Genomic DNA, 56,186 nt, shown 5'->3' with positions numbered 1-56,186 from the left:
CGCACCGTCGCGATGGCGGCGCGCGGGCGGAACTTCGGCCGATTCATGGCGATCTTCTTCAACATGGTGCCGTGCCAGGTCTGCAGCACCGTTTGGTAGGCGCGCTTCTTGAACTTCTTGCGCATCCAGTCGTTGATCACCAGCAGTCGCGCCCTGCCGCGGATGCGCCACCACTGTTCGCTGCCTTCCAAAAGCGCGATGGCGCCGTCCGGAACGCTCACCGAGGCATCCGCCACGCTCCAGTACCTGGTGACATCCGGACGAAGCGTGGCCAGCGCCCGATCGATGGCCAGCGGATTGCAGGACGCGCTCTGCCCGAAAAAGCTCTCGAAGAAGACGGCGTTCAACGGTTGGTACGCCGCGGTGCGGTACTCCGTCTCCAGCCTGGATTGCTGCTCTGGCCCGAACTCGGCGGCGTTCAACGGTGCGGCGAACTCGACCACGAGCGCGCGGTGACCCGCGCCGTCAGCGGACTCGTGAACGGCGACCCTGGCCACGTTCTCCACCAGGGTGGGCGCCGGCAGGGGAGCATCCATCCGCACCGCGGCGACACCAGCCTCGGTCTCGACCTGCAAGCGGTAAGCGCCCGACCGAGGAGCCAGGGGAGCGGACTCCCATCGAGACACCAGCAGCGGCACAACGGCCTGCCAGACGCCATCCGCGACCTCCAGCGTGGCGGTCAGGCGTTGCCGGGTACCCGCCAGTGACACGGCGGTGGGCACGGCGTCGACGTAGCTGCCGGTGACAACGATCTGCGGTGCAGACTCATCGATCAGGACTGTCTGGACCGTTAGCTCATCCGGTGAGCGGGGCCGGCTCGGCGCGCCGGTCACGGGTGCACCGTCGGTCGGTCCGAGTTCAGACGGCGGCGGATCTCCTGATACACCCTTTCAGTATTCCTGCCGTCGAGGAACTCGTGGTGCATCGCCCGCAGCTGGGCGCCGTGGCTGCGCAGGCCCGCAGCGAAGTCCGGATCCACGTCACCGTGCCGGAGCACCTCAAGCACTCCGTCCCAGGAGTCGGTTTCGGTGCCGCCGCTGAACTGCGAATATGGCTGGTAGAGCCCCCGGGAGCGGCGATAGCGTTCCAAGTCCGGAGCCAGAAAGACCAGGCTGCCGCCGGTGAGGGCGAAGTCGTAGGCGATCGACGAGTAGTCGGTGATCAGCACATCGATCGCGGGCAGTACCGGTGTGATGTCCCGCAGCTGGTTCGACCCGAGCAGCATGACGCGCCGGTAAGCCGTAGTGCCGGCCACGTATTCGCCGACGCCGAGCGGATGCGGCCGGATGAGCAACACCGCATCGGCCAGCTCGAGGTAGGCCGCGATCGCCTGCCACTGCAACGGGGTCGGCACCCCGGGGTCCCGCTCGCCGTCTCGCCAGGTGGGTGCGTACAGCAACACACGGCATCCGTGGAACTCGTGCAACGGCAGCACTGTGGACAGCGCCTCCCGGGCCGCCGCCAGGCGCTCGGCCGCGGTTCCGCGGCACAGCACGTCGTCGCGCGGGTCTCCGGTGACGACCACCCGCTCGGCGGGCAACCCGAATGCGGTGCGCAACCTGGTCGCCGCGACCGGCGAGGCCGCCGGCATCAAGGAAATCGCCGCCGAAGCGTGGGCGTACATGCGTCGCAGGAGCCGTTGCAGCACGGTGGATCCGAACCGGAGGCCGGTGCGCAGCGTCGCGGGGGAGTCCAGATGGATCAGCTTCAGCGGAATCCCGTGCCACAACTGCACGACGAACGCGCCACGCACGCCGAACCGGTTCACGTCTCCGAAACCGTGGGTGACGACCACCACCTGAGCGCGTAAAGTCGCCCACAGCCCGCGGGGGCCCCGCTTGCGCACCGCCCGGATGCCGTGATGCGCGGCCGCAGCCACCTCCGTGGAGTCTCTGGCCAGCCAGGTGAGTTCCAGGCTCGGATCCTCCGCCCGGGCGTGCAGGAACAGCGGGAGGGCGCCTTCGCCGACCCCCGTGCCGCTGCCGAACACCCAGCATCCACGCCGGCGCGGAACCAGCAGGCATGCCAGCGCGCCGAGCCCGTACAACGGCAGCGAGGCGAGTTTGGCGGCGTTGCCCTGCGCGAAGGTGAATCGGGCCATCAGGCCGACAATTCGGCCTCGGCGGACACCGTTCCGATGGCTTCATAGAACTGCCGGATCGCCTTGCGGTTGTAGGCCTCGTAGTCGAACGCGGCCGGCAGCACTTCGCCGCGGAGGAACGCGTTCATGCCGTGCACGAGACCGCCGACGCTCTGCGGCACCACGAGGCCGGAGTTGCGTGGCAGCGCGTTTTGGGCCGATCCGAAGTCAACGGTGACCACGGGCAAGCCGAGCACGAGTGCCTCCAGAATCACCATCGGCTGACCCTCGTAGTTGCTGGACAGCACGAAGCAGTCCGCCGCCACCATGATCGCGTGCGGGTTCGGCTGCCTACCGGTGAGGATCGCGGACTCCGTCAGCCCGAGCTCATCGATCAGCCGCTCCAGATCCTGCCGAAGCGGGCCGTCGCCCACGATGAACAGTTTGGTGAGTGGATGCTGCGCATGAACTCCGGCGAACGCGCGGAGCAGCCGGGCCTGATTCTTCTCCGGTGAGAGCCGACCCACCGTCACGAAGATGGTGGACCCGTCGCGTGCGAGCAGACTGTCGACCCAGGCCGGCGTCTGACCGGTGTCCGGGTCCACGGCGCTCTGCCGCACATCGGCGGCCGCGCCTCGAAGGATGTGCGCCGCATCCACCGTGTTCAGTGCGGACACGAACGATTCGTCGCTGGCGTAGGCCGACAATTTCTTGCGGTTGATGTCGGCCAGCGTCGGGGACACGGATACGAGGTGGTCGAACTGTGGGTACAGGCTGAACAGGGAGGTGAGACTGCGCTTCATCCTCTTCTTGCCGTTCACCTCACGGTGTGCGTCTTCGGCCAGGTCGTTGTGCAGCCAGATGGATCGCACCGCATCGGGGGAGTGCAGGAGAAGCACCGACCAAAACGGGCCGTAACCGCTGAAGTCGACGACGTGGTCGAACCGGCTGTCGCCGAAGCACCTGGTCCACTCGTCATTCCACAGCGCATCCTGGCTGGGCTCCTCACGATGCCGGTTGATCCGCCCGCGCCGGAACTCGAAGTGCCGCCACAGGTGCACCAGCTTCGACCCATTCATGCCGCCGACCCGCGGGAACTGCCGCACGCTGTACTCGATCTCGCGTTGCTTCGCGATCCTCGCCGGGGACTTGCTCTGCGCGAAGAAGGCCGAAACGTCGAACCGGCTGTGGTCGATGCTGTTGAGCAGGTTGAGCACGGAAGTGGTGATCCCGTTGGGCTTCATCCCACCCAGGTACACCAGGATCGACGTACGGCCGTCGGGCAGGCCCGCCCGCATCCGGTAGCCGTCGCGGTGTCCGCGGAACACGATGTCGACGACACGACGGGCGGCTTCCCCGTCGTCGGCGCTCGTGAAGCGCTGCTGGGCGGCCCGATACCGGTTCACCGATTCCGGCGGCAGCTGCCCTGTCGTCGCGTAGCGCGTGATGTGCGGTGCCAACTCGGCCATGGTGCGCGCGACCGGGCCAGGCCACTGGCTCGGCTCGAAGTAGAGGCCGCGAGTGCCCTCGTAGTCCTCCAGGTCCGGGGTGAAGAACAGCACGGGTCGCCCGGTGGACAGGAAGTCGAAGAAGATGCTCGAGTAGTCCGTGATCAGAACGTCGGTGAGACCGAGGACCACGTTGGTCGGGATCTCGTTGGGCACGAGGATGCTCGTCAGATCCGGCCGGTTTGCAGCATGTTTGTGCACGATTTGGTGCGTTTTGAGCAGCACGCAGTATTTGCTGGAATCGATCCGGGATTGCAGTTGCGCGACGTGATGCACCAGTTCGTCGATATCGTCGTTCGGATGGCTGAAGCTGAGACCCTTCCAGGTCGGCGCGTACAGCACGATCTTGCGGTCGCCGATCGGCAGGCCGGCAGCGGTGAGCAACGTCCGCGCCTCTGCGGTCTGCTCGCGGTCGAGCATCTGGCGGTCGGTGCGCGGGTACCCCTCCTCGATGATGGTGCCGCGGAAGATGCCCTGCAGTTTGTAGGCGCTCGCATACATCTGGTCGGTCATGAACTGGTTCTGCGCCAGCAGGTAGTCGGCGGCCACAAAGTTGCGGATGATATTGGCGGTCGCCAGCGCGCCGTCTTGGATGTCATAGCCCATCCGCTTGAGCGGGGTGCCGTGCCACGTGTTGAGGTAGACCTGGCCGGGACGCTTGCTGAATGCGGGCGGGAAGGTGGCGTTGTTGACCAGGAACTCGGAGGTGGCCAGTGCGCGGTAGTAGGCACTGGACCCGTATTTCACGAATCGCACATTGTCCAGGCCGGAGTATTTCGCCACGGTCGACCCGTAGGCGTCCAGATCGGACAGTGTCCAGATGTGGGTGAGGTGCGCCTGGTCGGGTGCGGCCAGAAGCGCTTGGAAGACAGCCTCCGGGTTGCACAGCATTCCGTTCCCGGAGAAGGACTCGTAGAAAACTGTGTTCTTTTCCACCGGCATCCGGCGCCACCTGGCGTTCAGTTCGTAGCGGACGGCTCGGCGCAGCCGCTTACGCAGCGATTTCACAGGGGGCACTCTCATGGCTCAGCAATCCTATTTGACAGCGTCTGAACGTTCTCCGAGACGTCGCTGAATGCGGTTGCGCCGTGGCTGGTAGATCATCGGGCCGAGTACGAGGGGGAAATCCGCCGGGGGCGGCCCGAATGCGGTGCGGGAACTGGCGACGATCTTGCGACCCAGAAGGCGGTTGCCGACCCCGCCGATCACGGCTCCGACGCCGAACGGGATGACGCGACCGACCACGTTCGCACCCTGTGTTGCGGTAAACCTTCTCACAAACGCCCGGCGGACGCGGCTTCCGATCTGCCCCAGCGCGGTTTTCGGCAGGTTCTTGGTGACGAGTTCGCCCCAGAACCGGCTTCGAGTGCCGCCGGTGCCGGCGGCCTCCTGCGCGAGCTGCTTCACCAGGTCCGAGCCGGCCGAGCCGAGCATCATGGCCATGACCAGGGTTCTGGCCCGCTCCGGATCCTCGACGGCGATGCCGTGCACCTCGGTCACGGATTGAGCGAACAGCGCGCTGGCTTCGAGAAATCCGGCGGTCTCCGCGCCGGAGAGCGCGAGCGAGATCCCGACGCCAACTCCGGGAATGACGGCGCTGGCGCCGACGGCGGCCCCGCCGCTGGTGACGGCGGCCAGGAACCGGCGTTCCAGAATCGCGATCACCTGCGCCGGATCGGCGTCCGGGTGCTGAGTCCGGATGCGACGCAGATGAGCCAGCACCAGCGGTCGTTGCACACTGAGCAAGCGCTCCACGGAGCGCTCGACGGTACGCACGCCGAACGCGTCGGTCGTTACTTGTCGGTCTTTCGCCACCCGTCCCAGCCTACGCTGGCGCCCCGAAATCGGGGTGCATCATGGAGCCACGATGCCATTCTTCGATGAGCACGATGAGCCGCTGACGCGCATCTTTCTGGTGCAGCGCACGCCGCGGTTATTTCAGCTGGTCCGACCGATCAGCTTCCTTGAGGCCGGCCGGCCCGAAACTGAGCGGGTTCGGGTGCCGGCACACGAGATCGACGCGCCGCCGGTGGGCGCCAACGCGACTGACCTGGCATCCGTGCCGACATTCCTGTGGGGACTGATCGCCAGTTATGGCAGGCAGACCAGCGCCGCACTGCTGCACGACTATCTCAGCGGCAAAGCCCGGCGCGGCGATCCGCCCACCGGCATCCGTCGTCGACGTGAGGCCGACCGGCTGTTCGGCGTCGCCCTGGTCGAGAGTGGGGTGCCGCGACTGCGGGCGCGGATCATGCGGTCTTACGTGAGCATTGAGAAGTTCGCTGAGTTCCGGCGGTGGCAGGCGCTGCTCATGGTGGCGCACGCGGTGCTCGGGGTGCTTTCGATCTATGCCGCGATCGGCATGGCTTTCGGCTGGTATCCCGACGCGCCGTGGTGGATGCTGGTGCTCCTGTTGGCGCCGGCCGCGTCGAGCGTGCTGTGGTGGCGCGATGCGCCGGCGATGCTGGTCATCACCTATACCGGAGCGGTACTCACACCCTTCATGATTGTTGCCGCGCTCGGTCAGGTCGTACTGCTCGCGCTGGAGGGTGCGCTGTGGCTGGTGACCGGGGCGCGCGCTCCCGCCCCGGTGATCGGGCCCACCATCCTGGCCCGCCGCCGCCCGTAGGCCTCGTGCCGGATGGGAGCTTGCGGTACGCAATCGAGGGCGGAGTACAACACGCCGGGTAAAACCGGCCAAGAATACCGCGTGTCGACCGAATCTCCTTGGCTGTGTGCGCCACGGCCGGGACCAGCGCCGGACGGAGAGGAGCGGTAGCTAGGCCGGCAGTCCGTAGTCCGAGTTGTAGCGGTCGATCACCTCGGTGATCGAGGCATCCAGCACCAGCGCTCCCTTGTCGAGGTAGAGGCCGCGGGTGCAGAACCGTTTGAGGTCTTTCTCGTTGTGGGAGACGAAGAAGAGGGTTCGCCCGCTCGCCAGCATTTCTTCGATTCGTCGGTAGCATTTCTCGCGGAAGGCCCTGTCGCCCACGGCGAGCACCTCATCCACCAGGATGATCGGCTCTTCCAAGCGGGAGATGACCGCGAACGCGATCCGCACCTTCATGCCGCTGGAGAGGTGCTTGTATGGCGTGTCGAGGAAGTCGCCGATGTCGGCGAAGGCGATGATGTCATCGAAGCTGTCGGCGATGGTCCCGCGCTGCATCCCGTGCAGGCCGGCGGTGAGGTACACGTTCTCCCGCACGGTCAAGTCGTCGACGAACCCGCCGGTGATCTCGATCAGCGGCGCGACCCCACGGCGCACCGAGACGCTGCCCTCGTCGGGCAGGATGACCTCGGCGACCAGCTTGAGCAGTGTCGACTTCCCTTGCCCGTTGCGGCCGACCACCCCGATCGCCTCACCGGCCGCAACGCTGAAACTGACGTGGCGCAACGCCCAGAATTCGCTGGGCCGGGCACGGCGGTTGGATCCGGCGAACAGGTCCTTGAAGTTCCTCCGGGAACGACGATTGCGTCGGAACCGGATGCCGGCATCCGTTACTTCGATCACGGCAGCGCGGTGCTTCGTCTCTGACGTGGCGGTCTGAGGGGAGACGGTCATCCTAGATCTCCTTGAGGACGGCACGTTCGGTGCGCTTGAACACGACAATACCGATTGCCAGTAGCACAGCGGTGACCAGGGTTCCGACGATCACGGCGTACCAGTCCAGCTCGCCGGGGAAGAATGCCGCACGGTACAGCGAGAAAACGCCGGCCAAGGGGTTGAACGCCATAAACGGCGCCAGACCCGACGGCACGTCGCCGAGGCTGTAAATGATCGGGGAGGCGTAGAAGAGGAAGCGCAGGATGAGCTTCACCGCACGTTCCAGATCGCGGAAGAACACCACCAGCGGGGCGACGATGAGCCCCAGCCCCATGAGCAGCAGTGCCTGCAGCAGAATGCCGAGCGGAAAGAACACCACCTGCCAGTGCACCGGCGCCTGGGTGATGATGGCGAACACGGCCAGCACCGGGATCGAGGCCAGGAACTCGATGCCCTTGGAGAGCACCAGGCTGTTCACCCAGATGGTGCGGGGCAACTTCGTGGAGCGGATGAGCTTCGCCTCGCGCAGGTAGGCGCGCGTGCAGTCTGACACCGACCCGGTGAACCACATCCACGGCAGAAGCGCGGCGAGCAGGAAGACGATGTACGGCTGTGCGCCCACGGTGCGGTCGAAGATCTTGGTGAACACGAACCAGTAGATGGCCGACATCACCAGCGGATCGAGAATGGACCAGAGGTATCCGAGCGCCGATGTCGAGTACCGCACGCTCAGGCCGCGGCGTGTCAGCAGCCACAGCGAATGCCGGTAGCGGGCGGCGGCCGAGCGCGCCGGCCGTGTCGATGTCGTATCGGTCACGGGGTCCTTTGCGAATCAGCACCCCCGTGCCCCGTGTCAGACGAAGAGGTTTGCTCGCTCCAGGTCTTCCGCGAAGTCAATCTCTACTGCATAGAGGTCGGAGATGTTCACCGGTTCAAAGCGCAGGTGGTCCTGCTCAATCGCCAACTCTATTCCACGCTCGAAGTAGTCCTGATCGTTAACTCGACCGAGTTGACGCACCAAAGCGGCCTTGTCCGCCCGCGACACGTAGTTGATGCCGATCGCTTCGCCGAGGCCGTTCTTCACGGTCTTGGACAGCTCGCGTATGTAGCCCTCGGCATCCGTCGTGTACTTGACTTCTTCTTCGGCCACGCTCGCGGAGTTGACCGCGACAAAGGACTTGTCTTGGCTGACCATCTTCGCCGCCCGTACCAAGGCCTCTGGGTCGAAGACGATGTCGCCGTTCATCCAGAGCACGCCGCCGGGTGCCGATGCCCGCAGTGCGCGCAACAGGCTCTTCGAGGTGTTGGTCTGGTCGTACTGCTCGTTGTAGACAAAGGATGCCTCCGGGAACGCGTCGATGATGTGCTCGAGCTTGTACCCGACGACGATGGTCACCCGCGCGGCGTCACCGAACGCATGGTGGATGTTCTCGAACTGCTGCTGCATGATGGTGCGGCCGTCGCTCAACTCGGTGAGTGGCTTGGGGAGGGAGCGACCGAGGCGGCTACCCATTCCGGCCGCCAAAATGACGATCTGTGTGCTCACGTTTAGGTCTCCTCAGGGTGTCCGCGTGGTCAAGACACCTCGTTGTGGTCTTCTCACTGTACCGGCGACGCCTGAGAGTGGGTAGGGACTTTCGAAGACTCGTAGCGAACTTGTGATGCGCGGGAGCCAGACCGGTACAGACACCAGACGAGTTGATACGGTTGTTCGGTGGACCAGGAGCCCGAAGCATCCGAGACAAACCTTCCGGCCTCCCCGCCCGCACCACCCACGTCACAACGCTCCGCGAGGCCGGCCCCGCGCAAGCGAACACCGGCCAAGCCTGCGGCGGCCAAGTCGGCAGGGTCTAAGTCGGCAGCGTCTAAGTCCGCAGCGTCTAAGTCGGCAGCGCCGAAGTCCGCGATTTCTAAGCCTGCGGCAGCGAAGCCCGCACCCTCCACGTCGGCAGTCAAAGTTGCCCAGCCGCCGCCCCCACCTCCACCACCACCGGTGATCGAGCCTGTCGTACCGGTGATCGACCCTGTCGCGCCGGTGATCGAGCCTGTCGAGATCCCGAACTCGGTCTCGACAAGCTCGACCACCGGAAAGACCGGGGAATCGGTCTCGACAAGCTCGACCACCGGGGTCACCAGTGTCGCGGCGAAGCGCAAGCCGAAACGCCCCACGAAGCCGCGAGCCACAAAGCGCGAGACAGTGCTATCGATCGAAGGTCTTTCGAAACGATTCGGGGACACCGTGGCCGTCGACGGAATCGACCTCGCGGTCACCGCCGGGTCGATCTTCGGAATCGTCGGGCCCAACGGCGCGGGCAAGACCACGACGCTCTCTATGGTGACCGGACTGGTCCGCCCCGACTCCGGCACGGTCGTGGTGCACGGTTCCGGCGTCTGGGCCAATCCCGCCGCGGCCAAGCGCATCATGGGTGTTCTGCCCGACCGGCTGCGACTTTTCGATCGACTGACCGGTGCGCAACTGCTCTACTATTCCGGCGTGCTTCGGGGATTGGATGCCGCAACAGTGCGGCAACGGTCGGCGGACCTGACCACCGCTTTCGGTCTTGACGATGCCGTCAATCGGCTTGTGGCCGACTACTCGGCCGGTATGACCAAGAAGGTGGCGTTGGCCGCCGCGATGATCCATTCACCGCGACTGCTCGTGCTCGACGAACCGTTCGAATCGGTCGACCCCGTGTCCGCGGCCAACATCATTGAAATCCTGCAGCACTACACCACGGCGGGCGGCACCGTCGTGCTGTCCAGTCACAGCATGGACCTCATCCAGCGCATCTGCGATTCGGTGGCGATCATCGTCTCCGGCCGGCTGCTCGCATCCGGGACCATGCGCCAAGTTCGCCGCGGAGCGAGCCTGGAAGACCGGTTCGTGGAACTTGCCGGAGGACGCAAGGCGGCGGAAGGCATGGAATGGTTGCACAGTTTCTCGGACTGAAGGTCCGACTGCTGGCGAACCTGTTCCGGCGTAGCCCCTGGCAGGTGGTCGGCATCGTGCTCGGCCTCATTTACGGGCTGGGAATTGCGCTGTGGCTGGTAGTCGGACTGGCCGCGCTGCGGTTCGCTTCGGTGGAGCTGGCCCGGGACGCGGTGGTCACCGCCGGGTCGATCATCATGCTGGGCTTTCTGGTGCTGCCGCTGGTGTTCGGGGTCGACGACGTGCTCGATCCGCGCCGGTTCTCGTTGTTCGGCATCCCGAACCGCCGACTGGCCGGGGCGCTGGCCGTCTCTGCCCTGGTCGGCGTGCCATCTCTGGTGATCTGCGTGGTCGCGGTGGCGCAGATCGTCACCTGGAGCCGCGGCGCCGCTCCGGTGGCCTTCGCGGTGGCAGCGGCGCTGTTGATCGTCGCAAGCTGCCTGCTTGCCGCCCGCGTCACGACATCCGTCGCCGCATTTCTGCTCGCCACGAGGCGGGCCAGGGAAACCACCGGACTGATCGCCCTCATCACCCTCGTGTCGGTCTCGCCGGTCGTCGTGCTGCTCACGGGCGTCGACTGGCAGCGCAGCGGGTTGGCGGTGCTGAAAACCCTCGCCACGGTTCTCGGCTGGACGCCACTGGGCGCCGCGTGGGCGGCTCCCGCTGATGCCGCCGCCGGAGATTTTGGCGGCGCGCTCCTCAAACTCGTGATCGCGTTAGCGTTCCTGGGGCTGCTCTGGCTGGTCTGGCAATCGCTCGTGGCCTGGATGCTGACCACGCCGCAGCGGGAGGCCGGAGTGCGTGACTATGCCGGTCTCGGCTGGTTCAGCCGAATGCCCAGCACCCCGGTCGGGGCGATCGCCGCCCGCAGCATCACCTACTGGCTGCGGGACGCCCGCTACCGGGTCGCCCTGGTCATCGTGCCGATCGTTCCGACGGTGATGATCCTCATCCTGCTCGTCGGCGGCGTACCTGGTCGGTTCCTGGTGCTGTTGCCGGTGCCGATCATGTGCTTCTTTCTGGCCTGGAGCACCGTGCACAACGATGTGGCGTACGACAACTCCGCCATCTGGCTCCACGTGGTCTCGAGTACCGCCGGCTGGGCCGACCGGGTGGGCCGGCTGATCCCCGCGCTGGCATTGGGCATCCTGGTGATCGGGATCGGCGCGCCGGTCTGTGCGACGCTCGCCGGGGACTGGTCCATGCTGCCGTCGTTGATCGGCGTCAGCGGATGCGTGCTGCTCTGCGGCCTCGGACTATCGAGCATCATGTCGGTGCGCTTCCCCTACCCCACCGTGCGGCCGGGGGACAGCCCGTTCTCGCAGCCGCAGTCCAGTGCGACCGCGGCCACCTGGATGCAGACCCTCACTGTTGTCGCGATCGTGGCGCTCGTGGCGCCCTCGGTCATCCTGGCCTTCCTCGGATTTGAGTTCGGCGCGCTGTGGCATTTCGCGTCGTTGGCCGCCGGAATGGTGATCGGGCTGGCGGTGCTGGTCATCGGCGTCGCCTGGGGCGGGCGGATGTTCGAGTCGCGTGGGCCGGAGCTGCTCGCATTCGCGCTGCGCACCTGAGCGGATACCGCGTTCAGCAGCAGCAATTGCATCGGATTGTGCTTAAGATTGGCGCATGAGCAGCACAGATTCCGGAACCTCAACGCTCGACCGTGAACTGGAAGAACTCCTCCGGCAAGAAGTGGAGGAAGGCGACCACGAGCGGTTCTCCCACTACGTGCAGAAGGAGAAGATCCTGGAGTCGGCGATCAGCGGCAAGCCGGTGATCGCGCTGTGCGGAAAGGTGTGGACGCCGGGACGCGACCCGCAGAAGTTCCCCATCTGCCCGACCTGCAAAGAGATCTACGACAAGCTGAAGAAGTAACGCGGGCCGCGTCCTACTCAGGCCGCGGCGAACACGGTCTGGAACTCCCGCTGCGGAACCGGAGCGGCACCCTCCACCAGGTAGCGCGCGTACGCAGACAGCGTCAGGAAGGTCGGGAAGTCCTCCTGTAGCGCCACGGAGCGGAACACGTCGATCGCGTCGTCGAAACGGTCGCCATCGAACCGCGGAAACGGATGCGCGATGAGGATGCCTTCCACCACGTCGGCGGTGATCGTCGTTCCGTCCTCGGTCGTGGTGCCGTGCCGGATCCACTGCCAGATCTGCGACCGGCTGATTTCCGCGGTAGCGGCGTCCTCCATCAGGTTGTCGATGGCCGCGGCGCCCACCCCGCGCAGCCACGACTCGATGTACCTGACGGCGATGCTGACGTTGCTGCGCAGCCCCGCGTAGGTCACCGATCCGCCGATCCCGCGGATGTCCAGCAATTGATCCCGGGTGACGCGCACGTCGTCGCGCATCCGGTCCAGCTGGTGCGGCCGTCCGTTCAGCACGGCGTCGAATTCGGTGCGCGCCGTCTCGATCAGATCCGGGTGCGCGACCCAGGTGCCGTCGAATCCGTCACCGGCCTCGCGGCGCTTGTCCTCGCGCACCTGCTCCAGCGCTTGTGCGGTCACCTCCGGGTCGCGGCGGTTGGGGATGAACGCGCTCATCCCGCCGATGGCGTGGGCGCCGCGCTTGTGGCAGGTGCTCACGAGCAGTTCGGTGTAGGCGCGCATGAACGGCACCGTCATGGTGATCTGCTTGCGGTCGGGCAGAACGTACCAGCTGCCGCGGCTGCGGTAGTTCTTGATGATGCTGAAGATGTAATCCCAGCGTCCGGCATTCAACCCGGCGCAGTGATCGCGCAGTTCGTAGAGGATCTCGTCCATCTCGAAGGCGGCCGAGATGGTCTCGATGAGCACGGTGGCCCGGATGGTGCCGTGCTCCAGGGCCAGGTACTCCTCGCAGTAGGAGAACACGTCGTCCCAGAGTCGGGCTTCCTGGTGGGATTCGATCTTCGGCAGGTAGAAGTATGGGCCGCGTCCCTGCGCGATGAGCCCCGCGGCGTTGTGGAAGAAGTAGAGTCCGAAGTCCACGAGGCTGCCCGACGCCGGCATGCTGACCCCGGTGCGGTCGACGAAGTCCAGGTGCTTCTCGACCAGGTGCCAGCCGCGGGGACGCATCACGATCGTGGGCGTCTCGCCGTTGTGCACCGAATACACCTTGCCGTCGTCGCTGGCGTACTCGAGGGTGCCGCGCACGGCGTCGAACAGGGTCAGCTGGCCGCCGATGACGTTGGCCCAGGTGGGGCTGGTGGCGTCTTCCTGGTCGGCGAGCCACACGTTGGCGCCGGAGTTCAGCGCGTTGATGGCCATCTTGCGGTCGGTCGGTCCGGTGATCTCCACGCGGCGGTCTTGAAGGCCGGGGCCGGCGCCGGCGACGCGCCAGCTGTCGTCGGAGCGGATCGATTCGGTTTCGGGCAGAAAGCGCAGGTCGCGCCCGTTGCCGAGGTCGAAGCGGCGTTGCATCCGCTGCGCCAGAACGTCGTGGCGGCGGCCGCTGAACCGGTCGTGCAGCTGCGCGAGGAAGTGCAGCGCGTCGTCGGTGAGGATCTCGTCGTACCGTTCGCCCATGCTTCCGGCGATCTGGATTCGGGCTTCTGTACTGGTATTCAGTGCGGTGTTCATGTCATCTTTCTTTCGTGCAAGCCCCGCGTGCCTCCCACCCCGTTTCAAGGAGTTTCTGCATCCAGTGCCCCTGTTGCCAGGCAACTAGGGCGGTCGGAAGCAGAAACTCCGTGAAACGGGTCGCGGATGCGGGTGATCTGGTCAGTGGAATTGGGCGGTCTCTGTGGAGCCCGCCATGGCGAGGGTCTTGCTCTCCGGATTGAGAGCGGAGGCGATCCGGTCGAAGTAGCCGGTGCCCACCTCGCGCTGATGGCGCGTGGCCGTGTATCCGTCGCTTTCGGAGGCGAATTCTGCCTCTTGAAGCTCGACGTAGGCGCTCATGTGGCGCCTGCTGTAGTCCCGGGCGAGCGAGAACATGGAGTGGTTCAGTGCGTGGAAACCCGCGAGGGTCACGAACTGGAATGCGTACCCCATGGCCGCGAGCTCCTTTTGGAAGCTTGCGATCTGGTCGTCGTCGAGGGCGTTCTTCCAATTGAACGACGGCGAGCAGTTGTATGCCAACTTTTTGCCCGGAAAATCTCGGTGGATCGCCTCGGCGAACGTGCGGGCCAGGTCGATGTCGGGCACGCCGCTTTCCACCCAGAGCAGGTCCGCGTACGGCGCGAAGGCCAGTCCGCGGCTGATGACGGTCTGGATGCCCGGGGTGGTCTCGTAGAAGCCGTCCGAGGTGCGCTCGCCGGTGAGGAATGGTGCATCCCGCTCGTCAATGTCGCTGGTGAGCAGGTTCGCCGCCAGCGAGTCGGTGCGGGCGATGATGACCGTGGGCACGTCGGCGACATCCGCGGCAAGACGCGCCGCGTTCAGCGTGCGGATGTGCTGGCTCGTGGGCACGAGCACCTTGCCGCCCATGTGGCCGCACTTCTTCTCGCTGGCCAGCTGGTCCTCGAAATGCACCCCAGCCGCCCCCGCGTCGATCATCGCTGACATCAGTTCGTAGGCGTTGAGTGGACCGCCGAAGCCGGCCTCGGCATCCGCCACGATCGGCGCGACCCAGTCGATATCGGATGCGATGGCGCCCGAGTCGGCATCCGCCTCGCTGAGCGCGACCTGGTCGGCGCGCAGCAACGCGTTGTTGATTCTGCGGACCACTGCGGGCACCGAGTTCGCCGGATACAGGCTCTGGTCGGGGTAGGTCTGTCCAGCCAGGTTCGCGTCGGCGGCGACCTGCCATCCGGACAGGTAAATCGCCTTCAATCCGGCGCGCACCTGCTGCACCGCCTGATTTCCGGTCAGTGCTCCGAGGGCGGCCACCCAACTCTGGTTGCCGTCGCCTTCGTGGAGAAGTCGCCACAGGTTCTCCGCACCGCGGCGTGCCAGGGTGTGCTCCTCACGAACCCTGCCGCGCAGGGTCACGACGTCCTGTGCGCTGTAGTCGCGGACGATGCCCGACCAGCGGGCGTCGGCGCTCCACAGCGCCTCCAACTCGGCGGTGGTCTGGGTCTGGTCTCCTGGTCGTGTGGTGGTCATGAGCTACTCCTTCGGTGTCGTAAAACCCACACTGGGGCAACATCGAGCGCTCTTCACTGAAAATGTTCGTAGAAATTACGCTGTTTTTCTATTCCGTGCAAGAACGGGCTGTGCAACGCTAGTCGGATGACTCCAGAAGCAGTGCCGGTCCCGCACCATGAAGAGATGCTCGACTCACTCACCCTCGGCCGACGCATCCGTCAACTACGCAAGGACCGCGGTATGACGCTGGATGAAGTCGGTGCCGCGATCGGCCGCGCCGCCTCGCAGGTGAGCGTGCTCGAGAACGGCAAGCGCGAGCCGCGGCTCGGCGACTTGCGCTCGGTGGCCAGGGCTCTCGGGGTGTCGCTGGAGCACTTGCTCGCGGCGGAGGCGCTGCCCAAGCGCGCGCAACTGGAGATCGAGTTGGAGCGTGCACAGCGCGGGCCGTTGTTCGACTCGCTCGGACTTGCCCCATTGCACGTACGCAAATCGCTCAGCGACGAGGCAATCGAGACCATCATCGCGCTGCACGCCGAACTGGACAGGTTGCACCGGGAGCGCGCCGCCACCCCGGAGGAAGCCCGCAGGGCGAACACCGAGCTGCGGCGGCAGATGCGAACCCAGAACAACTACTTCCCCGACCTGGAAGCCCAGGCCCGTCAGTTGCTCGCCAGGGTCGAGCACACCGGCGGCCCACTGTCGCAGCGGGTCGCCTCGGACCTCGCGGCACATCTGGGATTCTCGCTGCACTACGTTGGCGACCTGCCGAACTCCACGCGGTCGGTGAGCGACCTGAAGCACCATCGTATCTACCTGAAGATCAACGCGGGCGGCGACCCCCGCACGGTGCTGCTGCAGGCCCTGGCCGGACATGTGCTGGGCGCGAAACAGCCCAAGGATTACCGCGACTTTCTGTTGCAGCGGGTGGAGACGAACTATCTCGCCGCGGCGCTCATGGTGCCCGAGGATGGCGCGGTTGCGTTTCTGAGCGAGGCCAAGGACAAGCGGGAACTGTCGGTCGAAGACCTCCGCGACGCGTTCGCCGTGAGTTACGAGACGGCCGCGCACCGGTTCACCAACCTCGCCACGCAGCACCTGGGCATCCCGCTGCATTTCCTCAAGGTGCACGAGTCTGGCACGATCTCGAAGGCGTACGAGAACGACAGTGCCGCCTTCCCCACGGATGCCCTCGGTGCCGTGGAAGGGCAGCTGGTCTGCCGCAAGTGGAGCGCGCGTCGGGTGTTCGACGCGGAGGACCGGTTCAGCCCGTTCCACCAGTACACCGACAAGCCCAACGGCACCTACTGGTGCACCTCGAGCATCCAGTCGACCGCGCAGGGCGCGTTCTCGGTCAGCGTCGGCACGCCGTTCAGCCACGTGAAGTGGTTCCGGGGCCGGGACACCGCGAACCGGCAGAGCTCCACCTGCCCCGACGAGTCCTGCTGCCGCAGCGCACCGGCGGATCTCGCCGCGACGTGGGAGGGCAAAGCATTCCCCAGCGCCAGGATGCAATCGTCGCTGCTCGCGGCCATGCCAGCCGGCGTCTACCCTGGGGTGGACCAGACCGAGGTGTACGAGTTCCTCGAGGCGCACGCGCCCAGGTAGCTCCCCGCCGCCGGAGCTGCGGCGCGCGGGAGCTGCGGGTGAGCCGGTCGGAGGTTACGGGGCGCGGGTCGGCGTTGCTACGCGTAGACGGTGGGAATCACCGGCTCGCCGCGCGCCAGGCGGAAGGCCTCCTGCGGCAACTCGGCCATCGCACTGGCGCAGTGCTCGCGGGCCAGTCGCGTTCCGGCTGCGCCGCGGAACCGCTCATCCGCCACACCGTGGCGAATGAGCGGCACGAGCAACGGCCGACCGACGGCATCCGTCGGTTCGGTGCCGACGTGGATGGACTCGCTCGTGGCGACGCCCGCCGGGGTGAGCGTGCGGATCGGGAACTTGCGGCCGCCGACCGACAGTTTCTCCGCCGACCTTTTGGCCACGGACACCCACTCGCCGTCGCTGCCCTGTCGCGCCACCAGTTTGTACACCATCCCCGCAGTCGGCGCGCCGGACCCGGTGACCACCGACGTGCCCACGCCATAGGAATCCACCGGCGCGACGCGCAGCGCCGCAATCGCGAACTCGTCGAGGTCGCTGGTGACGGTGATGGTGGTGCCCGTCGCCCCGAGGCCGTCGAGCTGTTTGCGCACCGCGGCCACCTGGCCGGGCAGGTCGCCGCTGTCGATGCGCACCGAACCCAGGCCGGTGCCGGCAACCTTCACCGCCAACTCCACCGCCGCGGTGACGTCGTAGGTGTCGACGAGCAGCGTGGTCTGTGGGCCGAGCGCGGCGACCTGGGCGCGGAAGGCATCCTCTTCGCTGTCGTGCAGCAGGGTGAACGAATGGGCTGCGGTGCCCATCGTCGGCACTCCCCAGGAGCGGCCGGCCTCGAGGTTGCTGGTGGCGCTGAACCCGGCGATGTACGCGGCCCGGGCAGCGGCGACCGCTCCACGTTCGGTGGCACGTCTGGAGCCCATCTCGGCGACCGGCCGGTCGCCCGCGGCGCCGACCATCCTGGCCGCGGCGCTGGCGACCGCGGTGTCGTAATTCAAAACGCTGAGCACGAGCGTCTCGAGCAGCACCGCCTCCGCGAAGCTGCCCTCCACTACCAGCACCGGCGAGCTCGGGAAATACACCTCGCCCTCCTGGTAGCCCCACACGTCTCCGGTGAAACGGTAATCGGCGAGCCAGTCCAGGGTGGCTGAGTCGACGACGGCATTGTCCCTCAGCCAGGTGATTTCGGCATCATGGAATCGGAAGTCGGCGATTGCCTCGAGCAGTCGTCCGGTGCCGGCCACCACTCCGTATCGCCTTCCGACGGGCAGATGGCGGGCGAACACCTCGAACACGCAGCGGCGGTCGTGCGTGCCTGCGCGGATGGCGGCATCGAGCATCGTCAGTTCATAGCGGTCGGTGAGGAGTGCGCTGGTCACACACGAGAGCCTAGCGAGGGTCGAATCCGCCGCGGGACGACCGGGCTAAACTTGGGGCTTGTGAATGACGCGCCCATTGGAATCTTCGACTCCGGTGTCGGTGGACTCACCGTGGCCCGTGCGATCATCGATCAGCTTCCCGGAGAGTCGATCGTCTATGTCGGCGACACCGCCCATTCGCCGTACGGCCCCAAGCCCATCGCCGATGTCCGGAAATATTCCCTCGCGGTAATGGATGATCTGGTCGCCGAAGGGGTCAAGCTGCTCGTGATCGCCTGCAACACGGCGTCGTCGGCGATGCTGCGTGATGCCCGTGAGCGGTTCACCGACGGTTACGGCATCCCGGTCGTCGAGGTGATTCAGCCCGCGGTGCGCGCGGCCGCGCGGCAGACGAAGAACCACCGGGTAGGCGTGATCGGCACCGTGGGCACCATCAAATCCCGCGCGTACGAGGATGCCTTCGCCGCAGCATCCGACCTGCAGCTGTTCCCCAAAGCCTGCCCGCGATTCGTGGAGTTCGTCGAGGCTGGCATCACCTCCGGCCCAGAGTTATTCGCCATCGCCGAGGGCTACCTGCAACCGCTCAAGGACAGCGGCATCGACACACTCGTGCTCGGCTGCACGCACTACCCGCTGATGTCTGCCGCCATCCAATACGTGATGGGTCGGGAGGTCACGCTGGTCTCCAGCGCCGAGGAGACCGCCTTCGACGTGTATCGCACGCTGGTCAAGCACTCGCTCCAGCGCAGCGTCGCAGCGCCACCCAGCTACACTTTCGAGGCCACCGGCGGCAGCCAGGACCAATTCACCCGCCTCGCCCGCCGGTTCCTTGGGCCCGAGGTGTCGACCGTGGAACTCGTGGAGACCGGCGCCATTCAACTTCCGATCCTGACTGCGAAAGAGGACAGCGCATGACCGACACCACCGCACTGAAGTTGCGCGCCGATGGGCGTACCCTCGACGAGTTGCGACCGGTGACCATCGAGCGCGGCTGGAGCGAGCAGGCCGAGGGTTCCGCGCTGATTTCGTTCGGACGCACCAGGGTGCTGTGCACCGCATCGTTCACCAACGGTGTTCCGCGGTGGATGACCGGCAAGGGAAAAGGCTGGGTGACCGCCGAATACGCGATGCTGCCGCGCTCCACCAACGAACGGATGGCGCGGGAGTCAGTCAAGGGCAAGATCGGCGGCCGTACCCACGAAATCTCCCGCCTGGTGGGCCGCAGCCTGCGTGCCGTCGTGGACCTCAAGGCACTGGGCGAGAACACGATCGTGATCGACTGTGACGTGCTGCAAGCCGACGGCGGCACGCGCACCGCCGCGATCACCGGTGCCTATGTCGCGCTCGCCGACGCCCTGGAGTGGGGCAGGGCGAAGAAATTCCTGGGCCAGAACTCGAAGCCCTTGATCGACAGCGTCGCCGCGGTGTCCGTCGGCATCATCGACGGCACACCAATGCTCGATTTGGCATATACCGAGGATGTTCGCGCCGAGACAGACATGAACGTGGTTGTCACCGGTCGCGGACTGTTCGTCGAGGTGCAAGGCACCGCCGAGGGAGCCCCGTTCGACCGTACCGAGTTGAACGCGCTCCTGGACCTCGCGCTCGGCGGCACGAAAGCGCTCACCGTCGCCCAGTTGGCGTCCCTCACGTCGTGAAGCTCGTCCTCGCCACCCACAACGCGCACAAGGTGGAGGAGCTGCGGCGCATCCTCGAACCGCAGCTTGCCGGCCTCGAACTGGTCGGCTACGACGGCCCCGAGCCGGTCGAGGACGGCGTCACGTTCGCCGAGAACGCACTGATCAAGGCGCACGCCGCGGCGGCCCACACCGGCCTGCCGGCGCTCGCCGATGACTCGGGGATCTGCGTGGATGCGCTGGGTGGCGCCCCCGGCATCCACTCGGCCCGCTATGCGGGGACACGGGTGGATGCCGACAACCTGACGCACCTGCTCGAAGAATTGGGGGACACCGACAACCGTGCCGCCCAGTTCGTCTGCGCCGCGGCGCTGGTGGACGGCAGCTTCGAACACGTCGAGCTGGGGGTCTGGCCCGGGTCGGTGTTGCGCGCTCCGGCGGGCAGCGGAGGTTTCGGGTACGACCCGATCTTCCAGCCGGAGGGATACCACGTCGCCTGCGCACAGTTGAGCGCGGCCGAGAAGGATGCGATCAGCCACCGGCGACGCGCCTTCTCGGCGCTCGCCCCCACCGTGCTGGAACGGTTGTCCTGAAGGGCGCTGCCGGCTTCCGGTCGTTCACCCCCGAGCGATAGCTTTCCGGTCGGGATGGCCGGCCGCGGCGCACGGTTTCGACCGGAAAGCTATCGGTCCCGGAACGCGGTGGCGAATGGCTCGCCGAGGCCGGGCAGCCTACCCTTGAGGTGTGACCACCACTGCTCCCGTCGCGGGCTCCGCGAACCGAGCGCGTCTGTCGCTCGCGCTCGGGATCGTCGTGTTCGTGTTGGCGATCGAGGTCATTGGGGCGGCACTGACCGGGTCACTTGCCTTGCTCGCCGACGCCGGGCACATGCTCTCGGATGTGATCGGCTTGGTGGTTGCGCTGGTGGCCGTGTCCGTGGCGACCAGACCGGCCACCGACCGCTCCACGTTCGGCTTCCAGCGGGCCGAGGTGTTCGGCGCCCTGGTGAACGGCGTCATCCTGCTCGTCGTCGCCGTCTCGGTGGGCGCGTCGGCGTTGGTGCGGCTGCTGGGGCCGGGACAGGTTGAGGTTCAGAGCGTACCGATGCTCGTGGTGGCTATCGTCGGCCTCGTCGCGAACATCGTCGCCGCGCTCATCCTGCGCAGCCACGCGGCGGCCTCCATCAACATGCGCGGCGCCTACCTCGAGGTGCTCGGCGACCTACTCGGCTCGATCGCCGCGATCGTCGCCGCCGTGGTCATCCTGGGCACCGGATTCGTGCAGGCCGACTCGCTCGCGTCACTGGCGATCGCATTGCTCATCGCCCCGCGCGCGCTATTGCTGCTGCGCGACTCCATCAGGGTGCTCAGCGAGTCCGTCCCGGCACACACCAGTGTCCTGGAGATCCGCACGCACATCCTGGGCACCCGCGGCGTCGTCGATGTGCACGACGTGCACGTCTGGGCGATCACCTCGGGAAACCCGGTCTTCTCCGCCCACGTGGTCGTGGAGCCGGCGGTGTTCGCCCATCGAGGAACCGGGCGGCTCCTCGACGAGCTCTCGGAGTGCCTGGCGACCCACTTCGATGTCGCCCATTCAACCTTCCAACTCGAGCCCGCCGAACATGCCGAGCACGAGGACCACTTCCACAGGTAGTGACCGGGCCGCCTCAGGACCCGAGCAGCAACACCAGCAGGGCGATGTTGAGCGCCACGAGCAACCCGGCGGTGACCGAAGCCGCGAGCGTGGTGTACCAGCGGTTCATCGATTCACCCATCAGAGCGCGCTGGGCGGTGAGGATCACCAGCGGAACCAGCGCGAACGGGATGCCGAACGACAGGAACACCTGACTGAGCACCAGCGCCGAGGTCGGGTCGACACCGATCCAGAGGATGACCAGCGCCGGAATCAGGTTGACCAATCGGCGCAGCAGCAACGGGATGCGGATTCGGAGCAGGCCGTGCATGATCTCCGCGCCCGCGTAGGCGCCGACCGAGGTGGACGCCAGCCCGGAGGCGAGCAGCCCGATCGCGAACAGGGTCGCTACGAGGGGGCCGAGCGAGGCCTCCAGCGCGGCGTGCGCGCCCTCCAGCGTGTCCGTGCCGACGACGCCCTGGAGCGAGCTCGCGGCGAGCAGCAGGATCACGAGGTTCACCGTGCCGGCGATGGCAAGGGCGATGGTGACATCCGCTCTCGTCGCGCGCAGGATGAGACGCCGCCGACGTCCCGGCGCCACCAGCCCGAAGCGGTCCCGGGTGAGGGCAGAATGCGCGTAAATCGCGTGCGGCATGATCGTGGCCCCCAGGATGGATGCCGCGAGCAGCACCGAACCGCTGCCCTCGAAGCGCGGCATCAGGCCGGCGGCGGTCGCTGCGGCATCCGGCGGCTGAATGACGATGCCGGCCGAGAAGCCGATCGCGATGATCGCCATCATCGCGATGATCACTCGTTCGAACGGTCGGGTGTCCCGCCTGGAGTGGATGCCAAGCACCAGCATCGAGACTCCGCCGGTGATCACGCCGCCGGCGAGCAAGGGGAGGCCGAAGAGCAGATTGAGGGCGATCGCACCGCCGATGACCTCGGCGAGGTCGGTCGCCATGGCCACGGTCTCGGCCTGCAACCAATACAGCAAGCGCTGCCAGGTGTGCCTGAGCCGTTCGCCCATGAGTTCGGGCAGGCTGCGGCCGGTGACCAGGCCCAGTTTTGCCGACAGGTACTGCACGAGCCAGGCCATGACGTTCGCCGACACGACGACCCACACCAACAGGTAACCGAACTGCGCGCCCGCGGTCATGTTGCTCGCCACGTTGCCGGGATCGAGGTAGGCGACGCCGGCGACCAGTGCCGGACCGAGCAACGGAAGCAGTCGCTTCGTGCGAGAGTAGGCCGTATCCGGCCGGGTGCCCTCGTCGGTCGCCGCGGTATTCACAACCCATAGTCTAATATTTCGGTGTACCGAAAAACAGCATGAGATCGTTCGGGAGAAGGCGACCGTGAACAGCGTCATTGAGGACTACGTCAAGGTCATCTACTCTCACACCGAGTGGCAGAATCAGCCGCTCACCACGTCAGCGCTTGCCGAGCGGCTGGGCCTGGCCGCCTCATCGGTGACCGAGATGGTCAAGAAACTCGTCACGAGCGGCCTGGTGACCCACATTCCGTACGGGGCCATTGAACTCACCGACGCCGGTCGGTCCCTGGCGCTGCGGATGGTGCGCCGGCACCGGCTCATCGAAACCTGGCTCGTTGAATCCTTCGGCTACAACTGGGACGAGGTGCACGACGAGGCGGAAGTGCTCGAGCACGCCGTCTCCGACCGGATGCTGAACCTCATTGCCGACAAGCTCGGCCATCCGCAGCGCGATCCGCACGGCGACCCGATCCCGGATGCCCGTGGGCGGCTCGTCCGCCCCGCCGCTGTGGTACTCACCGACGCTCCGGACGGGTTCACTGGGCAGGTAGTGCGCATCAGCGACCGCAACCCGGAACTGCTGCGCTATCTCGAGTCGCAGGCGATCACGGTGGACTCCCGCCTTACCGTCGTCCGCCGGATGCCGTTCGGCAGTTCCATGACGATCGACGTCGGGGGTGTAGAACGTGAACTCGGCGATGAGGCGGCCGCGTCCATCTGGGTGGCCGAAGCCGGCGGTGCTCCGCAGTCGCGCTAGCGTTGACAGCGATGAACGACAACGCACCCAGCACCTCCGTCCCGATCGACGACTCCCCGGCCGAGCGCATCCACGCCGCCGTGCGACGCTTCGGCGAACCCGTCGTCGCCACCCGGGCGGCCAACCTGCTGCGCGGCCGCAACGAGGGCGACGAGTTTCTGCTCTGGGTCGGCGGCCGCCACGCCCAGGGCGTGCTGGATGGTGCGCCTGCACTCTATTGGCCGGAGTTGTGGGGGGCCAGGGCACTGTTGAGCGCCTGGGACGATTCTGCCGCGGAGGCAGTCGTTGCAGGTCTGGACAACCAGGCCTGGCGGGTGCGGGAAATGTGCGCCAGGGTCTGCGCGGCGCACGGACTGGATGCGGCCGGCGCGCTGCTGCGCCACACGACGGATGCGGTGCCCCGGGTACGCGCCGCCTCTGCTCGGGCGCTGGCCACAGCCGGCGAGGCGAGCAGCGCCGCAGCCCTCACCGCGATGCTGAGGGATCCGGACAAGGAAGTGCGCCGGGCCGCGCAGCAGTCGCTAGCGGCGCTCACCACCCGCACCGACGCGGTGAGCACCGAACAACCGCACAGCTAGCGGTTAGTCCGCACTAGCGGTCAGTCGAGCGATTCCGGCTTCAGCGCCGCGTCACCGTCGGCCAGCTGGCGCGCGTCGCTCCGGTTGGCCGCGCGGGCCTTCACGCTGGAACGGATGTAGTGGTAAATGGTGGGGATCAGCGTCAGCACTACCGCGCCGAGCAGGATGATGTCGATGTACGACTTGACGAAGTCCGCGATCGGCGGGATGTAACCCAACAGGTACCCGCCCAGGGTGAGGCCGATGCCCCAGAGGATGGCGCCGACGAAGTTGTACAGCGAGTACTTGCGGTAGTTCATGTGTCCGACGCCCGCGGCTACCGGTGCGAAGGTGCGTAGGATCGGGACGAACCGCGCCAGAACTACGGCTAGCGGCCCGAACCTCTCGAAGAACGCGTTGGTGCGCGCCACGTTGTGCTTGCTGAACAGCCCGCTTTCCTTCTGCTCGAAGATCCGGGGGCCGGCCTTGTGCCCGATCAGATAGCCCACCTCGCCGCCGAGGAATGCGGCGAACCCGATTGCTAGCGCCGCCCACCAGACGTCCACACCGATGCCGGGGTGGAATGCGAACAGCCCCGTGATCACCAGGAGCGTGTCGCCCGGCAGCAGGAATCCGATCAGCAGCCCGGTCTCGGCGAAAATGATCACGCACACGCCGATCAGCGCGTATGGGCCGAACCCGTGGATCAGAGTTTCCGGGTCAAGCCAGGGGATGAGGGCGGTGGCAGTCACGTACGATCTGTCTCCATTCGGGTTCGGCCGAGGCTGCCTCGACCACACAGTGCTTCCCACAGAGTAACTGTCGCCACCTGCGAAGAGGACTACAAAAAACTTACTGTCGTGCGGGAGAAGGGACTTGAACCCTCACGCCTTTCGGCACAGGTACCTAAAACCTGCGTGTATACCAATTTCACCACTCCCGCGAGCGAGTCAAGGCTACTTGATCGCCGCCCACCGTTGAACGGCCGCCGCCTCCGGCCTGTGGATAACCCGCACCACCCCCATTCGTTCTGGCGCATGATGGCCCGATGAGCAGAGCCGTCGCCATCATCACCGACCGCGTGCGGGAACGTGTGCGCCTGGACGGTGTCGATTTGAGCCGCGACCGCGACTTGGCGCACCGGTACGTGCACGATGAGGTTCAGCGGTACAGCGAGTATGCGCTCGGCGGCTCGGTGCCATTGCTCGCCGACGAAGCCCAAACCGCGAGGGACATCGTCGCGAGCATCGTCGGATTCGGGCCTCTGCAGCGTTTCTTCGACGATCCCGAGGTCGAGGAGATCTGGATCAATTCTCCGACCGAGATCTTCATCGCCAAGGGCGGCCTCGCCGAGCGCACCGCGGTGGAATTGACGGACACCGCCGTGCGCGACCTGGTGGAACGGATGCTGCAATCGACCGGCCGCCGCGTCGACGTCTCGAGCCCGTTCGTCGACGCGTCGCTGCCCGACGGATCGCGGCTTCACGTTGTCATCCCCGACGTGACGCAGAAGCACTGGGCGGTCAACATCCGCAAGTTCACGCAGCGCATCAAGGAGTTGCAGCACCTCGTCGACATGGGCTCGCTCACCGCTCACGCCGCCGAGTTTCTTCGCGCCTGTGTGCTGTCCGGGCAGAACATCCTGGTCTCCGGTGCCACTCAGAGCGGCAAGACCACGCTGCTGAATGCCTTGTTGTCTGCATCCCGCCCGCAGGAACGCATCGTCACGGTTGAGGAAATCTTCGAGCTCGACCTGCTCGCCCGCGACACCGTGGCCATGCAGTGCCGTCAGCCCAGCCTGGAAGGCACCGGCGAGATCTCCCTGCGCCGGCTGGTCAAGGAAGCGCTCCGGATGCGCCCGGACCGCCTGGTGGTCGGCGAAGTGCGCGAGGCGGAGTCGCTCGATCTGCTGATCGCGTTGAACAGCGGTATCCCGGGAATGTGTTCGATTCACGCGAATACCGCGTCGGATGCGCTCGCCAAGCTGTGCACGCTTCCGCTGCTGGCCGGCCGGAACATCGACTCAGCCTTCGTGGTGCCCACCGTGGCGAGCGCGATCGACATCGTGGTGCACTGCGAGTTGCTACGCACCGGCACCCGCCGCATCGCCGAAATCTCCGCGCCGACCGGCAGGTCCAGCCAATCGGCGATCGAGACCGGATCGATCTTCGCACTGCGGCATGGCATCCTCGAGGCGACAGGGACGGTGCCGGTGAAGACCGCCAAGTTCCAGGCCTGCGGCGTCGATCTTCCGGCGATTCTCGGGGTGAACGGATGACTCTGCTGCTGGGCTGCGGTCTCGGCCTTGGCCTCGTGCTCACCCTGTCACCGCTGCTCTGGCCCGCCGAACGCCGCCGCCGCCGCGACAGGCAACTCTTCGGCGGTTTCCACGACAGGCTCGCTCAGGCCGGCCTTCATTTCGTCAGCATGCCTCTGCTCGTCGTGGTGTCACTGATCGTCGCCGCGGTGGGCGCGGCCACCACCTTCGCGCTGGTTCCGGTCGTGGCGCTGGCCGCGGCCGCCGGTCTGGTCGCCGCCACAATGCCCACCGTGGTGGTCAATTGGCGGGCGCGGCATCGGCGCCGGGCCACTCGGGGGAACTGGCCGGATGCCGTCGATCACCTCGTCTCCGCCGTGCGCAGCGGGCTATCGCTTCCCGACAGCGTGACCACTCTCGCGCGCCTCGGCCCCGAGGCGACCAGAGAGGACTTCGCGGCGTTCGAGCGCGACTATGTCGCCACCGGCAACTTCCAGGTCGCCGTGGACGGTGTGAAGGCGCGGCTGGCCGATCCGGTGGCCGATCGCATCCTGGAAACGCTGCGGATGTCCCGCGAGGTCGGCGGTACCGAGCTGACCACCGTGCTGCGCAACCTGGCCGCATCGCTCCGGAGCGAGGTCGCCATGCGCGCCGAGGTCGAAGCGCGCCAGTCCTGGATCGTCAACGCCGCCCGGCTCGGGGTGGCAGCGCCGTGGATCATCCTGCTCATGCTGTCCACCCGCACCGAAGCGGCCAGTGCCTACAACACGCCAACCGGAGTCATCGTGATCGTTGCCGGTCTGGTCGTGAGTGTCGTCGCCTACCGGCTGATGCTCGCCCTCGGTCGGCTGCCGGAGGAGCGGCGGTGGTTCCAATGAACTCCATCACGGCCTGGGGCGTGGTCTGCGGCATCACCCTGGGTGTGGGGCTGTGGGCGCTGGTGAGCATGCTGCCCAGATTGAGCCGGCCGCGCTTGATGCATCGGGTGGCACCGTATCTGGTCGATGTCTCCGCGGGTGCCCGGGCGCTGGTTGCCCGCCGTGCGGTGGACCCGCTGCCGCTGTTCGGCGCACTGTTTTCGCCGCTGTTCACCCGGGGGAGGACGCTGCTATCGGCGGCGCTCGGCGGCGCCGGCGTCGTTGGCGTGCGGCTGAGGCAGGCCGGGTCGTCTGAGACCGTCGAGAGCTTCAGGTCCCGCCAATTGGTGGTCGCCATCTGTGGTGTCGGCGTTGGCGTACTGCTGGGCTTCGCCCTCTCCCGGGTCCACGAACAACCGATCCCGCTGCAACTCGCACTCGTGCTGGCGTGCGGACTGGCTGGGATCCTGCTCTGGGATCGGCTCTTGCAACACCGCGCAGCCGGTCGCATCCGTCGGATGGCCAGCGAACTGCCGACCGTGCTGGAATTCTTGACGCTGAGCCTCTCCGCCGGTGAAGGCATCCTCGACGCGCTGCGCCGAGTTGCGCGGGTCGGCCGCGGCGAGCTCGCGGCGGAGCTGGCGAGCGTGGTGACCGCAGTCAACACCGGATTACCGCTCGCGTCCTCCTTGAGCGCCCTCGCCGACGGGGTGCGGTTGCCGGCGTTGACCCGTTGTGTGGAGCAAATCACCGGGGCACTCGAGCGCGGCACGCCACTGGCCGAAGTGCTGCGCGCCCAGGCGCAGGACGCACGCGATGACGCGAAACGGCAACTGCTGGAGAGCGCCGGCACGAAGGAGGTGGCCATGATGCTGCCACTGGTCTTCCTGATCCTGCCGACCACCATCGTGTTCGCGATTTTTCCCGGCATCTTCGTGCTGCAGTTCGGCTTCTAGCTCCAAGGAAGGGAATCGACCATGACCGCATTCAGGCGGCTGTTCCGCAACGACCGGGGCGACGTCCCCGGGTGGGTACTCATCACCCTGATGACCGCTGGGCTGGTGATCATCATCTGGAGCCTCGCCGGGCCCGCCCTCAGCAACGTGTTCCAACAGGCCATCGAACGCGTGACCGGATTCTGACACCATGCCGCGGCGGCTGCTGCACGGCCAGGACGGCGATGCCACCGTCGACTTCGTGCTGGTCGGGGCGCTGCTCACCGTGCTCACGCTGGGCGTCATCCAACTCGGACTCGCCCTCCTCATTCGCAACACCGTGCTGGACGCGGCCGCGGAAGGAGCCCGCTACGCCGCTCTGGCCGACAACGGGCTCGATGACGGCGTGCAACGCACCAGGGACCTGATCACCCTCGCGCTGGGTACCAGTTACGCCGACGATATCGACGCATCCTACGAACACCATCTTGGCACCGCCGCCGCTGTGATCACCGTGCGCGCGCCGTTGCCGCTCATCGGGCTTCTCGGCATCGAGCAGGGGATGGAGGTACAGGGCCATGCCGCGGTGGAGTCGCTGGAGTGAGGACGACGGCACCGCGACGCTCGAGTTCATCACCGCCGGACTGATCCTGCTGGTGCCGCTGGTGTATCTGGTGCTGTCCATGGCCGCGATTCAGGGTGGGGCGTTCGCCGTGGAGGGAGCCGCCCGGCAGGCGGTGCGCGTGTTCGTGCAAGCCGACACCCTTCCGGAAGCGCGGGAGCAGGCCGAGCTGGCGGTGCGCTTCGCGCTCGCGGATTACGGGCTGGATGCCGGCGACGCGGCGGTGGCGGTCAGTTGCGCACCGCGCCCCGACGACTGCCTGACCCGCCTGAGCAGGGTGACAATCACCGTGGCCATGACGGTCCCGCTTCCGGTGCTGCCGGCCGTGCTGACCGACGGCACGCCGCTCGGGGTGCCAGTGCACTCCGGTGCCACCGAGCAGGTGTCACGATTTTGGAGCGGAGGATGACGACACGAACCCGTGCGCGCGGACGGCCCAGGCCCGGCACTGCCTGGCAATTGGGTGACGAGGACGGCTCCACGCTGCTGCTCACCATCTTCTACGGCTTCGTGGCCCTGGTGCTCATCCTGCTGGTAGTGGCCGCCACGTCGCTTTACCTGGAACGCAAGCGGCTGCTCGGCGTCGCCGACGGCGCGGCGCTGGTCGGCGCCGAGGCGTTCGCGCTGGATGCGGTCACGCTGACCCCGCAAGGGCCGCGCCCGACTCTGCGCTCGGCCGATGTCGCGGCCGCCGTCGACGAGTACCTTCAGACGATTCCGGGCGACAGCCTCAAGGAGCTCGTGGTCGAACGTGCCGAATCCGTCGACGGGGAAAGCGCCACTGTGCAACTGTCCGCGTATTGGCGGCCGCCGCTGGTCTCCCTGCTGGTGCCGGACGGCATCCGCATCGACGCCACCTCGGTGGCGCGGTCCGTGTTCTCTTGACGCGGTGTTCTCTTGACCGCGGTGTTCTCTTGACCGCGGTGTTCTCTTAATCGCGGTGTTCTTCTCATCGCTCCCGGTCGACGAACAGCGGGAACGGCGATTGAAAAAGATCTCAGAATCGTAACCGTGCCGGACCCTTGACAGTCCGTCTGGTGCGGTTCACACTTGCCCTGTTCGAAACAGTTTCGCTGTCTCGACACTGCCGCGGGAGGTAGCCATGGCAGACACGGATGCGCCGCTCGATGTCGTGCAGCGCCTGGTGAACGCCACCAACGAGCACGATCTCGCCGCAATGGTGGCGTGTTTCGCCACCGACTACCGTAACGAGACCCCCGCCCACCCGTCTCGGAGTTTCACCGGCAGCGACCAGGTGCGAGCGAACTGGGAACAGATCCTGCGTTTCGTGCCGGACCTGCGTTCCACGCTGGTGCGCACCGTGGTCGACGGCGACACCGTGTGGACCGAGTGGGAGCAGCGTGGCACCCGTCTGGACGGCGGTGAGCACGCCATGGCCGGCATCGTCATCTTGGGCATCACGGCCGGCCTGATCCAATGGGCGCGATTCTACCTGGAACCGGTCACGGAAGGCGGCGACATCAATCAGGCGGTTCGCGAGCAGTTCGTCAGGGCGCCGGGGGAGAGTTCGTGATTCTCGTCGCCGGCGGCACCGGTCGTCTCGGCCGGCTCGTGGTCGAACTGCTCCGGCAGCGCGGGGCCCAGGTGCGCGTGCTCACCCGGGATGTCGAGCGGGCCGCACCGCTTCGACCGCTCGGCGTCGAGGTCGCGCGCGGCGACGTCAGGCGGGCGGCCGACCTGACGAGCGCGATGGACGGCGTGGACACGGTGCTGTCGGCGATGCACGGGTTCGTCGGCCACCGCGGGATCTCTCCGGCGTCGGTCGATCGGGACGGCAACCGCAATCTCGTCGAGGCGGCCGAGCACGCCGGCGCATCCGTCGTCATGATGTCCGTTGTCGGCGCCGCCCCCGACAGCCCGCTCGAACTGTCCCGGATGAAGGCCGCCGCCGAGCAGCACCTGCGCACCGTCTCGTCGTCGTGGACCATCGTGCGCGCCGTCGCATTCGCCCAGTTGTGGATTGAGCTGATGCAACAGACGGCGGCGCGCGGCGGCAGGCCGCTGGTATTCGGACAGGGCCAGCAGCCCATTCAGTTTGTCTCGGTGGACGACGTCGCCCAGGCGGTGGCGATCGCGCTTCTCGACGAGTCGTTACGCGGCAGTGCGATCGAGATCGCCGGACCGGACCGGTGGACCTTCACCAGGCTGGCCGAGGCCGTTCAGGACACTGCTGGAAGGACCGGTCCACCGCGTCACATTCCGCCCGCAATGCTGAAGGTGATGGCATCGCTTGGCTGGGTGCAACCGCAGTTGGCCCGCCAAGCCAAGGCGGCCCTGGTGATGGACCGTGAGCCGCTGCCGAGCGCGGACGGCGCGTTCCGGCTGGCGCATCCGGAGCTCCCATCGACCTCGATCACCGAGTTGCTGGCGGCCGGGGAAGATACCGCGGCAGGTACCGCGCGAGGATCCCGGCGCCGAGGAGACCAAACGCACCCATGATGCTGCTGGCGATCGCGACCGAGGCCAGCGCCGTGATGAGGGCGACCGCCAGGGGAGCGGCGGCACTGCCGGCATCCGAGGTGAACCGCCAGGCGCCCAGGAACGGCGCCGGGTCGGACTTGTCGGCCAGGTCGGCGCCGAGGGTCATCAGAAGCCCGCTGCCGATCCCGTTGGCCAGCGAGAGCAGGATCGCGACGCCGATGAACCAGACCACCCGGCCGGGAACGTCATGGGTGAACGCGAGGACGATGTGGCCGGCGCCCAAGCCGACCATGGACGGGATGGCGGTCCACATCCGGCCGAATCGGTCCATGATCTGCCCGCTGGCATAGAACAGCGCGAAGTCAACCCCGCCGGCCACGCCGATGATCAACGCGGTGTTCGCGTCGCTGATGCCGATGCTCACCGCCCACAGCGGCAGGATCACCTGCCGACTGGCCCGCAGCGCACCGATCAGTGCCGCGCCGCCGCCGAGCTTCACGAGCACGCCGCGGGATGACCAGATGGTGTGGAACAGGCCGTTCGCCTGCCGAGTGATGAATTTCTCATCCTCGTGAGGCCTGCTGCGCGAGGTGCCGAAGGTCGCCGCCGGGTCGGGCAACAGCAGCAGGATCACGGCCGCAACCAGGCACGCGCCGATGTGGATCCAGAACACCGACTGGGAGGTGCCGGAGAGGTGAATCACCGCGGCGCTGATGAACGGGCCGATGAAGTAGCCGAACCGGAAGGTGCCACCGAGCGAGGACAGCGCCCTGGCCCGGTAGGCGACCGGTACGTAACTGGTCATGAAGGCATGCCGGGCCAGCGCGAACACGGCGGTCGCGAGCCCCACCAGCAGGATGCCGAATGCCAGCAACCACGGGTTCGGCGCAACCATCGCGGTGACCAGCCCGGCGATGGAAAGGAACGACGCGCTGATCATCGCGGTCCGCTCGCCGATCCGGCTGACGATCCAGCCGCTGGGGATGTCGCCGAGCAGTTCGCCGACCATGATCATCGCCGCGATGAAACCGGCGACGGCGAGCGTTGCGCCCAGGTTGTGTGCGACGACCGGGATGATCGGGATGATCGCACCCTCGCCGATCGCAAACACCAGTGTGGGCAAAAACGCGGCCAACGCCACCGAACGCAGGCTGAAAGGCCGCTCGGGCGTACTCGTCACCCGTCAACTCTAGGGCCGTGTCCCCGCCCCGTCCTTAACCCGTTTCAAGGAAAAACTGTCACCGAGGGCCCTGCTTCCCGATGCAGGGAGCCGGTCACGACAGAAAGTCCTTGAAACGGGTCAGGACGGGGGGAGGGGCGGGAGCAAAGTAGGCTGGAGCAAATGGATGAGCTGGATATTTCGGGGCAGATTGCTGCCCTTCGCGCGACTTTTGCGGACATCCGCGCGGTCATCGGCGTCGAGCGGCTGAAGGCCGAGATCGCCGAACTGAGCCGGCAGGCGGGCGTCCCGGATCTGTGGGATGACACCGACAAGGCGCAGAAGATCACCAGCGACCTCTCGCACCGGCAAGCGGAGTTGGCGAAGATCGAGAGCATCGAGCACCGTCTGGATGACCTCGAGGTGCTCGCCCAACTGGCCAACGAGGAGTCCGACGAGGCCGCCGCGCACGAGGTGCGCACCGAATTGGCCAGCGTGCAGAAAGTCCTCGGTGAGCTCGAGATCCAGACCCTGCTCAACGGCGAATGGGATGCCCGGCCCGCCGTGATCACCATCCGGGCCGGCGCGGGCGGCGTGGACGCCGCCGACTTCGCGGAGATGCTGCAGCGGATGTACCTACGCTGGGCGGAACAGCACCGCTACAAGGCCACAGTGCTGGACACCAGCTACGCCGAAGAGGCCGGCATCAAGTCCACCACCATCGAGCTCGACGCCCCGTACGCGTTCGGCACGCTCAGCGTTGAGGCAGGAACGCACCGCCTGGTGCGGATGAGCCCGTTCAACTCGGCGGGCAAGCGGCAGACCAGCTTCGCCGCGGTGGAGGTCATCCCGCTGATGGAGGAGACCGAGGCGATCGACATTCCGGAGGGCGACATCCGGGTGGACGTGTTCCGCTCTTCCGGGCCCGGCGGACAATCGGTGAACACCACCGACTCCGCCGTGCGGATCACGCACATCCCGACCGGCACCGTCGTGTCGATGCAGAACGAGAAGAGCCAGATCCAGAACCGGGCGGCGGCGATGCGCGTGCTGCAATCGCGGCTGCTCGTGCTGCAGCACGAGCAGGAGGCGGCCACAAAGAAGGAACTGGCCGGCACCATCACCGCCAGCTGGGGCGACCAAATGCGCAGTTACGTGCTTGCCCCCTACCAAATGGTGAAAGACTTGCGCACCGAGTACGAGGTGAACAACCCGTCCAACGTGTTCGACGGTGACCTGGACGGTTTCATCAACGCGGGCATCAAGTGGCGCAAGCAGGCGAAGAGCTAACCGTCGGCCTGTCGCTGAAGGCTTTCGGGACCCGGCCTCTAGGCTCGAGAAGTCATGATTCGATTCGATGAAGTAACGAAGCTCTACGCTCGGAATACCAGACCGGCGCTGGGTTCGGTGACCGTCGAGATCCTCCGCGGGGAGTTCGTCTTCCTGGTCGGCGCATCCGGCAGCGGCAAGTCGAGTTTTCTGCGTCTCGTGCTCAAAGAGGACAACCCGACCTCCGGGCAGATTCACGTGCTCGGTCGCAACCTGCGCAGCCTCAGCAGCCGCAAGGTGCCCTATTTCCGCCGCAACATTGGCGTCGTGTTCCAAGACTTCCGGCTGCTCCCGCAGAAGTCGGTGTTCGCCAACGTCGCCTTCTCACTGCAGGTCATCGGCAAGAGCAAGGGCTTCATCCAAGAGGCGGTGCCGGATGTGCTGAAGATGGTGGGTCTGGCCGGCAAGTCCAGCAGGTTGCCCACCGAACTCTCCGGCGGCGAGCAGCAACGCGTGGCCATCGCCCGGGCCATTGTGAACAGGCCAGCCATCCTGCTCGCCGACGAGCCGACCGGCAATCTCGACCCGGCAACCAGCGCCGGCATCATGGCTCTGCTCGAGCGAATCAACACGAACGGCACGACGGTGATCATGGCCACCCACGAGGCCGGAATCGTCGACCAGATGAAGCGGCGCGTCATAGAACTGGTGAACGGCCGGGTGGTGCGCGATGAACGTCACGGTGGCTATCAAACCCAGGCGCTCCCGGTGCAGCAGCAAGGAGCCGCCCGGTGAGGTTCGGCCTGATCATGTCCGAGGTCGCCGGCGGCCTCAAGCGCAATCTGTCGATGGTCGTCGCGGTGGTGCTGGTCACGTTTATCTCACTCACCTTCGTCGGCGCGGCGATGCTGCTGCAGTTGCAGATCGGCCAGATGAAGGGGTACTGGTACGACCGCGCCGAGGTGGCCGTGTACCTGTGCACCGACGTCGCCGACGGTGGCAACTGCAACTCCGTTGCCGCCACCGCCGAGCAGATCGCCCAGGTCAAGGATCAGTTGTCATCCGCGCCGCTGAAGCCGCTCATCACCCGATTCGAGTTCGAAAACCACGAGCAGGCGTACGCGAAGTACCAGCAGCAGTTCGCCGGCAGCAAATCATCCGGTTTCGTCACGCCCGACTTCCTCCCCGAGACCTACTGGGTCAACCTCAAGGACCCTTCCCAGTCGGACGTGCTCGTCGAGAGCCTGTCCGGCAAACCGGGAGTCGACGAGGTCGTCGATCAGCGCAAATACCTGCAGCCGATCTTCTCGGCCCTCGGCGCCGCCAGCTACACCGCCATCGGCATCGCAGGACTCATGCTCATCGCGGCGGTGCTGCTCATCGCAATGACCATCCGGCTGTCCGCGTTCTCGCGGCGCCGGGAGCTGGGAATCATGCGCCTGGTCGGCGCCTCGAACCGGTTCATTCAAACGCCGTTCATCCTCGAGGGGGTGATCGCCGCGCTGGTCGGCTCGGTGGCCGCCGGCGCCGCCGTCTTCGTCGGCGTGAAATTCTTCGTGCAGGACTACCTCGCGGTCATGCTGAAATCCACGCCGTTCGTGGGGCTGGACGATGTGCTCATCGTGGTCCCGGTCCTGCTGGTGATCGGCGCATCGTTGGCTGCGATCTCCGCGAGCATCGCAATCAGCCGGTACCTCAAGGTCTGACCCCGCGGGCTAGAATGATGGGCTGCCCGGTTTTCCCGGGTGGTCGCCGTCATCAACCAAGGAGTGCGTCGTGCCCAGGGATCGTGGCCAGAAAGTCGTGGCCAGTAATCGCAAAGCGCGCCACGACTACACCATCGAGGACACCTTCGAGGCGGGCCTGGTCTTGACGGGCACGGAGGTGAAGTCGTTGCGCGCCGGTCGCGCCTCCCTCGTCGACGGCTACGGCTTCATCGAAGCAGGCGAGGCGTGGCTGGATGCCGTACACATCCCGGAGTACAGCGGCGGCAGCTGGACCAACCATCCGCCTCGGCGCAAGCGCAAAATGCTGCTGCACAAGGCGCAGATCCTGAAGATCCAGAACAAGATCTCCAGCGGCGGTTACACGTTAGTCCCGCTGTCGCTGTACTTCAGCGACGGGAAGGCGAAGGTCGAGTTGGCGGTGGCCAAGGGAAAGCGCGAATACGACAAACGTCAGGCACTACGTGAACGCCAGGACAATCGAGAGGCCGCCCGGGCGATGGGAACGCACCGCAACCTCGGCGATTGACCGCGGAGGGGGTAAGGCGCGACGTCAGGCATAGATTCGGTCGCCCCGGTGTTCTATACTCAAAGGCCGCATCCTTTGGGCTGCGCTTGATAACTCAACAGCGTGTGATAGTGACCACCTTCATGGGGATGATCGGTTTCGACATTGCCTGAGTGAGTGTGGGAAGCGGGTCGAGGATGCAGGGTTATCTCGTAAACGACCTCTGCAAACAATAAGTGCGAAATCTAACCGCGCTGACTTCGCCCTCGCTGCCTAAGCGAGCGCACTAAAGAAGTCCGTCAGACCGGGAATGCTCTCTACCCGGATCCTGGCGTTATCTAGAGAGATTGCTTCTATGTTCCGCCTTGGGGCATAGAGGGACTTACACCAGGGCTGGGCTTGTCGGATTAGGTGCCAGTGGCAAATTCCGGAGCCGAGTGGAACGCCAGCACTGGCTACACCCGTAGAAGACACACGACCACAGCAGTGGACGGGGGTTCAATTCCCCCCATCTCCACCACCGGTCGCTATCGCACACTGTTGAAAGGCCACCCCGCTCGGGGTGGCCTTTCTCATGCCTACGCCTGTGGTGGCGCCATCAGATCGTTCCGCACTACATCAACGGCACCCGTTCGAGTCGATGGACCGCTCGTGCGCTCCATCTTCACGAGCACGATGCCCGCCACGATGAGCGCTCCGCCGAGACCCTGCATCAGGGTCGGCACCTCGCCGAGCAGCCACCAGGCGAACAGGATCGCGAACAGCACCTCGAGCAGACCGATGAACGAGGCGACCCGAGAGCCCAGCTTTGCCGCCGAGAGGATGCCGGCGAGATAGGCGAAGGCGGTCGCCACGATGACGACAACACCCATGGGGACCACCCACCAGACGCCGTGCACCCCGAGGAGGGTCACCGGTTCGAAGGCGAAGGTGAACGGCACCAGCCCGATGCCACCGATGATCGCGAGCGCGATCGCGCCCACGAACAGGCCGGAGCAGATGAGCACAACCGGCGGCAGTTCGCCGGTGGGCCTGGCCGAGATGAGAAAGTACCCCGCGACGCAGACCGCGGCGGTGAGTGCGAACAGGACGCCCAGGATGTCGAGGCCGAAGGCCCCCGCGGGTTTGACCACGAGCACGAGTCCGGCGATGCTCACCACCGCGCCGATGATCGTCAGCGCGGCCGGGGCGAGCCGGGTGCGGGCCCACGCCAGGAGCACCAGCAGGACCGGCGCGGTGTACTCGATCAGCAGCGCCACCCCCACCGGGAGCCGTTCGATGGCGGCGAAGTAGAACACCTGGGATCCGACCACCGCGACGATTCCATAGGTGACGATGAGCCGCCAGCGCGACAGCAGCATCCGAAACCGACCGGCCAAAGCGATCAGCGCGGGGATCAAGAGGACCACGCCGCCGAAGCCGGCTCGCACCGCGACCGCGGAGGCCGGGGACCACCCCGCCTCCAGCAGCGGCTTGACGAACGGTCCGCTCGTGCCGAACGCCGCGGCAGAGGCGACCGCGAGGACGAGGGTGGAGGGGCGGGTGGTCTGGCGGGCAGGCCTCGTGCCGACTGCGAGGGCCATCGCTCACGCTTCCATGTCAGGAGTCAAAAGAGTTACGATGATGACATTACGCGAATCGGATGTCAGGAGTCAACATGCTCTTTGCCTATGACACGGAGGCGATGCTCGCCTTCACCACGGCGCTCATCAACACCGAGCCCGGCGCATCCAACTCCGGCGAGGACGAACTGAGCAGCATCGACGAGCTCGAGGCGCTGCTCGACGAGCACGACTATTCGGGCCGCCGGGACCGCGACGCCGCGGAACTCGAGGAGATCCGGGGGCTGCGCACCGAATTCCGGCGCTACTGGAACGTCGATCGCGATGAGGCTGCCGAGCTGGTGAACGCGGTGCTGCGTGAGGAACGGGCGCTGCCGCAACTGGCCCGGCACGGCAACTGGGACTGGCACGTGCACGCGACCGCGCCGGACGCCCCGCTGGCGAGCCGGATGCGCGTGGAGGCCGCCATGGCGTTCATCGACGTCATCCGCACCGACGATTTCGACCGCCTGCGCAGCTGCGCGGCAGACGGATGCTCCGCCGTGCTGGTCGACCTCTCGCGCAACCGGTCGAAGCGCTACTGCGACGTCGGCAACTGCGGCAACCGGATGAATGTGATCGCCTACCGCGCCAGGAAGTCGGCCAACTCCTAGCCGGAACCGGTGGCGGCCGGTCACGGTCACGGCAGCGCGATGACCGTCATCCCCGGGTGCCGGCCCGCGTTCATCGTGGCCAGCGCTTCCGGCGCCTCCTGAAGCGAAATCGTGCGGCCGACCAGTAGCCTCGGGTCGATCAGGCCGGCGGCGATCGTCGCCAGCATCGCGGGATACTCGTGCGCCGCCATGCCGTGGCTGCCGCGGATCTCCAGTTCGTTCGCGATCACTCGATCCATCGGCACCCCGGCGATGGCGTTGTCGCCCACCATCAGCCCTACCTGCACGTGCCGACCGCGCTTGCGCAGGCTCCGAATCGGGTTCTCGCAGGTGGTGCGGCTCCCGTACGCGTCCAGCGACAGGTGCGCACCGCCGCCGGTGAGCTCACGGACTCCGGATGCGATGTCTTCGGATGCGACGTCGCCGGATCCGTCCACGGTCAGGGCACCGAGTCCGCGGGCCAGCCCGAGCGCCTCGGGCGACACATCGATGCCCACCACGCGGGCTCCGGCCGCCACGGCGATCATGATCGCGGACAGTCCGACGCCGCCGCAGCCGTGCACGGCCACCCATTCCCCCGGCCGCAGCCGACCCTGCGTCATCACGGCGCGGTAGGCGGTGGCGAAGCGGCACCCGAGCGCCGCCGCGGACACGTAGTCTTGGGCGTCGGGGAGGGCGATGAGGTTCACGTCGGCGTGCGCGATGGCCACCTGCTCGGCGAAGGACCCCCACTGGGTGAAGCCGGGCTGCTCCTGGCGGTCGCACACCTGCTGGTTGCCGCCCTGGCACTGTTCGCAGTCACCGCACGCGCAGACGAACGGCACGGTGACCCGGTCCCCGACCTTCCACTTGGTCACCGCCGTGCCAACCTGCTCGATGACACCGGCCAGCTCATGGCCGGGCACGTGCGGTAGCGCGATCCCGTCGTCGTGGCCCATCCAGCCGTGCCAATCGCTGCGGCACAGTCCGGTCGCCCGCACGCGGATGACGGCGCCTGTCGGCGCGCAGTGCGGCGCGGGAACCTCGACGAGCTCGGGCAGGGCCCCGAACTCCCGGAACAGGACAGCACGCATGGCGCTCCTTCGCTGGATGTGACCCCAGTCTGGAGCATCCGGCATCACCCGCCGCGCACCTCAACGAGGCACGCGTGCGACACGCCGACGAAGTTCATCCGGCGGATTGCAGCTCGCCCTCGTCAGGGGCGGCCACCGGCGTCGGATGGCTGCGGTCGATCGAGGTGGCCAGAGGCACCTCCTTGAGGAAGCACAGCAGCACGAACGCGAGCAACGCGAGCGGAACCATGTACAGGAACAGCGGCACCAGTGCGTCGTTGTAGCCGAGCAGGATCGGGTCGCGCAGCGCGTGCGGCAGCGCCCGCACACCGTCGGGGGTTAGCGAGGTGATGCCGCCGGCCGCGTGGCTGCCGCCCGGCAGCCGCTGAGTCAGGATGTCCATCAACCGCGAGGCGAACAAACTGCCGATGATGGCGCTTCCGAGGGACGCGCCGATCTGGCGGAAGTAGTTGTTCGATGCGGTCGCGGTACCGACGAGGCTGATGTGGAAGGAGTTCTGCACGACGAGCACGAGGATCTGCATGCTCGTGCCGAGTCCGGCGCCCATGACGGCCAGGTAGCAACAGAACACCCAGATCGGTGTGTCCGGTGTCAGGGTGCCGAGCAGCGCGAGCCCGAGGGCTAGCAGCAGCGAGCCGGTGATCGGCATCCACTTGTAGCGTCCATACTTGCTCGCTAGTGCTCCCGTGACGACCGAGGTGATCAGCAGCGCACCCATCATCGGGGTCATCAGTAGCCCCGCGGTGGTCGCATCCGCCCCGAAGGTCATCTGCAGGTAGGTGGGCAGATAGCCCACGGCTCCGAACATGGCCACACCGGTGAGCAGCCCGGCGGAGGTGGTGAGGTTGAAGTTGCGGTCCTTGAACAGCATCATCGGGATCAGCGGTTCTGCAGTCTTGCGCTCGACGAGAACGAACGCGATCCCGGCGAGGATCGTTCCGGCGATGAGGCCGATGATCGTCGGGGAGTCCCAGGCGTAGTCATTGCCGCCCCAGGATGCGACGAGCACGAGGCAGGTCGTGGTGGCGGCGATGAGCGCCATGCCCCACACGTCGATGCGCGGCTTTGCGTGATCGTGCCGCGGGATGTGCAGGAACTTGACGGCGGCGAATACCGCGACGATGCCGAGAGGGATGTTCATCCAGAACGTCCAGCGCCAGCCGGGACCCTCGGTGAACCAGCCGCCGAGCAGTGGGCCGGCCACGGACGACACGGCGAAGACGGCGCCCATGATGCCCATGTACTTGCCGCGCTCGCGGGCCGGAATCACGTCGGCGATGATCGCCTGGGAGAGGATCATCAGTCCGCCGCCGCCGAGGCCCTGCACGACACGGCCGATGATCATCATGCCCATGCTGGTGGAGAGGCCGCCGATCACGGAGCCGGCCATGAAGATGACGATGGCGCCGATGAGCAGGCCCTTGCGGCCGATCAGGTCGCCGACCTTGCCGTAAATGGGCATCATGATGGTCGAGGCGAGGATGTAGGCGGTCATCACCCACAGCATCTCGTCGACGCCGTTGAGCTCGCCCACCATGGTGGGCAGTGCCGCGCTGAGCACGGTCGAACTCAGGGCCGAAAGGAACATGGCCAGCATGAGGCCGACGAACATGAGAATGAGGCCGCGTTTGGTTTCGTGCGATGCCCGGGCCGGGGTCTTGGTGCTTCGAATTTGGGTGGTGGTCATTGAGTCTGTGGAGTACCTCTCGGAAGTGGTGAGGGGCATTGCCGAGGAGCTCGAGGATGCCTCGGGCGGAACTGCCCGGTGAATTGGGTGCCCGATCTGGCACACTCACGATGGATATTATTGCACAGATTGCAATAATGCACAACTGCAGTATTGGTCGATGGGGCTGCCGAACCCTGAAGGAATCTGCGAAACTTGCGGGCACACCGCCTTCGATCGCGACGGCGGTGGCACAGCGGGAGGCCCAGGATGGGTGGACAAGCGTGAGTGAACAAGCGGATGTGCCGGGTCGTGCCAAGTCGGTCGTTGTGGGCGTGGTGCCACACCAGTCGGATGCCGTGCTCCTTCGGGCCGCGGACTTCGCTGCAGCCCTGGGTGCGGAACTGGTCTGCGTCGGCGTGGACCGGTCGCGCTACACCGTCGGCGAGAATCCCGACGGGTCGCCGGTCACGCTGCCGTTCGATCCCGACCTGCCCGAGCTCGGGGATGCGGAATTCGACGCAGCACTCCAGGGGCATATCGAAGAACTGCTTCGAGACAAAGCGGTGCGGTGGAGCGTGCACGCGGTGGCCGGGGAACCGGTCCGGGCGTTGGCGCAGCTGGCGGACACGCTGGATGCCGAGATGATCGTCGTTGGCACCCGTGACGGTGCGCGCTCCAGCATCCAGGAGTTCTTCGGCGGTTCGCTGGCGGTGCACCTGGCGCACCGCCAGAAGCGGCCGGTGATGGTCATTCCGGTCTCGCCGACGCCGCGCGGGGAGAAGCTGCCCTGGGAGGACGCTTAGCCGAGCCGGCCGCCGTGTATATTGACGACAGTGCCGATCGATCCCGCGCCAGCTTCACCGCAGGCGCGTCGACCGGTGCACCTGCATTGGCGTTACATCGGCCTGGTCGCACTCGGCGGCACGTTCGGCACAGCGGCTCGTATCGGCCTGACGGAGGCGCTTCCTTCCTGGCAGAGCGTTCCGGTGACGACGGTCGGCGTCAACATCCTCGGAGCGTTCCTGCTCGGCGTGCTTCTGGCGTCTCTGACACGCCGCGGCGGTGATGAGGGGACGCGCCGTGCCGCCCGACTCCTGCTCGGTACCGGCTTCCTGGGCGGGTTCACCACCTACAGCGCCCTGGCGGTCGACACGGACACCCTGGTCAGGAGCGGGCAGGCGGGTCTGGCGGTCGCGTACGCGCTCACCACGGTGGTCCTCGGCGCGCTGGCCGCCGCCGCGGGCATCCGCGTCGCCACCCGTCGGGGCGGCCGGCGGTGATCGTCACCGTGGTTCTGGTGTCCGTGGCAGGTGGCCTCGGCGCCGCGGCGCGACTCGTCCTCGATGGACTCATTTCCGCCAGAATCCGCTCCGCCTACCCGCTCGGCACCACCGTGATCAACGTCACCGGTTCGCTGCTGCTCGGGCTGGTCACGGGACTGGCGATTTCGCACGGGCTGCCGCAGCAGTGGCACCTCATTGTCGGCAGCGGATTCCTCGGCGGCTACACGACCTTCAGCACGGCGAGCGTTGAAACAGTGCGACTCGTTCAGGCCGGACGGTACTTCAGCGCCCTGGCGACAGGGCTCGGCATGCTGGTGTTCTCCGTGCTCGCGGCGGCGTTGGGGCTGTGGCTGGGATCGCTGTGAAGCCGACGGCGCCGGGGTAGCGTGGTCGCATGTGCGGACGCTTCGCGATGGACAAGGAAACCGACGAACTGATCGCCGAGTTCGTGGCGGCCGAGGGAACGGCGCGACTGCAGGAGTGGCGCCCGTCGTGGAACGTGGCCCCCACCGATCCGGTACCGATCGTGCGTGAGCACGGCGGACGGCGCGAGGTTGACCTGGTGCGTTGGGGTTTGGTGCCCCCGACCGCGTCGAGCTTCGGTGGCGGCAAGCCGATCATCAACGCGCGCATCGAGACCGTGGCGACCAATGGAATGTTCAAGGCCGCCTTCGCGTCCCGCCGTTGCATCGTGCCGGCCAAAGGCTACTTCGAGTGGCAGTTGCAGGAGGGCGGCAAACAGCCCTATTTCATCCACGAACCCGGCGCAGATCTCGCGATGGCCGGGGTGGTGGGCGCGTGGCCGGACCGCACCAAGGCAGCGGATGATCCGGAGCGCTGGCGGTTGTCCGTGGCCATCATCACCCGGGACGCGCACGTCGCCCCCGGTGAGGTGCACGACCGGATGCCGGCGTGCCTGGACGCCGATGCCTACGATGACTGGCTCGGCGACGGCCTGGGCACCGATGACCTGCTGCACCTGCTCGACGAGTCCTCGTTCGAGGTGGCCCATGAGCTGGGCTACTACGCGGTGTCCAAGGCGGTCAACAGTGTGAAGAACAACGCGCCAGAGCTGATCGAGTCGCTGTAGCGGTGCGGATGCGCGCGAAATTCAGGAATTCAGGATCGCCAGCGCAGCCTCGTGCAGGCGTCCGTTGGTCGCCACGGCACTGTGGTGCCACGGGCCGGGTTCACCGTCCAGCGAGCTGAACCTGCCGCCGGCTTCCTCGACGATGGGGACCAGGGCCGCCATGTCGTACACCTGCAGGTCCAACTCGCCCGCGACATCCACAAGGCCCTCGGCGACCATCATGTACGCCCACATGTCGCCGTAATCGCGGGTGCGCCACACCGCGCGGGACAACGCCAGATAGCTCTCGAGCTTGCCGGCGCCGTCCCAACGGCTCAGGCCGCTGCAACTGGCGGAAGCGTCGGCCAGGTCGGCGACGGCGGACACGCGGATGCTGCGCTCGGTTTCACCGAGGACGGCGTCACGCATCCAGGCGCCGCTGCCCTTGGCGGCCCACCAGCGCTTGCCCAGCGCCGGTGCGCTCACCACGCCTACCTGGGGCACGCCGTCGACGGCGAGGGCGATGAGTGTTGCCCACACCGGCACTCCGCGAACGTAGTTCTTGGTGCCGTCGATCGGGTCGATGATCCACTGTCGGCGGGATTCGCCGACGGTGCCGAACTCTTCACCGAGGATCGAGTCACCCGGTCGCTCCCGGGTGATCGCCGAACGGAGGTCCTGCTCGACGGCCTTGTCGGCATCCGTCACCGGTGACAGGTCCGGTTTGGTGCTGACCACCAGGTCGTCGGCACGAAATCGCGCCAGCGAGAGGGCGTCGGCGGCGTCGGCCAAACGGTGCGCGAGTTGGAGGTCGGGCTGCAGGTCGGTCACGTCTCAAGGGTAGCGGGGTGGATGCGGGGGATGGGTGGGCGCTAGGCAAGCGTGGTGAGCAGGCGCTGTAGCGAGTCGAGGCGGAGTTTGCCGATCGTGCCCAGGTCACCGGACTCGGCGCGTTCCATGATGGCGCAGTCCGGCGAGTCAGGCAGGTGCGTGCAGCCCCGTGGGCACTCTTGTGCGATGACGGCGAGGTCGGTGAAGGACCGCAGGATGTTGTCCGGGTTCACGTGGCCGAGCCCGAACGACCGCACCCCCGGTGTGTCGATGATCCAGCCATCGCCCACCCGGTACGAGACGGTCGACGACGAGGTGTGCCGACCCCGCCCGGTGACCGTGTTGACCCGCCCGATCGCTCGATGCGCCTGCGGCACCAGTGCGTTCACCAGTGTCGACTTGCCGACACCCGAGTGCCCGACCGCGACGGTGGTGTGACCGGCCAGCAGGTCACGAAGCTCCTCGACCGGGATGGCATCTTGGGTGCTGGTGACCACGGTCAGATCGAGCGCGGCGAAGTTCGCCAGAAACTCGGTGGGGTCCGCCAGATCGGTCTTCGTCACGCAGAGAATGGCCGCGATGCCGGCATCGAACGCGGCGACGAGGTACCTGTCCACCAGGCGCGGCCTCGGCTGCGGGTCGGCGGCGGCGACGACGATCAGCATCTGGTCGGCATTGGCGACGATGATGCGTTCCACCTCGTCCGTGTCGTCGGCGCTGCGGCGCAGCACGGTCACGCGCGGCTGAATGCGCACGATTCGGGAGAGCGATCCCGTGTCGCCCGACGTGTCGCCCACGATGTCGACCAGGTCACCGGTGACGATCGAATGTTTGCGCAACTCGCTGGCCCGGGAGGCGGTGACGACGCGTTCGGCCTCGGTGCGCTCGCCGACCAACACCGTGTACCGCCCGCGGTCCACGGTCACCACCCGTCCGGTGACCGCATCCTCGTGCCCAGGGCGGATCTTGGTGCGCGCCCGATTGCCCTTGGGGTTGGGGCGCACCCTGGCCTGAAAGTCGGCGTACTTGTCCTCATCGTCTTCGCCGGAGTCGGTGAGCCAGCTCATCGACTTACAGGATGCTGAGCGGATCGACCGAGACCCTGGTCAGCCCCAGAAGCGGTCCGAGCCACAGCGACGCGAACTCCGGCAGTGTCTTGGTCGTGGTCTCGATGTCTTCGATGTCCACGCCGGGGACCGCCAGTCCGATGATGGCACCGGCCGTCGCCATCCGGTGGTCTTCGTAGGTGTGCCAGAGACCGCCGTGCAGCGGGGCAGGCTCGATGGCGAGGCCGTCGTCCGACTCGGTGACCGATCCGCCCAGGGCGTTGATCTCTGCGGTCAGCGCCGCCAGCCGGTTCGACTCATGCCCCCGCAGATGACCGATCCCGGTGATGCGGCTGGGGCCGGATGCCAGAGCGGCCAACGCGACGAGTGCCGGCGCGAGCTCGCCGCAGTCGCTGAGGTCCACCTCGACACCGGGGATGCCATCGCCGGCCACGCCCGTGCCGCCGTCGACGGTGAGGGCGCCTTCCGAGAAGGTGACGGTCGCGCCGAACAGTGGAAGCAGTTCCTTCAGCCGGGCGCCGACCTGGGTGGTCTCCTCCGGCCAGCCATCGATGGTGACCGTGCCACCGGCCACAAGGGCCGCCGCCAGGAACGGTGCGGCGTTGGACAGGTCCGGTTCGATGTCGACATCGCGCGCCGCGATCGGCCCGGCCGGAACGATCCAGTGGCCAGGCTGCGGCGTCTGCACCTGCACGCCGCGGGCCGCCAGAGTGTCGATGGTCATCTCGATGTGCGGAAGGCTGGGTAGCGTGGCGCCGGTGTGCCGCAGCGCCAGCCCGTTGGTGAAGCGCGCAGCGACCAACAGCAGCGCCGAGATGAACTGGCTCGACGCGGAGGCATCCACGTCGATCTCCCCACCGGCGACAGCGCCCTCCCCATACAGGCTGAACGGCAGGCGCCCGCGGCCGTCGTCGGTGACATCTACCCCCAGCGCACGCAGCGAGGCGATAGTGCCCCGCATCGGGCGTTTCCGGGCACTGATGTCTCCATCGAAAGCGACCGGCCCCAGGGCCAGCGCGGCCACCGGCGGAACGAAACGCATCACGGTGCCGGCGAGACCGCACTCGATCGACGCGCCGCCGCTGAGTTCGCCGGGGGTCACCAGAAGGTCCATGCCGAACTTGCCGGATCCGGACACCTCGACAATGGAGGTGCCCAATGCCTTCAGTGCGTCCACCATCAGGTTGGTGTCGCGCGAGTGCAGCGGTGCGCGCAGCAGGGATGGGCCGTCGGCGAGGGCGGCGAGCACGAGTTCCCGGTTGGTGAGCGACTTGGAACCGGGCAGGCGCAGGGTGGCGTTCAGCGGATGCGAGGCCAGGGGCGCGGCCCACGGACCCGAATCGGTGACCAACTCGTTGTTGTCGTCGTACGGATCGAACTCAGGCGCGGAATAGTTGGATACAAGCATTGGTTACCAGAGTATCGGCAGAACACGGATCGAACAGGGGTGGCCAGTGACAATTGTGCTCGACCAGCCACCGCTCGCACGCCTAGATGGCTTCTCCCCTCGCAAAGTAAGCTGGGCGGCGATGACAACTTCGACCGGCGATGCCGCAGACTTCGATTCGAACGCTGCTGATTCACGCGAGGCGGAATCGGCCGCATCCGTGCCGCCGGAGACCGAGGCCGTGGAGACGCCGGCGGAGTCCGGCGACGTGCGCGCACTGTTCGAGGAACAAGCGCTGCCCTACATGGACCAGCTGTATGCGGCGGCGATGCGGATGACGCGCAATCCGGCCGACGCGGCGGACCTCGTGCAGGAAACCTTCGTCAAGGCCTTTGCCGCGTTCGAGCAGTTCAAGCAGGGCACCAACCTGAAGGCGTGGCTGTACCGCATCCAGACCAACACGTTCATCAACAGCTATCGCAAGAAGCAGCGTGACCCGTACCAGGGCACGATCGATGAACTCGAAGACTGGCAGCTCGGCAATGCCGTGTCTGCGACGGCAACCACATCGCGTTCGGCAGAGGCGGAAGCCATCGATCACCTGCCCGACAGCGCCGTCAAAGACGCGTTGCAGTCGATCCCTGAAGACTTTCGCCTGGCGGTCTACTTCGCCGACGTGGAGGGCTTCTCCTATCAGGAGATTGCCGACATCATGAAAACTCCAGTAGGCACCGTTATGAGCCGTCTGCATCGCGGCAGACGGATGCTGCGCGAACTGCTGGCCCAATATGCGCACGGACGCGGCATCGCCTCCGCGCAAAGCTCTGGGAGTGGAAAATGACCGATTGCGGTTGCGAAAAAGCGAAAGCAGAACTGGAAGAGTACCTGCACAACGAACTGGCCAGCGGCGAACTCAACGACATCGTCGAGCACCTCGCAAGCTGCCACGACTGCGAGGGCGAACACCATGTCGGTGTTGTGCTGACCGAAAAGGTGCGACGCGCCTGCGCCGAGAAGGCCCCAGCCGACCTGCGCACCCAGGTGCTGCTGAGCCTGCGCAAGACCCGAGTCGGCTGAGCGAGGCGCCGGCGAAGGCGCCCCGCCCGTCGATGAGCGGGCCGGTCGTCGGCTAGATGGTCAGTGCCCTGGCAATGACGTCGGCTTGCTCCTGCGCGCTGCGCTTCGTCGATCCGGTGGCCGGTGACGCGGAGGCCGGTCGGCTCACTCCGGTGATCGGGCGCCCTCCGAGCAGCGGCGCCAATTCCTGAAGCAGGAACGGCCATGCACCCATGTTGTTCGGCTCTTCCTGCGCCCACACGATTTCCGCGGACGGGTACCGGGCCAGCACGGCGAGGATTTCCTCGATCGGCAGCGGGTAGTACTGCTCCAACCGCACAAGGGCGACATCGGCGGCCTCGCGCTTCAGCGCCTCCGCGTTGAGGTCCCAGTACAGCTTGCCCGAGGTGAGCACGACCCGCTTCACGGCGGCGGAATCCTGGATCCTGACATCGTCGATGACCGTCTCGAACTTACCCGAGGTGAAGTCGGCGATGGCGCTGGTCGCATCCCGCCGGCGCAGCATCGACTTCGGGGTGAAGACGATGAGCGGGCGGCGCGGCCGGGCGTAGGCCTGACGACGGAGCAGGTGGAAGTACGACGCGGGCGTCGACGGATGCGTGACGGTGAGGTTGTTCTCCGCGCACAGCTGCAGGTACCGCTCGATGCGTGCCGAGGAGTGGTCCGGGCCCTGACCCTCGTAGCCGTGGGGCAGCAGCATCACCACGCCGGAGCGTTGCGACCACTTCTGCTCGGCGCTGGAGACGAACTCGTCGACGATGATCTGGGCGCCGTTGGCGAAGTCGCCGAACTGGGCTTCCCACAGCACCAGCGCATCCGCCCGTTCCACCGAGTAGCCGTATTCGTAGCCGAGGGCGGCGTACTCGCTCAGCAGCGAGTCGTAGATCCAGAACCTAGCCTGCTTCTCGCTGAGGTTGCCGAGCGGCAACCACTCCTGGCCATTTCCGCGGTCGTGCAGGATGGCGTGCCGGGAGACGAACGTGCCGCGACGGGTGTCCTGCCCGGCCATCCGCACCGGTGTGCCCTCCAGCAGCAGCGAGCCGAACGCCAGCAGTTCGCCGAACGCCCAGTCGATCGAACCGTTGCGGCTCATGCCGACCCGCTTTTTCAGCAGCGCCTGCAGCTTGGGATGCACCGTGAAGCCGGCCGGCGCGTTGTCGTGCGCGTCTCCGATGAGCTCGATGATGCTGGTGTCCACGCCGGTGCTCTCCGGCTCGCCGGCGCCAGCGTCACGCTGGGACTGCGGCAACTCCAGATCGTTCACGGCGACGTTTCCGTCCACGATGATCGGGATGGATGCCGTTTGCGCCGCGTGGGTCTCCGCGAAGGCCCGCTCTAGGCGGTCCTGGAAGTCCTGGTGGGCGGCGTCGTATTCCTCTTCGGTGATGTCGCCGCGGCCGACGAGCGCCTCGGCGTACAAGGTACGCACGCTGCGCTTGGCCTCGATCAGGTTGTACATCAGCGGCTGCGTCATCGAGGGGTCGTCGCCCTCGTTGTGGCCGCGACGGCGGTAGCAGATCAGGTCGATGACGACGTCTTTGTGGAACTCCTGCCGGAACGCGAAGGCGAGTTCGGCGATGCGCACCACGGCCTCCGGGTCGTCGCCGTTCACGTGGAAGATCGGCGCCTGGATGGTCTTGGCCACGTCGGTGGAGTACACCGAGGTGCGGCCTTCATCCGGCGAGGTGGTGAAGCCCACCTGGTTGTTGATGTTGATGTGGATGGTGCCGCCGGTGCGGTAGCCGCGCAGCTGGGACATCTGCAGGATCTCGACCACGACGCCCTGGCCGGCCATCGCCGCGTCGCCGTGCACCATCACGGGGAGCACCCGGAAGCTGCCGATCGGCTTGCGGTCCTGCTTGGCGCGGACGATGCCCTCCATGACGCCGTCAACGGCTTCCAGGTGCGACGGGTTCGCCACCAGGTACACCGGCACCTGCTCGCCGTTGGCGGCCGTGAAGGTGCCCTCGGTGCCGAGGTGGTATTTCACGTCGCCGGAGCCCTGCACGGTGCGGGGGTCTTGGGTGCCCTCGAACTCGCGGAAGATCTGGCCGTAGGTCTTGCCGGCGATGTTGGTCAACACGTTGAGCCGGCCGCGGTGGGCCATGCCGATGACGACCTCTTCGAGTTTCTCGTCCGCGGCGCCCTGCAGGATGGCATCCAGTAGTGCGATGGTGGACTCGCCGCCCTCGAGGCTGAACCGCTTCTGGCCGACGTATTTGGTCTGCAGGAAGGTTTCGAACGCCTCGGACTCGTTGAGCTTGGCCAGGATGCGCATCTGCTCGTCGTGGCCGGGCTTGGAGTACGGCCGCTCGACGCGGTCCTGGATCCACTGCCGCTGCTCCGGGTCCTGGATGTGCATGTACTCGATGCCGACGGTGCGGCAGTACGAGTCGCGGAGGATGCCCAGGATGTCGCGCAGTTTGGCGCTGCGCCGGCCGCCGAAGCCGCCGGTGACGAACTCGCGGTCCAGGTCCCAGAAGGTGAGTCCGTGCTTGTAGATGTCCAGGTCCGGATGCATCCGCTGGCGGTATTCCAGCGGGTCGATGTCGGCCATCAGGTGGCCGCGCACCCGGAACGAATTGATCAGCTCGTGCACCCTGGTGGCCCGGCTGACATCGTCCGCGAGGTCGACGCTGATGTCCATGCCCCAGCGGATCGGGTCGTACGGGATGCGCAGCGCGGCGAAGATCTCCTCGTAGAAGCCGTGCTCCCCGGTGAGCAGCTCCTGCACGATCTTGAGGAACTCGCCGGAACCGGCGCCCTGGATGACCCGGTGGTCATAGGTGGAGGTCAGCGTGATGGTCTGCCCGATCGCCAGGTCGACGACCGTCTTCACGGAGGCGCCGCGGTATTCCGCGGGGTACTGCAGGGCGCCGGCGCCGATGATGCAGCCCTGGCCGCGCATCAGGCGTGGCACCGAGTGCTCGGTGCCGATGCCGCCCGGGTTGGTCAGCGAGACGGTGGTGCCGGCGAAGTCGTCGGCGGTGAGCTTGTTGGTGCGCGCCTTGGCGACCAATTCCTCATAGGCGGCGATGAACTCGCCGAAGCCCATGGTGTCGGCACGCTTGATGCCGGGCACCAGCAGGGCGCGGCTGCCATCGGGTTTCGGGATGTCGATGGCCAGGCCCAGCGTGGTGTGGGTCGGCGCGACGACCGACGGCTTGCCGTCGATCTCCTCGTAGTAGACGTTCTGGCTGGGGAACTGCTTGATCGCCTGGATGAGCGCCCAGCCGATCAGGTGGGTGAACGAGACCTTGCCGCCGCGGGAGCGCTTGAGGTGGTTGTTGATGACGATGCGGTTGTCGATCATCAGCTTCGCGGGGATCGTGCGCACGCTGGTCGCGGTGGGAACCGTGAGGCTCGCGTTCATGTTCGTGACCAGGGCCTTGGCCATGCCGCGGATCGGGGTCACGGTGCTTTCGGGCTCGGCCTGACCCGCGGAAGCATCCGCGGCGGCCGGCGCGGTGGTGCGGGGAGCCTCGGCGGGGATCGGCTGCGGCTTCGGCTCGATGGACGTGGTCCGGGCCACCGGCTGAGCGCTGGTCGCCGTGGGTGAGGCCGGCGCTGCCGGAGCGGCCGGTGCCGTCGGTTGTGCCTGCGGTGCGGCAGTTGCCTGCGGTGCTGCAGCGGCCTGCGGTGCTGCGGCGGGGGCGGCCGGCGCCTGAGATGCGGCGGCGGTACCGTCGGCGGGGAGTCCCGCCGTGGCCTCGGTGGTGTCTACCGGACGGTAGCGTTCCAGGATGGGCCACCACGACTGGGCGACGGAGTTTTTGTCGACGATGTATTTCTCGTAGAGTTCGTCGACGAGCCACTCGTTGGCTCCGAACTCGTTCGAGGATGCGTCCTGCGACTCCACCCCGGTTACTTGGCTAGACAAAGCCCACCGCCCACTTTCCGTTGCTTCTGTCTTGGATCAGTGTGCGCGACCCTTGCTGGTCACACACCTACCAAGCTTAATCGGTTTGCAACCCCCCTGCCGACCGGAGCCCCAGGCACTACCTTTAAAAACATGCAGTTTTACGACGCGACGCCGGAGCACGATCTGACCTATTCGGACGTCTTCCTGATCCCCGGACGTTCCAGCGTCGGCAGCAGACTCGATGTGTCGCTGGCGCCGTCGGACGGCACCGGGATGTCCATTCCCATCGTGTCCGCCAACATGAACTCCGTCACCGGGCCGCGGCTCGCCGCGACGTTGGCCCGACGTGGCGGGATGGGAGTCTTGCCCCAGGACCTGCACCTGCAAGAGCTGGACACCGCCATCCGCTGGGTCAAGGAGCAGCCGGTCGGCTTCGACACGCCGATCGTGCTCGGTCCGGAGCAGACCGTGGCCGCCGCGTTGCGGCTGGTGCCGTCGGTGGCCGGTCACGGCATCGTGGTCCGGGATGCCGACGGCGACGTGCTGGGCTGCATCTCCGCCAACGCCCTGGGCAGCGCGCTGCCGGATGCCCGGCTGGGCGATCTGGTCCAGGAGCGACTGGCATCCATCGATGCCGACGACGTGACCGAGCCGCGAGCCGCCTTCGATCTGATGGTCGCCGCCGACCTCGAATTCGCGCCGGTGTTGCGGCGCGGGGTGCTGGTCGGCACACTCAGCCGCAAGAGTGCCTTGCGTTCCACGCTGTACCAGCCGGCCGTGGATGCCGGCGGTCGCCTGCTGGTGGCCGCCGCGTTGGGGATCAACGGGGACGTCGAAGAAAAGGCGCGGGCGCTGGTCGCCGCCGGTGTCGATGTGCTGGTGCTCGACACGGCGCACGGCCACCAGAGCGCGATGCTGCGCGCCATCGGCATCGTCGCCGGCCTGAACCTGTCCGTTCCGATCGTCGCAGGCAACGTCGTGACCGCCGCGGCCGTGACGGAGCTCGTCGAAGCCGGCGCGAACATCATCAAGGTGGGTGTCGGACCGGGCGCCATGTGCACCACGAGAATGATGACCGCGGTGGGCCGCCCGCAGTTCTCCACAGTGCTGGAGACCGCCGAAGCGGCGCGCTCGCTCGGCGCCCATGTCTGGGCGGATGGCGGGGTGCGCTACCCGAGGGACGTGGCGCTGGCGCTCGCGGCCGGCGCGGCATCCGTGATGATCGGGTCTTGGTTCGCCGGCACGATCGAGGCACCCGGCATGCTCGAAACGGATGACACCGGCCGGGTGTACAAGGAAAGCTGGGGGATGGCCTCCACCAAGGCGGTGCGGGACCGGTTCGACCGACTCGACCCGTATGAGTTGGCGCGCAAGACGCTGTTCGCCGAGGGCATCTCAAGCTCGAAAATCTACCTGGATCCGCTGCGACCGTCTCTGGAAGACCTGCTCGACATGATCACCTCGGGGGTGCGTTCCTCGTTCACCTACTCCGGTGCGACGACCCTGGACGAGTTCCAGGAACGCGCCCTGGTCGGGTTGCAGTCCGCATCCGGTTACGAGGAGGGCAAGGCCCTCCCGGTCGGCTGGTAGCCCCGCACCCCGTACCCCGTACCCCGTACCCCGCATCCGCACTCCTCGCCCGTCCCGTCTCATGCCCACCCCGCCCCCGTCCCGTTTCACGGAGTTTCTGTACTTCGGGCACCCGCATCCCGGTATCCGGTGCCGTCGGTGACAGAAACTCCTTGAAACGGGTGGGGACGGATGTTGCAGGGGAGCCGGATATACTCGGTCGAATAATGGACGACCCCCCTTCTCGTCGCTGCGTCGGTGTTCCCGGTGCATGAATTAGTTCTGCTGGGCGTTGGGATCCTCCTCACCATCGGCACCGGCTTCTTCGTCGCCTCCGAGTTCTCGCTGGTCAATCTGGACCGGTCGGATCTCGAAGCCCGTGAGGCCCGTGGCGAGCGTGGCCTGGCGAAGTCCATCGGTGCGCTGAAGGTGACCTCCACCCACCTGTCGAGTGCCCAACTCGGCATCACCCTCACCACCCTGCTCACCGGGTTCACCATGGAGCCGGCGTTCAGTGGACTGCTGCGCCCCGTGCTGTCCGACCTGGGCTTGGCCCCGGTCGCCGTGGCCGCCATCGCCACGGTGGCCGCCGTGGTGATCGCCACCCTGGTCTCCATGATCATCGGCGAGCTGGTCCCGAAAAACTTCGCGCTGGCGCTCCCGCTGGCGACGGCCAAACTCGTCATCCCATTCCAGGTGGCGTTCACCGTTGTGTTCAAGCCGGCGGTACTGCTGCTCAACAACACCGCCAACCTCATCCTGAGGTCCCTCGGCATCGAACCGAAGGAAGAGCTGTCATCGGCCAGGACCGCCGAGGAACTGCGCTCCCTGGTGCGCCGGTCGGCCCGCGAGGGCAGCCTCGATGTCGACACGGCGACCCTGCTCTCCCGCACCCTCGTGTTCAGCCGGCACACGGCGGACGACGTGATGACGCCCCGGCTGAGCATGGCGAGCGTGGATCGCAGCGACCCCGCCCAGGCCGTCATCGACCTGGCCAAGCAAACCGGTTTCTCCCGGTTCCCGGTCACTGACGACAACATCGACGACGTCGTCGGGTTGGTGCACGTGAAGCAGGCGATCGCCGTGCCGCGGGAGAAGCGCTCCGACGTGCCGGTGGCGGCGCTGCAATCCGAGGCGCTGCGGGTGCCGGAGACCATGAAACTCGACGTGCTGCTCGGCGAACTACGCGGTCGCGGCTACCAGATGGCCGTGGTCGTCGACGAGTATGGCGGCACGGCCGGAGTCGCCACCCTGGAAGACCTGGTGGAGGAACTCGTCGGGGAGGTCGCCGACGAACACGACCGCGCCAGAGTGGGCGTGGTGCGCTCCCGGGACTGGGTCACCTTCCCCGGCATCCTGCGCCCCGATGAGCTTCTCGAGCGTGCCGGAGTCAGCGTGCCGGAGGACGGCCCCTACGAAACCATCGGCGGCTTCATCATGAGCCAGCTGGGCCGGTTGCCGCTGGTCGGAGACACCGTCTCGGTGCCAGCCGGGGTCTTCCGCGTGGAGCGGCTGGACGGCCGACGCATCGACCGGGTTCGGTTCACCCCGAACGAACCCGAGATCGGCCCCGCAGGGCTCGAGCCGGCGGCGAAACGATGAACGAGTGGTGGGGCATCGCCTGGCTGGGCATCCTGCTCATCGCCAACGCCTTCTTCGTCGCCGCGGAGTTCGCCGTGATCTCGGCCCGCCGGTCGCAGATCGAGCCGCGCGCCGAATCCGGCAACAAGTCCGCGAAAACCACACTGTGGGCCATGGAACACGCCACGCTGATGTTGGCGACCAGCCAACTGGGCATCACCGTGTGCTCGCTGCTGATCCTTAATGTGTCGGAGCCGGCCATCCACCACATCCTCGAGATCCCGCTGACCATGATCGGGCTGTCGGATGCGGCCACGGCGACGATCGCGTTCATCGTCGCGCTCGTGATCGTGTCGTTCTTGCACGTGGTGATCGGGGAGATGGTGCCGAAGAACCTGTCGTTCTCCGTCCCCGATCGTGCGGCGCTGTTCCTGGCACCACCGCTCGTGTTCTTCGCGACGATGCTGCGGCCGGTCACCCAGGCGTTGAACGCCACGGCCAACGGGGTGGTCAGGCTGTTCCGCGTCGAGCCGAGGAACGAGGCCAACAGCGCATTCACGGTCGACGAGGTGGCGAACATCGTCGCGCAATCCACCAAGGCCGGAGTGCTCACCGACAGCATCGGCGCCCTCAACGCGGCGTTCGAGTTCAGTGTGAAGAAGGTGTCCGACATCGCGGTGCGGATGCCGGACCTGATCAGCTTGTCGGAGGCGGCCACTCCGGCCGATGTGGAGCGCTCCGTCGCCCAGCACGGCTTCTCACGTTACGTCCTGGTCGACGAGCGCGACGAGCCGACCGGTTACCTGCACCTCAAGGACGTTCTCGACCTGGAAGGCACCGAGGAGTTCGGCGAACCTGTGCCGCCGAAGCGCATCCGGCAGCTCATCTCCATCTTCGAGGGCACCGACCTCGAGGACGCGTTGACGAGCATGCGCCGGCTCGGCGTGCACCTGGCCCGGGTGTTCGACGAGGCGGGAACCACCAGGGGGGTGCTGTTCCTCGAGGACATCATCGAGGAACTGGTCGGCGAAGTGCAGGATGCGACCCGCCGCCGCTCCTAGAGAAACGCGGCGCGCGCCGACCGGCTGCCGCTGGGGACGGCGAGCCCGCCGAGGAAGTCACGCAGCCCCTCGACGGTGACGAACAGGTGGCTGGTCGCGCCGAGCGACGCGGCGCCGTCCACGTTCTCCTGCTTGTTGTCGATGAAGATCATGTCGGCCGGGACGATTCCGAGTTCTTCGGCGACCTCGTCGAAGATCTCCTGGTAGGGCTTGCGCATCCCCAGCTCCGCGCTGATGAACACCCTCTCGAAGAACCTCGCCATCGGGGAGAACCGGAACGGACTGCCGAAGTCGAATCCGGCGTTCGAGAGCATGGCCATTCTGGTGTTTCCGGCATGCAAGTCGGCGAGCACGTCGAAGGTATCCGGGTTGACGCTGAGCCAGCTGCGGAAATCGGCGAGCCAGAGCTGCTGGATGCGGGACTCGCTGAAGGGCAGCGCCAGGTCATCGCCGATGCGTTTCCAGTAGTCCCTGATGCTCAGCACGCCGTGATCGAGATCGTCGCGGTGCGCCCAGTACGACCGCCAGAACGGCTCGGGTTCCGCCTCAGCCACGGCCAGCAGCGCCGCGCGGTCCGATTCGTTCGGACTGAGCGAGATCACCTCGCCGTAGTCGAAAACCACGACTCGCCCCGGGATATTCAGTGCCAATGGGAACCGCCCTTCCAGCATCCAAACTATCGTGAGACAGATGAGCGCATTTATCGCATGGACACCCGATGATGCCCGCCACTCTATCGCCGTTCCCAGCCCGGCCGAC

The 56,186-nt window shown here is 66.7% G+C and carries 56 protein-coding genes, 1 tRNA gene and 1 other RNA gene (2 of these 58 running past the window's edge); 36 read left to right on the top strand and 22 right to left on the bottom strand.

Annotated elements, in window-relative coordinates:
• The 4 genes in view from ABFX56_RS12780 to ABFX56_RS12765 are tightly spaced (at most 12 nt apart) and all read right to left on the bottom strand, a layout consistent with a single transcriptional unit that may run on beyond the window.
• Positions 1–833, bottom strand: the 5' portion of a protein-coding gene (locus ABFX56_RS12780; protein ID WP_346233721.1) for a CDP-glycerol glycerophosphotransferase family protein. 706 nt of this gene lie to the left of the window's left edge; the window shows 833 of its 1,539 coding nt (coding positions 1–833); it begins with the start codon at positions 831–833; its stop codon lies beyond the left edge, outside the window.
• Positions 830–2,101, bottom strand: coding sequence for a CDP-glycerol glycerophosphotransferase family protein (locus tag ABFX56_RS12775; protein WP_346233720.1), 1,272 nt, complete (start codon positions 2,099–2,101; stop codon positions 830–832). Before ABFX56_RS12775 ends, ABFX56_RS12780 begins: the two co-directional genes overlap by 4 nt.
• Positions 2,101–4,611 carry a CDP-glycerol glycerophosphotransferase family protein gene (locus ABFX56_RS12770; RefSeq protein WP_346233719.1) on the bottom strand — a complete coding sequence of 837 codons (2,511 nt, stop codon included), beginning with the start codon at positions 4,609–4,611 and terminating at the stop codon, positions 2,101–2,103. Before ABFX56_RS12770 ends, ABFX56_RS12775 begins: the two co-directional genes overlap by 1 nt.
• Before the next feature lie 12 nt (positions 4,612–4,623).
• Complete coding sequence (locus ABFX56_RS12765) at positions 4,624–5,403, bottom strand: hypothetical protein (RefSeq protein ID WP_346233718.1); 780 nt, start codon at positions 5,401–5,403, stop codon at positions 4,624–4,626.
• Between the two features lie 52 nt (positions 5,404–5,455).
• Here ABFX56_RS12765 and ABFX56_RS12760 point away from each other — a divergent pair, with 52 nt between their 5' ends.
• Positions 5,456–6,217 (top strand): DUF1353 domain-containing protein, encoded by a 762-nt coding sequence (locus ABFX56_RS12760; RefSeq protein WP_346233717.1) that lies wholly within the window; start codon positions 5,456–5,458, stop codon positions 6,215–6,217.
• A gap of 150 nt (positions 6,218–6,367) precedes the next feature.
• On the opposite strand, the gene ABFX56_RS12755 is transcribed toward ABFX56_RS12760, so the two are convergent.
• The 3 genes from ABFX56_RS12755 to ABFX56_RS12745 are packed head-to-tail and all read right to left on the bottom strand — an operon-like array spanning position 6,368 to position 8,678.
• On the bottom strand, positions 6,368–7,150 hold the full coding sequence (locus ABFX56_RS12755; RefSeq protein WP_346233716.1) for an ABC transporter ATP-binding protein: 783 nt from the start codon (positions 7,148–7,150) through the stop codon (positions 6,368–6,370).
• 1 nt (position 7,151) lies between these two features.
• Entirely contained in the window at positions 7,152–7,949 is a 798-nt protein-coding gene (locus tag ABFX56_RS12750; protein ID WP_346233715.1) for an ABC transporter permease, read from the bottom strand.
• Positions 7,950–7,985: 36 nt separating this feature from the next.
• A complete protein-coding gene (locus tag ABFX56_RS12745; RefSeq protein ID WP_346233714.1) occupies positions 7,986–8,678 on the bottom strand; it encodes a phosphocholine cytidylyltransferase family protein in 693 nt (230 codons plus the stop codon).
• A gap of 651 nt (positions 8,679–9,329) precedes the next feature.
• On the opposite strand from ABFX56_RS12745, the gene ABFX56_RS12740 reads away from it, so the two are divergent.
• Genes ABFX56_RS12740 through ABFX56_RS12730 form a run of 3 tightly spaced genes read left to right on the top strand, consistent with a single transcriptional unit; the run spans position 9,330 to position 11,936 of the window.
• Entirely contained in the window at positions 9,330–10,082 is a 753-nt protein-coding gene (locus ABFX56_RS12740) for an ABC transporter ATP-binding protein (protein ID WP_346233795.1), read from the top strand.
• Positions 10,058–11,632 (top strand): hypothetical protein, encoded by a 1,575-nt coding sequence (locus tag ABFX56_RS12735; RefSeq protein WP_346233713.1) that lies wholly within the window; start codon positions 10,058–10,060, stop codon positions 11,630–11,632. The genes ABFX56_RS12740 and ABFX56_RS12735 overlap by 25 nt, the downstream gene beginning before the upstream one ends.
• Positions 11,633–11,687: 55 nt before the next feature.
• Complete coding sequence (locus tag ABFX56_RS12730) at positions 11,688–11,936, top strand: DUF3039 domain-containing protein (protein ID WP_346233712.1); 249 nt, start codon at positions 11,688–11,690, stop codon at positions 11,934–11,936.
• 17 nt (positions 11,937–11,953) lie between these two features.
• Here ABFX56_RS12730 and aceB read toward each other — a convergent pair whose 3' ends face one another.
• Together aceB and aceA are read right to left on the bottom strand one after the other, a co-directional pair.
• Positions 11,954–13,624, bottom strand: a complete 1,671-nt coding sequence (gene aceB / locus ABFX56_RS12725; protein ID WP_346233711.1) for a malate synthase A — start codon at positions 13,622–13,624, stop codon at positions 11,954–11,956.
• A gap of 141 nt (positions 13,625–13,765) precedes the next feature.
• Positions 13,766–15,091, bottom strand: a complete 1,326-nt coding sequence (gene aceA, locus ABFX56_RS12720; protein WP_346233710.1) for an isocitrate lyase — start codon at positions 15,089–15,091, stop codon at positions 13,766–13,768.
• Between the two features lie 126 nt (positions 15,092–15,217).
• Here aceA and ABFX56_RS12715 point away from each other — a divergent pair, with 126 nt between their 5' ends.
• Positions 15,218–16,678: a helix-turn-helix domain-containing protein gene (locus tag ABFX56_RS12715; RefSeq protein ID WP_346233709.1), complete on the top strand. Its 1,461-nt coding sequence runs from the start codon at positions 15,218–15,220 to the stop codon at positions 16,676–16,678.
• A gap of 77 nt (positions 16,679–16,755) precedes the next feature.
• Here ABFX56_RS12715 and ABFX56_RS12710 read toward each other — a convergent pair whose 3' ends face one another.
• Entirely contained in the window at positions 16,756–18,009 is a 1,254-nt protein-coding gene (locus tag ABFX56_RS12710) for a nicotinate phosphoribosyltransferase (RefSeq protein WP_428834450.1), read from the bottom strand.
• Positions 18,010–18,108: 99 nt separating this feature from the next.
• Between ABFX56_RS12710 and murI the strand changes: the two genes are divergently transcribed.
• The 4 genes from murI (at position 18,109) to ABFX56_RS12690 (ending at position 21,341) form a co-directional block, all read left to right on the top strand.
• Positions 18,109–18,963, top strand: a complete 855-nt coding sequence (gene murI, locus ABFX56_RS12705; protein ID WP_346233707.1) for a glutamate racemase — start codon at positions 18,109–18,111, stop codon at positions 18,961–18,963.
• On the top strand, positions 18,960–19,706 hold the full coding sequence (gene rph / locus ABFX56_RS12700) for a ribonuclease PH (RefSeq protein ID WP_346233706.1): 747 nt from the start codon (positions 18,960–18,962) through the stop codon (positions 19,704–19,706). Before murI ends, rph begins: the two co-directional genes overlap by 4 nt.
• Positions 19,703–20,278: an RdgB/HAM1 family non-canonical purine NTP pyrophosphatase gene (gene rdgB / locus ABFX56_RS12695; RefSeq protein WP_346233705.1), complete on the top strand. Its 576-nt coding sequence runs from the start codon at positions 19,703–19,705 to the stop codon at positions 20,276–20,278. Before rph ends, rdgB begins: the two co-directional genes overlap by 4 nt.
• 151 nt (positions 20,279–20,429) lie before the next feature.
• Positions 20,430–21,341 carry a cation diffusion facilitator family transporter gene (locus tag ABFX56_RS12690; RefSeq protein ID WP_346233704.1) on the top strand — a complete coding sequence of 304 codons (912 nt, stop codon included), beginning with the start codon at positions 20,430–20,432 and terminating at the stop codon, positions 21,339–21,341.
• Between the two features lie 13 nt (positions 21,342–21,354).
• Here the strand turns inward: ABFX56_RS12690 and ABFX56_RS12685 are convergent, their stop codons facing one another.
• A complete protein-coding gene (locus ABFX56_RS12685; protein WP_346233703.1) occupies positions 21,355–22,614 on the bottom strand; it encodes an Nramp family divalent metal transporter in 1,260 nt (419 codons plus the stop codon).
• A 64-nt stretch (positions 22,615–22,678) separates the two neighbouring features.
• Between ABFX56_RS12685 and ABFX56_RS12680 the strand changes: the two genes are divergently transcribed.
• Positions 22,679–23,353: a metal-dependent transcriptional regulator gene (locus ABFX56_RS12680; protein ID WP_346233702.1), complete on the top strand. Its 675-nt coding sequence runs from the start codon at positions 22,679–22,681 to the stop codon at positions 23,351–23,353.
• Positions 23,354–23,364: 11 nt separating this feature from the next.
• Positions 23,365–23,931 carry a HEAT repeat domain-containing protein gene (locus ABFX56_RS12675; protein ID WP_346233701.1) on the top strand — a complete coding sequence of 189 codons (567 nt, stop codon included), beginning with the start codon at positions 23,365–23,367 and terminating at the stop codon, positions 23,929–23,931.
• Positions 23,932–23,951: 20 nt separating this feature from the next.
• Here ABFX56_RS12675 and ABFX56_RS12670 read toward each other — a convergent pair whose 3' ends face one another.
• Entirely contained in the window at positions 23,952–24,662 is a 711-nt protein-coding gene (locus tag ABFX56_RS12670; protein ID WP_346233700.1) for a DedA family protein, read from the bottom strand.
• Positions 24,663–24,771: 109 nt separating this feature from the next.
• Positions 24,772–24,853 (bottom strand) — tRNA-Leu (locus tag ABFX56_RS12665).
• A 105-nt stretch (positions 24,854–24,958) separates the two neighbouring features.
• Between ABFX56_RS12665 and ABFX56_RS12660 the strand changes: the two genes are divergently transcribed.
• The 9 genes from ABFX56_RS12660 to ABFX56_RS12620 all read left to right on the top strand — a co-directional run bounded on the left by ABFX56_RS12660 (position 24,959) and on the right by ABFX56_RS12620 (position 31,041).
• The gene (locus ABFX56_RS12660) at positions 24,959–26,188 is read left to right on the top strand and encodes a TadA family conjugal transfer-associated ATPase (protein ID WP_346233699.1); all 1,230 of its coding nucleotides are present in this window, start codon (positions 24,959–24,961) and stop codon (positions 26,186–26,188) included.
• Positions 26,185–27,045 (top strand): type II secretion system F family protein, encoded by an 861-nt coding sequence (locus tag ABFX56_RS12655; protein WP_346233698.1) that lies wholly within the window; start codon positions 26,185–26,187, stop codon positions 27,043–27,045. The genes ABFX56_RS12660 and ABFX56_RS12655 overlap by 4 nt, the downstream gene beginning before the upstream one ends.
• On the top strand, positions 27,042–27,980 hold the full coding sequence (locus tag ABFX56_RS12650; RefSeq protein WP_346233697.1) for a type II secretion system F family protein: 939 nt from the start codon (positions 27,042–27,044) through the stop codon (positions 27,978–27,980). The genes ABFX56_RS12655 and ABFX56_RS12650 overlap by 4 nt, the downstream gene beginning before the upstream one ends.
• A gap of 21 nt (positions 27,981–28,001) precedes the next feature.
• Positions 28,002–28,166: a hypothetical protein gene (locus ABFX56_RS12645; protein WP_346233696.1), complete on the top strand. Its 165-nt coding sequence runs from the start codon at positions 28,002–28,004 to the stop codon at positions 28,164–28,166.
• A 4-nt stretch (positions 28,167–28,170) separates the two neighbouring features.
• The gene (locus ABFX56_RS12640; RefSeq protein WP_346233695.1) at positions 28,171–28,563 is read left to right on the top strand and encodes a TadE/TadG family type IV pilus assembly protein; all 393 of its coding nucleotides are present in this window, start codon (positions 28,171–28,173) and stop codon (positions 28,561–28,563) included.
• Positions 28,538–28,990 (top strand): hypothetical protein, encoded by a 453-nt coding sequence (locus ABFX56_RS12635; RefSeq protein WP_346233694.1) that lies wholly within the window; start codon positions 28,538–28,540, stop codon positions 28,988–28,990. The genes ABFX56_RS12640 and ABFX56_RS12635 overlap by 26 nt, the downstream gene beginning before the upstream one ends.
• The gene (locus ABFX56_RS12630; protein WP_346233693.1) at positions 28,987–29,466 is read left to right on the top strand and encodes a pilus assembly protein TadG-related protein; all 480 of its coding nucleotides are present in this window, start codon (positions 28,987–28,989) and stop codon (positions 29,464–29,466) included. Before ABFX56_RS12635 ends, ABFX56_RS12630 begins: the two co-directional genes overlap by 4 nt.
• Before the next feature lie 217 nt (positions 29,467–29,683).
• Complete coding sequence (locus ABFX56_RS12625; protein WP_346233692.1) at positions 29,684–30,115, top strand: nuclear transport factor 2 family protein; 432 nt, start codon at positions 29,684–29,686, stop codon at positions 30,113–30,115.
• Positions 30,112–31,041 (top strand): SDR family oxidoreductase, encoded by a 930-nt coding sequence (locus ABFX56_RS12620; RefSeq protein ID WP_346233691.1) that lies wholly within the window; start codon positions 30,112–30,114, stop codon positions 31,039–31,041. The genes ABFX56_RS12625 and ABFX56_RS12620 overlap by 4 nt, the downstream gene beginning before the upstream one ends.
• Here ABFX56_RS12620 and ABFX56_RS12615 read toward each other — a convergent pair.
• Positions 30,956–32,203 (bottom strand): MFS transporter, encoded by a 1,248-nt coding sequence (locus ABFX56_RS12615; RefSeq protein ID WP_346233690.1) that lies wholly within the window; start codon positions 32,201–32,203, stop codon positions 30,956–30,958. The two genes, ABFX56_RS12620 and ABFX56_RS12615, sit on opposite strands and share 86 nt — an antisense overlap.
• A 162-nt stretch (positions 32,204–32,365) precedes the next feature.
• Between ABFX56_RS12615 and prfB the strand changes: the two genes are divergently transcribed.
• The 5 genes from prfB to ssrA all read left to right on the top strand — a co-directional run bounded on the left by prfB (position 32,366) and on the right by ssrA (position 36,203).
• Positions 32,366–33,472: a peptide chain release factor 2 gene (prfB, locus tag ABFX56_RS12610; protein WP_346233689.1), complete on the top strand. Its 1,107-nt coding sequence runs from the start codon at positions 32,366–32,368 to the stop codon at positions 33,470–33,472.
• Between the two features lie 54 nt (positions 33,473–33,526).
• Positions 33,527–34,246, top strand: coding sequence for a cell division ATP-binding protein FtsE (gene ftsE / locus ABFX56_RS12605; RefSeq protein ID WP_346233688.1), 720 nt, complete (start codon positions 33,527–33,529; stop codon positions 34,244–34,246).
• Entirely contained in the window at positions 34,243–35,157 is a 915-nt protein-coding gene (ftsX, locus tag ABFX56_RS12600; RefSeq protein WP_346233687.1) for a permease-like cell division protein FtsX, read from the top strand. The genes ftsE and ftsX overlap by 4 nt, the downstream gene beginning before the upstream one ends.
• A gap of 70 nt (positions 35,158–35,227) precedes the next feature.
• Entirely contained in the window at positions 35,228–35,704 is a 477-nt protein-coding gene (smpB, locus tag ABFX56_RS12595; protein ID WP_346233686.1) for an SsrA-binding protein SmpB, read from the top strand.
• Between the two features lie 124 nt (positions 35,705–35,828).
• Positions 35,829–36,203, top strand: a transfer-messenger RNA (tmRNA) gene (gene ssrA / locus ABFX56_RS12590).
• Between the two features lie 58 nt (positions 36,204–36,261).
• On the opposite strand, the gene ABFX56_RS12585 is transcribed toward ssrA, so the two are convergent.
• Positions 36,262–37,266 carry an EamA family transporter gene (locus ABFX56_RS12585; RefSeq protein WP_346233685.1) on the bottom strand — a complete coding sequence of 335 codons (1,005 nt, stop codon included), beginning with the start codon at positions 37,264–37,266 and terminating at the stop codon, positions 36,262–36,264.
• Positions 37,267–37,340: 74 nt separating this feature from the next.
• Between ABFX56_RS12585 and ABFX56_RS12580 the strand changes: the two genes are divergently transcribed.
• Positions 37,341–37,898, top strand: a complete 558-nt coding sequence (locus ABFX56_RS12580) for a CGNR zinc finger domain-containing protein (protein WP_346233684.1) — start codon at positions 37,341–37,343, stop codon at positions 37,896–37,898.
• A 26-nt stretch (positions 37,899–37,924) separates the two neighbouring features.
• Here the strand turns inward: ABFX56_RS12580 and ABFX56_RS12575 are convergent, their stop codons facing one another.
• Positions 37,925–38,971 (bottom strand): zinc-dependent alcohol dehydrogenase family protein, encoded by a 1,047-nt coding sequence (locus ABFX56_RS12575; RefSeq protein WP_346233683.1) that lies wholly within the window; start codon positions 38,969–38,971, stop codon positions 37,925–37,927.
• A gap of 94 nt (positions 38,972–39,065) precedes the next feature.
• On the bottom strand, positions 39,066–40,658 hold the full coding sequence (locus ABFX56_RS12570) for an MDR family MFS transporter (protein WP_346233682.1): 1,593 nt from the start codon (positions 40,656–40,658) through the stop codon (positions 39,066–39,068).
• Between the two features lie 263 nt (positions 40,659–40,921).
• Here ABFX56_RS12570 and ABFX56_RS12565 point away from each other — a divergent pair, with 263 nt between their 5' ends.
• The 4 genes from ABFX56_RS12565 to ABFX56_RS12550 are packed head-to-tail and all read left to right on the top strand — an operon-like array spanning position 40,922 to position 43,013.
• Positions 40,922–41,443 (top strand): universal stress protein, encoded by a 522-nt coding sequence (locus ABFX56_RS12565; protein ID WP_346233681.1) that lies wholly within the window; start codon positions 40,922–40,924, stop codon positions 41,441–41,443.
• Positions 41,444–41,473: 30 nt separating this feature from the next.
• Entirely contained in the window at positions 41,474–41,920 is a 447-nt protein-coding gene (locus ABFX56_RS12560) for a fluoride efflux transporter FluC (RefSeq protein ID WP_346233680.1), read from the top strand.
• Positions 41,917–42,288, top strand: a complete 372-nt coding sequence (crcB, locus tag ABFX56_RS12555) for a fluoride efflux transporter CrcB (protein WP_428834444.1) — start codon at positions 41,917–41,919, stop codon at positions 42,286–42,288. Before ABFX56_RS12560 ends, crcB begins: the two co-directional genes overlap by 4 nt.
• 29 nt (positions 42,289–42,317) lie before the next feature.
• Positions 42,318–43,013 (top strand): SOS response-associated peptidase, encoded by a 696-nt coding sequence (locus tag ABFX56_RS12550; RefSeq protein ID WP_346233679.1) that lies wholly within the window; start codon positions 42,318–42,320, stop codon positions 43,011–43,013.
• 21 nt (positions 43,014–43,034) lie between these two features.
• Here ABFX56_RS12550 and hisN read toward each other — a convergent pair whose 3' ends face one another.
• Genes hisN through aroA form a run of 3 tightly spaced genes read right to left on the bottom strand, consistent with a single transcriptional unit; the run spans position 43,035 to position 46,298 of the window.
• Positions 43,035–43,823 (bottom strand): histidinol-phosphatase, encoded by a 789-nt coding sequence (gene hisN, locus ABFX56_RS12545; protein ID WP_346233678.1) that lies wholly within the window; start codon positions 43,821–43,823, stop codon positions 43,035–43,037.
• A gap of 41 nt (positions 43,824–43,864) precedes the next feature.
• Complete coding sequence (gene rsgA / locus ABFX56_RS12540) at positions 43,865–44,890, bottom strand: ribosome small subunit-dependent GTPase A (protein ID WP_346233677.1); 1,026 nt, start codon at positions 44,888–44,890, stop codon at positions 43,865–43,867.
• A 4-nt stretch (positions 44,891–44,894) separates the two neighbouring features.
• Positions 44,895–46,298, bottom strand: coding sequence for a 3-phosphoshikimate 1-carboxyvinyltransferase (gene aroA, locus ABFX56_RS12535; protein ID WP_346233676.1), 1,404 nt, complete (start codon positions 46,296–46,298; stop codon positions 44,895–44,897).
• Between the two features lie 121 nt (positions 46,299–46,419).
• Here aroA and ABFX56_RS12530 point away from each other — a divergent pair, with 121 nt between their 5' ends.
• Together ABFX56_RS12530 and ABFX56_RS12525 are read left to right on the top strand one after the other, a co-directional pair.
• Entirely contained in the window at positions 46,420–47,118 is a 699-nt protein-coding gene (locus ABFX56_RS12530) for a sigma-70 family RNA polymerase sigma factor (RefSeq protein WP_428834449.1), read from the top strand.
• On the top strand, positions 47,115–47,354 hold the full coding sequence (locus ABFX56_RS12525) for a zf-HC2 domain-containing protein (protein ID WP_346233674.1): 240 nt from the start codon (positions 47,115–47,117) through the stop codon (positions 47,352–47,354). Before ABFX56_RS12530 ends, ABFX56_RS12525 begins: the two co-directional genes overlap by 4 nt.
• A gap of 52 nt (positions 47,355–47,406) precedes the next feature.
• On the opposite strand, the gene ABFX56_RS12520 is transcribed toward ABFX56_RS12525, so the two are convergent.
• Positions 47,407–51,234, bottom strand: a complete 3,828-nt coding sequence (locus ABFX56_RS12520) for a multifunctional oxoglutarate decarboxylase/oxoglutarate dehydrogenase thiamine pyrophosphate-binding subunit/dihydrolipoyllysine-residue succinyltransferase subunit (protein ID WP_346233673.1) — start codon at positions 51,232–51,234, stop codon at positions 47,407–47,409.
• A gap of 132 nt (positions 51,235–51,366) precedes the next feature.
• On the opposite strand from ABFX56_RS12520, the gene guaB1 reads away from it, so the two are divergent.
• From guaB1 to ABFX56_RS12505, 3 genes are all read left to right on the top strand, one after another.
• Entirely contained in the window at positions 51,367–52,806 is a 1,440-nt protein-coding gene (guaB1, locus tag ABFX56_RS12515; RefSeq protein ID WP_346233672.1) for a GMP reductase, read from the top strand.
• 246 nt (positions 52,807–53,052) lie between these two features.
• Positions 53,053–54,387: a hemolysin family protein gene (locus tag ABFX56_RS12510; RefSeq protein WP_346233671.1), complete on the top strand. Its 1,335-nt coding sequence runs from the start codon at positions 53,053–53,055 to the stop codon at positions 54,385–54,387.
• Positions 54,384–55,427 (top strand): hemolysin family protein, encoded by a 1,044-nt coding sequence (locus tag ABFX56_RS12505; protein WP_346233670.1) that lies wholly within the window; start codon positions 54,384–54,386, stop codon positions 55,425–55,427. The genes ABFX56_RS12510 and ABFX56_RS12505 overlap by 4 nt, the downstream gene beginning before the upstream one ends.
• Here the strand turns inward: ABFX56_RS12505 and ABFX56_RS12500 are convergent.
• Positions 55,424–56,077: an HAD-IA family hydrolase gene (locus tag ABFX56_RS12500; RefSeq protein WP_346233669.1), complete on the bottom strand. Its 654-nt coding sequence runs from the start codon at positions 56,075–56,077 to the stop codon at positions 55,424–55,426. The two genes, ABFX56_RS12505 and ABFX56_RS12500, sit on opposite strands and share 4 nt — an antisense overlap.
• 40 nt (positions 56,078–56,117) lie before the next feature.
• Here ABFX56_RS12500 and ABFX56_RS12495 point away from each other — a divergent pair, with 40 nt between their 5' ends.
• Positions 56,118–56,186 carry the 5' portion of an ADP-dependent NAD(P)H-hydrate dehydratase gene (locus ABFX56_RS12495; RefSeq protein ID WP_346233668.1) on the top strand. Its footprint extends 753 nt past the window's final position, so the window shows 69 of its 822 coding nt (coding positions 1–69); it begins with the start codon at positions 56,118–56,120; its stop codon lies off the right edge, out of view.

The organism is Parafrigoribacterium mesophilum (genome assembly GCF_039652555.1).
GTDB lineage: Bacteria > Actinomycetota > Actinomycetes > Actinomycetales > Microbacteriaceae > Parafrigoribacterium > Parafrigoribacterium mesophilum.
The sequence above is the reverse complement of the archived record's forward strand: the minus strand, read 5'-3'. Positions and strand labels throughout refer to the sequence as shown.

Bases quoted from the DNA above. Each gene is read 5' to 3' on its own strand.
- ABFX56_RS12775 (WP_346233720.1), bottom strand. From the start codon at position 2,101: ATGGCCCGATTCACCTTCGCGCAGGGCAACGCCGCCAAACTCGCCTCG.
- ABFX56_RS12770 (WP_346233719.1), bottom strand. From the start codon at position 4,611: ATGAGAGTGCCCCCTGTGAAATCGCTGCGTAAGCGGCTGCGCCGAGCC.
- ABFX56_RS12760 (WP_346233717.1), top strand. From the start codon at position 5,456: ATGCCATTCTTCGATGAGCACGATGAGCCGCTGACGCGCATCTTTCTG.
- ABFX56_RS12755 (WP_346233716.1), bottom strand. From the start codon at position 7,150: ATGACCGTCTCCCCTCAGACCGCCACGTCAGAGACGAAGCACCGCGCT.
- ABFX56_RS12735 (WP_346233713.1), top strand. From the start codon at position 10,058: ATGGTTGCACAGTTTCTCGGACTGAAGGTCCGACTGCTGGCGAACCTG.
- ABFX56_RS12730 (WP_346233712.1), top strand. From the start codon at position 11,688: ATGAGCAGCACAGATTCCGGAACCTCAACGCTCGACCGTGAACTGGAA.
- aceB (WP_346233711.1), bottom strand. From the start codon at position 13,624: ATGAACACCGCACTGAATACCAGTACAGAAGCCCGAATCCAGATCGCC.
- aceA (WP_346233710.1), bottom strand. From the start codon at position 15,091: ATGACCACCACACGACCAGGAGACCAGACCCAGACCACCGCCGAGTTG.
- ABFX56_RS12715 (WP_346233709.1), top strand. From the start codon at position 15,218: ATGACTCCAGAAGCAGTGCCGGTCCCGCACCATGAAGAGATGCTCGAC.
- ABFX56_RS12710 (WP_428834450.1), bottom strand. From the start codon at position 18,009: ATGCTCGATGCCGCCATCCGCGCAGGCACGCACGACCGCCGCTGCGTG.
- rph (WP_346233706.1), top strand. From the start codon at position 18,960: ATGACCGACACCACCGCACTGAAGTTGCGCGCCGATGGGCGTACCCTC.
- ABFX56_RS12675 (WP_346233701.1), top strand. From the start codon at position 23,365: ATGAACGACAACGCACCCAGCACCTCCGTCCCGATCGACGACTCCCCG.
- ABFX56_RS12660 (WP_346233699.1), top strand. From the start codon at position 24,959: ATGAGCAGAGCCGTCGCCATCATCACCGACCGCGTGCGGGAACGTGTG.
- ABFX56_RS12655 (WP_346233698.1), top strand. From the start codon at position 26,185: ATGACTCTGCTGCTGGGCTGCGGTCTCGGCCTTGGCCTCGTGCTCACC.
- ABFX56_RS12650 (WP_346233697.1), top strand. From the start codon at position 27,042: ATGAACTCCATCACGGCCTGGGGCGTGGTCTGCGGCATCACCCTGGGT.
- ABFX56_RS12645 (WP_346233696.1), top strand. From the start codon at position 28,002: ATGACCGCATTCAGGCGGCTGTTCCGCAACGACCGGGGCGACGTCCCC.
- ABFX56_RS12640 (WP_346233695.1), top strand. From the start codon at position 28,171: ATGCCGCGGCGGCTGCTGCACGGCCAGGACGGCGATGCCACCGTCGAC.
- ABFX56_RS12635 (WP_346233694.1), top strand. From the start codon at position 28,538: ATGCCGCGGTGGAGTCGCTGGAGTGAGGACGACGGCACCGCGACGCTC.
- ABFX56_RS12630 (WP_346233693.1), top strand. From the start codon at position 28,987: ATGACGACACGAACCCGTGCGCGCGGACGGCCCAGGCCCGGCACTGCC.
- ABFX56_RS12625 (WP_346233692.1), top strand. From the start codon at position 29,684: ATGGCAGACACGGATGCGCCGCTCGATGTCGTGCAGCGCCTGGTGAAC.
- prfB (WP_346233689.1), top strand. From the start codon at position 32,366: ATGGATGAGCTGGATATTTCGGGGCAGATTGCTGCCCTTCGCGCGACT.
- ftsE (WP_346233688.1), top strand. From the start codon at position 33,527: ATGATTCGATTCGATGAAGTAACGAAGCTCTACGCTCGGAATACCAGA.
- ABFX56_RS12585 (WP_346233685.1), bottom strand. From the start codon at position 37,266: ATGGCCCTCGCAGTCGGCACGAGGCCTGCCCGCCAGACCACCCGCCCC.
- ABFX56_RS12580 (WP_346233684.1), top strand. From the start codon at position 37,341: ATGCTCTTTGCCTATGACACGGAGGCGATGCTCGCCTTCACCACGGCG.
- ABFX56_RS12575 (WP_346233683.1), bottom strand. From the start codon at position 38,971: ATGCGTGCTGTCCTGTTCCGGGAGTTCGGGGCCCTGCCCGAGCTCGTC.
- ABFX56_RS12570 (WP_346233682.1), bottom strand. From the start codon at position 40,658: ATGACCACCACCCAAATTCGAAGCACCAAGACCCCGGCCCGGGCATCG.
- ABFX56_RS12550 (WP_346233679.1), top strand. From the start codon at position 42,318: ATGTGCGGACGCTTCGCGATGGACAAGGAAACCGACGAACTGATCGCC.
- rsgA (WP_346233677.1), bottom strand. From the start codon at position 44,890: ATGAGCTGGCTCACCGACTCCGGCGAAGACGATGAGGACAAGTACGCC.
- aroA (WP_346233676.1), bottom strand. From the start codon at position 46,298: ATGCTTGTATCCAACTATTCCGCGCCTGAGTTCGATCCGTACGACGAC.
- ABFX56_RS12530 (WP_428834449.1), top strand. From the start codon at position 46,420: ATGACAACTTCGACCGGCGATGCCGCAGACTTCGATTCGAACGCTGCT.
- ABFX56_RS12525 (WP_346233674.1), top strand. From the start codon at position 47,115: ATGACCGATTGCGGTTGCGAAAAAGCGAAAGCAGAACTGGAAGAGTAC.
- guaB1 (WP_346233672.1), top strand. From the start codon at position 51,367: ATGCAGTTTTACGACGCGACGCCGGAGCACGATCTGACCTATTCGGAC.
- ABFX56_RS12505 (WP_346233670.1), top strand. From the start codon at position 54,384: ATGAACGAGTGGTGGGGCATCGCCTGGCTGGGCATCCTGCTCATCGCC.